The sequence below is a fragment of the Microvirga sp. jy35 genome (assembly GCF_056148915.1).
This window is the reverse complement of the sequence record NZ_JBWBEW010000010.1, coordinates 57672-112041: the sequence shown is the minus strand read 5'-3', so window position 1 is coordinate 112041 and position 54370 is coordinate 57672. Positions and strand designations below refer to the sequence as shown.

Genomic DNA, 54370 nt, shown 5'->3' with positions numbered 1-54370 from the left:
GCAGCGTCGCGCCTTCCACCCGGTGCTCTGCGGCTCCGCGTTCAAGAACAAGGGCGTTCAGCCCCTGCTCGACGCCGTCGTGGACTTCCTGCCGTCCCCGGCAGACCGTGAGGCCATCCAGGGCATCGACTTCAAGACCGAAGAGCCGACGACCCGTCTGCCGAAGGACGACGAAGGCTTCTCCATGCTCGCCTTCAAGATCATGGACGACCCCTTCGTCGGCACGATCACCTTCTGCCGCGTCTATTCCGGCAAGGTGAATGCGGGCGAAACCCTCCTCAACTCCTCGCGCGACAAGAAAGAGCGCGTCGGCCGCATGCTTCTGATGCATGCGAACAACCGTGAGGACATCAAGGAAGCCTATGCGGGCGACATCGTCGCTCTCGCGGGCCTCAAGGAAGTCCGCACCGGCGACACGCTGTGCGATCCCAGCAAGGCTGTGATCCTCGAGCGCATGGAGTTCCCGGAGCCGGTCATCGAGATCGCCATCGAGCCGAAGTCGAAGGCCGACCAGGAGAAGCTGGGCCTTGCCCTGTCGAAGCTGGCTGCCGAGGACCCGTCCTTCCGCGTCTCCACCGACCAGGAGTCGGGCCAGACGATCCTGAAGGGCATGGGCGAGCTTCACCTCGACATCAAGGTCGACATTCTCCGTCGTACCTACAAGGTCGATGCGAATATCGGCGCTCCGCAGGTGGCCTACCGTGAGACGGTCACTAAGAAGGCCGAGATCGACTACACCCACAAGAAGCAGACCGGCGGTACGGGCCAGTTCGCCCGAGTCAAGATCGTCGTTCAGCCGAACGAGCAGGGTGCAGGCTTTGCCTTCGAGTCGAAGATCGTAGGTGGCGCGGTGCCGAAGGAGTACATCCCGGGCGTCGAGAAGGGCCTCCAGTCGGTCGTGGGTGCTGGCGTCGTCGCCGGCTTCCCGGTGGTCGACCTGAAGGTCGAACTCGTTGACGGTGCCTTCCACGAAGTCGACTCGTCGGCACTGGCCTTCGAAATCGCCTCCCGTGCGGCTCTGCGCGAAGCCCTGCAGAAGGGTGGTTCGGTTCTGCTCGAGCCGGTGATGAAGGTCGAGGTCACGACCCCCGAAGACTACACGGGCTCGGTGATCGGCGATCTGAACTCCCGGCGCGGTCAGATCCAGGGTCAGGACATGCGCGGCAACGCCGTGGTCATCAACGCGATGGTCCCGCTCGCCAACATGTTCGGCTACGTCAACACCCTGCGCGGCATGAGCCAGGGTCGTGCGAGCTACACCATGCAGTTCGACCACTACGAACAGGTGCCGTCGAACGTGGCTGCCGAGGTTCAGGCGAAGTACGCCTGAACCCACTAAGCGAATTTTGAACGATCAAAGGAACGGGTGCCACGATGGCGAAGGAAAAGTTTGAGCGGACTAAGCCGCACTGCAACATTGGGACGATTGGTCACGTGGACCATGGCAAGACGTCTCTGACGGCGGCGATCACGAAGGTTCTGGCGGAGTCGGGCGGGGCGACGTTTACGGCCTACGACCAGATCGACAAGGCGCCTGAAGAGAAGGCGCGCGGGATCACGATCTCCACCGCCCACGTGGAGTACGAGACCAAGAACCGGCACTATGCCCACGTGGACTGCCCGGGCCACGCCGACTACGTGAAGAACATGATCACGGGTGCGGCCCAGATGGACGGGGCGATCCTGGTGGTGTCGTCGGCCGACGGCCCGATGCCGCAGACCCGCGAGCACATCCTTCTGGCCCGCCAGGTGGGCGTGCCGGCGCTTGTGGTGTTCATGAACAAGGTCGACATGGTGGACGACGCCGAGCTTCTCGACCTGGTCGAGCTCGAGGTGCGCGAGCTTCTGTCGAAGTACGACTTCCCGGGCGACGACATCCCGATCGTGAAGGGCTCGGCCCTTTGCGCCCTGGAGGACCGCCAGCCTGAGATCGGCCGCGACGCGGTTCTCAAGCTGATGGCCGAGGTGGATGCCTACATCCCGCAGCCGGAGCGTCCGATCGACCAGCCGTTCCTGATGCCGATCGAGGACGTGTTCTCGATCTCGGGCCGCGGCACGGTGGTGACGGGTCGCGTGGAGCGCGGCGTTGTGAAGGTCGGTGAGGAAGTGGAGATCGTGGGCCTGAAGGCCACGGTCAAGACGACGGTCACGGGTGTTGAGATGTTCCGCAAGCTGCTCGACCAGGGCCAGGCGGGCGACAACGTGGGCGTTCTCTTGCGCGGCACGAAGCGCGAGGACGTGGAGCGCGGCCAGGTGCTGTGCAAGCCCGGCTCGATCAAGCCGCACACGAAGTTCAAGGCCGAGGCGTACATCCTGACCAAGGAAGAGGGCGGGCGTCATACGCCGTTCTTCGGCAACTACCGTCCGCAGTTCTACTTCCGCACGACGGACGTGACGGGAGTGGTGACGCTGCCGGAGGGCACCGAGATGGTGATGCCGGGCGACAACATCACCATGGAGGTGACGCTGATTGCGCCGATCGCCATGGAGGAGAAGCTGCGCTTTGCCATCCGTGAGGGCGGCCGCACCGTCGGCGCCGGCGTCGTCGCCGCCGTAATGGATTGATGAGATTAGAGGATCAAAGGACAGCGGCCGGGTTACGGTTCGGCCGCTTCACTTGTTGAATGGATAAGCCATGAACGGTCAAAACATTCGTATTCGCCTTAAGGCGTTCGACCATCGGATCCTCGACGCTTCGACACGGGAAATCGTGTCGACCGCGAAGCGGACCGGCGCTCAGGTTCGCGGGCCTATCCCGCTGCCGACGCGCATCGAGCGCTTTACGGTGCTTCGCTCGCCGCACATCGACAAGAAGTCGCGCGAGCAGTTCGAGATGCGCACTCACAAGCGTGTTCTCGATATCGTGGACCCCACCCCGCAAACGGTTGATGCTCTGATGAAGCTCGATCTCGCTGCTGGTGTGGACGTGGAAATCAAGCTCTGAGCCGTTTGGCTTGGAGCTATCGGTAGACACGCCGAGAGGATACGCACATGCGCTCAGGCGTCATTGCACAGAAAGTCGGGATGACCCGCATCTTCACGGATGCCGGTGAACACATCCCCGTCACGGTTCTGAAGGTCGACAGCTGTCAGGTCGTCGCCCACCGGACCAAGGAAAAGAACGGCTACACCGCGCTGCAGGTCGGCGTCGGCAAGGCCAAGGTAAAGAACGTTTCGAAGGCCGAGCGCGGCAACTTTGCCATCGCCAAGGTCGAGCCGAAGCGCAAGCTCGCGGAGTTCCGCGTCTCCGAGGATGCTGTCATCCCGGTCGGCGCCGAGATCACCGCTGATCACTTCATTGCCGGTCAGTTCGTGGACGTCACGGGCATCACCACCGGTAAGGGCTTTGCCGGCGGCATGAAGCGCTGGAACTTCGGCGGACTGCGCGCCACGCACGGCGTGTCGGTCTCCCACCGCTCGATCGGTTCGACCGGTGGCCGCCAGGATCCGGGCAAGACGTTCAAGAACAAGAAGATGCCGGGTCACCTGGGTGTCGAGCGCGTCACGACGCAGAACCTGCGTGTGGTGTCGACCGACGTCGAGCGCGGTCTGATCCTCGTCGAGGGCGCCGTTCCCGGCGTCGCCGGCGGCTGGATCTTCGTCCGCGACGCGGTGAAGCGCAAGTTGCCCGCAGAAGTGCCGATGCCCGGCGCGTTCCGCACAGGCAACGAAACTGCGCCCGCCGCCCAGGCTGAGCAGGCCCAAGAGGAGAATGCGTGATGAAACTTGATGTCACCACGCTTGAGGGCAACACCGCAGGTTCGGTCGACCTGAACGAGGCCATCTTCGGTCTCGAGCCGCGCGCCGATCTTCTGGCCCGTTGCGTTCGTTGGCAGCTCGCAAAGCGCCAGGCCGGTACGCACGCCGTGAAGAACCGTTCGCTCATCGATCGGACCACGAAGAAGGTCTACAAGCAGAAGGGCACCGGCAGCGCCCGCCACGGCGCCGCGAGCGCTCCGCAGTTCCGGGGCGGCGGTCGTGCCTTCGGCCCGCAGGTCCGCAGCCATGCGCATGACCTGCCCAAGAAGGTCCGCGCTCTCGCTCTGAAGCACGCGCTTTCGTCCAAGGCCAAGGATGCCTCGCTCGTCGTGATCGACGACGTGACCCTGTCCGAGCCGAGGACGAAGGCTCTCGTCGAGCGCTTCGGCAAGCTCGGCCTCGGCAACGCCCTGATCATCGGCGGCGCCGAGATCGAGACGAACTTCCAGCGGGCTGCTCGCAACATCCCGAACATCGACGTCCTGCCGGTGCAGGGCATCAACGTCTATGACATCCTGCGTCGCGAGAAGCTCGTTCTCACGAAGGCGGCTGTCGATGCGCTGGAGGCGCGCTTCAAATGAGCCTGGACCCGCGCCATTACGATGTAATCGTGAGCCCGGTCATTACCGAGAAGGCCACGGCCCTGTCCGAACAGAACAAGGTCGTCTTCAAGGTTCGACTGGATGCGACGAAGCCGCAGATCAAAGAAGCGGTTGAGAAGCTATTCGATGTCAAGGTGAAGAGCGTCAATACGATCCTCACCAAGGGCAAAGTGAAGATGTTCCGCGGCACCCGCGGCCAGCGGTCGGACGTGAAGAAGGCGGTTGTAACCCTCGCCGAGGGCCAGACCATCGACGTCACGACGGGCCTCTGATCGGTTGAGAGAGTGATCCGATGGCTTTGAAAACCTTCAAACCAATCACCCCCGGCCTGCGCCAGCTGGTGATCGTGGACCGCAGCGAGCTCTACAAGGGCAAGCCGGTCAAGAAGCTGACGGAGGGCAAGAACTCCTCCGGCGGCCGTAACAACCTGGGTCGCGTGACCGTCCGCTTCCGTGGCGGTGGTCACAAGCGCACCCTGCGCCTGGTCGACTTCAAGCGTCGCGCCCGTTTGGGCGATGTGGCGACCGTGGAGCGGATCGAGTACGATCCGAACCGCACCGCCTTCATCGCACTCATCGGTTACGCCGACGGCGAGCAAGCCTATATCCTGGCCCCGCAGCGTCTTGCTGTCGGCGATCAGGTGTCGGCCGGCGAGCAGGTCGACATCAAGCCGGGCAACGCGATGCCGATCGGCAACATGCCGGTGGGAACGATCATCCACAATGTGGAGCTGAAGGTCGGCAAGGGTGGCGCACTCGCCCGCTCCGCCGGCACCTACGCCCAGATCGTGGGTCGTGACCAGGGCTACGTGACGGTCCGCCTGAACTCCGGCGAGCAGCGCCTGGTCCATGGCCAGTGCTTCGCCAGCGTCGGCGCGGTGTCGAACCCGGACCACATGAACACCTCGATCGGTAAGGCTGGTCGTAACCGCTGGCTTGGCAAGCGTCCGCACAACCGCGGCGTTTCCATGAACCCGATCGACCACCCGCACGGTGGTGGTGAGGGTCGTACCTCCGGTGGTCGCCATCCGGTGTCCCCATGGGGCGTTCCGACCAAGGGCAAGAAAACCCGTTCGAACAAGCGGACCGACAAGTTCATCGTGTCGAGCCGTCACGCTCGGAAGAAGTAAGGATAGAGGCACGTCATGGCACGTTCGCTTTGGAAGGGTCCGTTCGTCGACGGCTACCTCCTCAAGAAGGCCGAGGCTGCCCGTTCCTCGGGCCGCAACGAGGTTATCAAGATCTGGAGCCGCCGCTCCACGATCCTCCCGCAGTTTGTGGGCCTCACGTTCGGGGTCTACAACGGTCAGAAGCACATTCCCGTCAACGTGAGCGAGGAAATGGTGGGTCACAAGTTTGGCGAGTTCTCGCCGACCCGCACGTTCCACGGCCACGCGGCGGACAAGAAGGCGAAGAGGAAGTAAGATGGGTAAGGCCGCGACTCCTCGCGCACTGAGCGACACAGAGGCACAAGCCGTCGCTCGCATGCTGCGCGTCAGCCCCCAGAAGCTCAATCTTGTTGCGGCCCTTATCCGCGGCAAGAAGGTTTCTGCGGCTCTCGCCGATCTCGAGTTCTCCCGCAAGCGCATTGCTCGCGACGTGAAGAAGTGCCTCGAGAGCGCCATTGCCAACGCCGAGAACAACCACAACCTCGATGTGGACGATCTCGTCGTCAGCCAGGCATTCGTCGGCAAGGCGCTTGTCATGAAGCGCTTCCACGCCCGGGCCCGTGGCCGGGGTGCTCGTATCGAAAAGCCGTTCTCGGACCTCACGATCGTGGTTCGGGAAGTTGCCGAACAGGCATAAAGGAGAACCAGATGGGTCAGAAAGTTAACCCGATCGGTCTTCGGCTCGGCATCAACCGGACCTGGGACTCGCGCTGGTTCGCCGGCAAGGGCGAGTACGCCAAGCTGATGCACGAGGACATGGCGATCCGCGAAGCTCTCATGAAGCAGCTTAAGCAGGCCGCCGTTTCGAAGATCGTGATCGAGCGTCCGCACAAGAAGTGCCGCGTCACCATCCACTCGGGTCGCCCGGGCGTGGTGATCGGCAAGAAGGGTGCAGACATCGAGAAGCTCCGCAAGCTCGTCGCTAAGATGACCGATGCGGATGTGGCAATCAACATCGTCGAAGTCCGCAAGCCGGAAGTCGACGCGACGCTGGTGGCCGATTCCATCGCCCAGCAGCTGGAGCGCCGCGTGGCTTTCCGCCGTGCCATGAAGCGCGCCGTTCAGTCGGCGATGCGTCTGGGCGCCGAAGGCATCCGTATCAACTGCTCGGGCCGTCTGGGTGGCGCTGAAATCGCCCGCCTGGAGTGGTACCGCGAGGGCCGCGTTCCGCTGCACACCCTGCGTGCGGATGTGGATTACGGTACGTCCACGGCTTTCACGACCTATGGCACCTGCGGCATCAAGGTCTGGATCTTCAAGGGCGAAATCCTTGAGCACGACCCGATGGCCCAGGACAAGCGGATGAACGACGAAGGAGGCCGCTCCGGTGGCCGCCGCGAGCAAGCGGCGTAACCGAGAGGTCAGGAGAGGTTTGCCATGTTGCAACCGAAGAAAACCAAGTTCCGTAAGCAGTTCAAGGGCCGCATTTCCGGCACTGCGAAGGGCGGTACGGACCTCAACTTCGGCCAGTTCGGCCTGAAGGCGATGGAACCCGAGCGTGTCAACGCTCGCCAGATCGAGGCGGCCCGCCGCGCCATCACCCGCGCCATGAAGCGCGCGGGCCGGGTGTGGATCCGTATCTTCCCGGACGTACCTGTGTCGTCGAAGCCGACCGAAGTGCGTATGGGTAAGGGTAAGGGCGCTCCCGAGTTCTGGGCGGCTAAGGTAAAGCCTGGCCGTATCATGTTCGAGATCGACGGCGTGCCGGAGGATATCGCTCGCGAGGCCCTGCGCCTCGGCGCTGCGAAGCTTCCGATCAAGACGCGCTTCATTCAGCGCATTGCCGAGTAAGGAGGGGATCATGAAGTCTAAGCAGAGAGCCTCCGATCTCAAGGCCATGTCGGCTGACCAACTGACGGACGAGATGCTGAACCTGAAGAAGGAGCAGTTCAACCTCCGCTTCCAGCGCGCGACCGGCCAACTCGAGAACACCGGACGTGTTCGCGAAGTCCGCAGGGACATCGCCCGCGTCAAGACGCTTCAGCGCCAAAAGGCCGCTGGGGCGAAGGCTTAAAGGGGATCAAGATGCCAAAGCGCGTTTTGCAGGGCGTCGTTGTCAGCGACAAGCAGGACAAGACGGTCGTCGTGAAGGTGGAGCGTCGCTTTACGCACCCGGTCATGAAGAAGACCGTGCGTAAGACGAAAAACTACCACGCTCATGACGAGAACAACACAGCCAAGGTGGGCGATACGGTCTTCATCGAAGAGACCAAGCCGCTCTCCAAACTCAAGACCTGGGTGCTCGTCGACCAAGCGAAGGCTTAAAAAGCCTTCCCTTAGGGGTTGTCTTACGAGGGCGGTTCGTGTATACGGCCGCCTTTCTCGACATATGAAGGGCAGGGGACATCAGATCCCCGTCAGGCGTAGTCCGGGGGGCAATCCTGCCTTGGCCTGGAAACCTGTCTGAAACAAAGGAAAGGATCAAAGCCATGATCCAGATGCAGACGAATCTTGACGTCGCCGACAATTCCGGCGCCCGTCGCGTGATGTGCATCAAGGTTCTCGGCGGTTCGAAGCGTAAGTACGCTTCCGTGGGCGATATCATCGTCGTATCCGTGAAAGAAGCTATCCCGCGCGGTCGCGTGAAGAAGGGCGACGTCATGAAGGCGGTCGTCGTTCGCACCGCCAAGGACATCCGTCGCGCTGACGGTTCGGTCATCCGTTTCGACCGCAATGCCGCCGTTCTGATCAACAATCAGAAGGAGCCGGTCGGCACCCGTATCTTCGGCCCCGTTCCGCGTGAACTGCGTGCCAAGAACCACATGAAAATCATTTCGCTTGCGCCGGAGGTGCTCTAATGGCCGCGAAGATCAAGAAGGGCGATAAGGTCGTCGTCCTGACCGGTCGCGACAAGGGCAAGACCGGTGAAGTCGTGCAGGTGCTCCCGAAGGAAGAGCGCGCGGTCGTCCGTGGCGTGAACATCGTGAAGCGCCACCAGCGCCAGTCGGCAAACTCGGAAGGCGGCATCATCTCGAAAGAGGCGGCCATCCACCTGTCGAACCTGGCCTACGCAGACCCGAAGGACGGCAAGCCGACCCGGGTTGGTTTCAAAGTTCTCGAAGACGGCCGCAAGGTCCGTTTCGCCAAGCGTTCGGGGGACCTGATCGATGGCTAAGGCTCAGGTGGACGGCTACACGCCGCGGCTGAAGAAGCACTACGAGGAAGTGGTGCGTCCGAAGCTCATTGAAGAATTCGGCTACAAGAACCCCATGGAAGTGCCGACGATCGAGAAGATCGTCCTGAACATGGGCATTGGCGAATCGACGGCCGACTCGAAGAAGGCTTCGGTCGCCGCAGCCGATCTCGCTCTCATCGCCGGCCAGAAGCCGGTGATCACGAAGGCCCGCAAGGCGATCTCGCAGTTCAAGGTCCGCGAGGGCATGCCGATCGGTGCCAAGGTTACGCTGCGCAAGGCTCGCATGTACGAGTTCCTTGACCGTTTCGTGACCATCGCGCTCCCGCGCGTCCGCGACTTCCGGGGCCTCAACCCGAAGTCGTTCGACGGCCGCGGCAACTACGCAATGGGTATCAAGGAGCACCTGGTGTTCCCTGAGATCAATTACGACAGGGTCGAGCAGGTTTGGGGCATGGACGTCATCATCACCACGACGGCGAAGACTGACGACGAAGCCCGTGCCCTGCTGCGTCACTTCAACTTCCCGTTCCGGCAGTGAGGATAACTGTCCTCAAACGCGGACACTGGAGAGAAAAGCATGGCTAAGAAAAGCGCTATTGAGAAGAACAAGCATCGTCGTGAGCTGGTGAAGAAGTTCGCCGGCCGCCGCGAGCGCCTCCTGGCGGTCGCCAACGACGAGTCGAAGTCCATGGAGGAGCGCTTCGAGGCGCGCCTCAAGCTGGCCGAGCTGCCGCGCAACGCGAGCCCGACCCGCATCCGCAACCGTTGCGAGATCACGGGTCGGCCGCGCGCTTATTACCGCAAGCTCGGCATGTCCCGTATCGCTCTGCGCGAGCTCGGCAACAAGGGCCTGATTCCAGGCCTCGTGAAGTCCAGCTGGTAAGGGGGAGGGCATCATATGATCAACGATCCGTTGGGCGATATGCTCACCCGTATCCGCAACGCGCAGATGCGTCGTCGCGGTACTGTTTCCACCCCTGGCTCGAAGCTGCGTGCTCGCGTTCTGGAAGTTCTCAAGAGCGAGGGCTACATCCGTGATTATTCGCAGACCGAGTTCGGCAACGGCCGGACAGAGTTTTCGATCGAGCTGAAGTACTATGATGGCCAGCCGGTGATCCGCTCCATCGAGCGCGTCTCCAAGCCGGGCCGCCGCGTGTATGCCTCCGTCGACACCATGCCTCGCGTGGCAGACGGCCTGGGCATCACCATTCTCTCGACGCCGCAAGGCGTGATGGCCGATCACGAGGCCCGGGAGAAGAACGTGGGCGGCGAAGTGCTCTGCAAGGTCTTCTAAGGCCAGGCACCCGCACAGAACCACGGAGATTCGAAAATGTCCCGAGTAGGCAAGAAGCCCGTTCCGGTTCCGTCAGGTGTGACGGCTTCCGTTGACGGTCAGATGGTTAAGGTTAAGGGTTCGAAGGGCGAGCTGTCGTTCCTCGTTCCCGAAGAGGTGTTGGTTGCTCTCGAAGATGGCGCCGTGTCGGTCAATCCGCGCGACGAATCCAAGACGGCCCGTGCGAAGTGGGGCATGTCCCGCGCTCAGGTGGCAAACCTGGTCGAAGGCGTGTCCAAGGGCTTCGAGAAGCGTCTTGAGATCAACGGCGTCGGCTACAAGGCCGCCGTTGCCGGCAAGGTGCTGAAGCTTTCCCTGGGCTACAGCCACGACATCGACTACGCGATTCCGGCCGGCGTGACGATCACGACGCCGAAGCCGACGGAAGTCGTCGTCGCCGGCATCGACAAGCAGGTCGTTGGTCAGACCGCTGCCGAGATCCGCGAATATCGCGGTCCGGAGCCCTACAAGGGCAAGGGCGTCAAGTATGCCAACGAGTTCATCTTCCGCAAGGAAGGCAAGAAGAAGTAAGGACGACGTATCATGGCTGAGAAGAAAGGCGCTGAAGATCGCCGCAAGGCTCGTGTGCGCCGTGCGATCAAGAAGGCAGCGAATGGTCGTCCGCGTTTGTCGGTCTTCCGTTCGTCCAAGCAGATCTACGCCCAGATCATCGACGACGTGCGCGGCCATACGGTCGCCTCGGCTTCGACCCTCGAAACTGACCTGAAGGGCAAGCTCAAGACCGGCGCCACCGTCGATGCGGCGAAGGAAGTGGGCAAGCTCGTGGCTGAGCGCGCGGTTGCTGCCGGCGTGAAGCAGGTCATCTTCGACCGTTCGGGCTACCTCTATCACGGCCGCGTCAAGGCTCTGGCCGACGCTGCCCGTGAAGGCGGTCTGGATTTCTAACGGCGGGTTTAATCCAAGCAACCCTTAGCGAGCGGGCCCGCCGCCCGCGCAAGTGAGAGGTCTCATGGCTAGAGAACCAAGAGAACGTGCTGATCGCGAAGAGCGCGACAGCGAATTCGTGGACCGCCTGGTCCACATCAACCGCGTCGCCAAGGTGGTGAAGGGCGGCCGTCGCTTCGGCTTCGCTGCTCTCGTCGTCGTCGGCGACCAGAAGGGCCGCGTCGGCTTCGGCCACGGCAAGGCCCGCGAAGTGCCGGAAGCCATCCGTAAGGCTACGGACGCTGCCAAGCGCTCCATGATCCGCGTTGCTCTCCGTGAGGGCCGCACGCTTCATCACGACGTGAACGGCCGCCATGGCGCCGGCAAGGTCGTGCTCCGTGCCGCTCCCCAGGGTACCGGCATCATCGCCGGCGGCCCGATGCGCGCCGTCTTCGAGGTGGTGGGCATGCAGGACGTGGTCGCCAAGTCGCTTGGCTCGTCGAATCCCTACAACCTCGTTCGCGCGACCTTCGATGCGCTCAAGAACGAGGATAGCCCGCGTTCGGTCGCCGCTCGCCGTGGCCTGAAGGTTTCGACCCTGCAGGCTCGCCGCCGCGATGCGGATGTCAGCGAAGCCGCTGGCGCTGAAGCGTAAGGGAGGCTTTGACAATGGCAAAGAATCCTGCTTCCGCAGCGAACACCACCATCACCGTTGAGCAGATCGGTTCGCCGATCCGCCGCGAGGCCAAGCAGCGCCAGACGCTGATCGGTCTCAAGCTCAACAAGCTTCACCGCACCTCGACCTTGGAAGACACGCCGGCTGTGCGCGGCATGATCGAAAAGGTCAAGCACCTCGTGCGCGTTGTAGACGGGCAGTGAGGAGAGCGTCATGAAACTCAACGAAATTCGTGACAACGAAGGTTCGACCAAGAACCGGATGCGTGTCGGCCGTGGTATCGGCTCCGGCAAGGGCAAGACCGGTGGTCGCGGCGTGAAGGGTCAGAAGGCCCGTACCGGCGTGTCCATCAAGGGCTTCGAAGGCGGCCAGATGCCTCTGCACCGTCGTCTGCCGAAGCGCGGCTTCAACAAGCCGAACGCCATCGACCTCAACGAGGTCAATGTCGGCCGCATCCAGCAGGCCATCGAAGCCGGCAAGCTCGATACGGGCGCTCCGGTGACGATCGACACGCTGGTGGCTGCCGGTGTGGTCTCCAAGCCGCGCGACGGCGTGAAGATCCTCGGCGTCGGCGAGCTCAAGGCGAAGCTTTCCTTCCAGGTTGCGGGCGCGTCGAAGTCGGCCGTCGAAGCGATCGAGAAGGCCGGTGGCTCTGTCACCCTGCTGGGTGGCGTTGCGCAGGCGTGAGCCAGCGCCCACATTGACTAAGATCCAAGCGGCGGCCCGCGTTAAGATCGCGTGGCCGCCGTTTGCGTGAAACCGTCACGGTTCAAGTATTTCGGGGACACCACTATGGCCTCAGCAGCCGAGCAACTTGCGGCAAACATCAATTTCGGCGCCATCGCCAAGGCCGATGAGCTGAAGAAGCGCATCTGGTTCACCCTGGGCGCTCTTATCATCTATCGTCTCGGCACCTACATCCCGCTGCCCGGCATCAACCCTGAGGCCCTGGCGCAGAGCTTCCAGAATGCCAGCGGCGGCGTGCTTGGCCTCTTCAACATGTTCTCGGGCGGCGCCGTGGAGCGCATGGCGATCTTCGCCCTGAACATCATGCCGTACATTTCGGCCTCGATCATCATCCAGCTCCTCACTTCCGTGCTGCCCTCCCTCGAGGCGCTCAAGAAGGAAGGTGAGGCCGGCCGCAAGATCCTCAACCAGTACACCCGGTATCTCACGGTGATGCTGGCAGTGTTCCAGTCCTGGGGCATTGCAGTGGGCCTGCAGAGCTCAGGCACCATCGTGGATGCACCCGGTCCGTTCTTCCTGATCTCGACCGTGATCACGCTGACTGGCGGCACCATGTTCCTCATGTGGCTCGGCGAGCAGATCACATCCCGCGGCATCGGCAACGGCACCTCGCTGATCATCTTCGCCGGCATCGTGGCGAATCTGCCTTCGGCGATCGCCGGCACCCTCGAGCTCGGCCGTCAGGGCGCAATCTCGACGGGCCTGATCATCGGCGTGATCGTGATGGCCGTCGCCATCATCTACTTCGTGGTGTTCATGGAGCGCGCCCAGCGCCGCCTGCTGATCAACTATCCGAAGCGTCAGGTCGGAAACAGGATGTACGAGGGTCAGACCTCATTCCTGCCGCTCAAGCTCAACACCTCGGGCGTGATCCCGCCTATCTTCGCCTCCTCGCTGCTCCTGCTTCCGGCGACCATCGCCAGCTTCCAGAGCAACGCTGACGGGACTGGGTTTATCGCTACGCTGACCGCCTATCTCGGCCACGGTCGCCCTGCCTACATGTTCATGTATGCGGCGTTGATCGTGTTCTTCGCCTTCTTCTACACGGCCATCGTGTTCAATCCCACTGAGACGGCCGACAACCTGAAGAAGCAGGGCGGCTTCATCCCGGGAATCCGCCCAGGCGAGCGGACGGCGGATTTCATCGACCAGGTTCTGACCCGCATAACCGTGCTGGGTGCCATTTATCTGGTGATCATCTGCCTGATTCCCGAATTGCTGGTGTCATATGCGGCTTTGCCATTCTACTTTGGCGGGACTTCGCTTCTGATCGTTGTGTCTGTTACCATGGACACGGTTGCTCAGGTGCACGGTCATTTGCTGGCTCACCAGTATGAGGGCCTCGTCAAGAAGGCGAAGCTCAAGGGTGCGCGCAGACGCTAACATTGAACACCTCGCCTGAAGGCGAGCATTCTCGACGAAGTCAGGGGGACGTCGATGAGGATCATCCTGCTGGGGCCGCCGGGGGCCGGGAAAGGCACTCAGGCGGTGCGTCTGGTCGAGCGGCTGGGGATTCCCCAGCTGTCCACCGGCGACATGCTCCGCGCGGCCGTGGCCGCCGGCACGCCGGTTGGCCTCAAGGCCAAGGCCGTCATGGATCGGGGCGACCTGGTCTCCGACGATATCGTGGTCGGCATCATTGCCGACCGGATCGAGGAGGCGGACGCAAAGAGCGGCTTCATTCTCGACGGGTTCCCCCGGACCGTGGCTCAGGCCGAGGCTTTCGACGACATGCTGGAAGACAAGGGCCTCAAGCTCGATGCTGTCATCGAGTTCAAGGTCAATGAGGTCGAACTGGTCGACAGGATCGTCAGGCGGGCCAAGGAAACCGAAGCCCGTGGCGAGCCCGTCCGCAAGGACGACAATCCGGATGTGTTCAAGACCAGACTTGAGGCATACAGGAACCAAACAGCCCCGCTTTCAGCCTACTATGATGGCAAGGGCAATTTGAAAACCGTCGATGGGATGAAGCCCATCGACGAGGTGACCGTCGCGATCAAGGAAATCCTGGGTCGCTGAGGGGAAGGGGCTTGACGGACGGGTTAATTTCCGTTAGGGGCAAGCTCTTGCACAAGAACCTGCATATCCAGAGGGCTTCATGAGAGGCCGCTCTGGATTGTTGTGTTTAGCATAAGCCCGCGCAAGGGCCGGCCTCCACCGGACGCGCGATAATCATAACCCGAAGCTTTTGCTTCCTATATGGAGATGGACGATGGCCCGTATTGCAGGCGTCAACATTCCGACCGCCAAGCGCGTTGTGATCGCGCTTCAATATATCCACGGCATTGGGCCCAAGAAGGCTCAAGAGATCGTCGAGAAGGTCAACATCCCGGCCGAGCGCCGCGTGAACCAGCTGACCGACGCCGAGGTTCTGGCCATCCGCGAGACGATCGACCGCGACTATATCGTCGAAGGCGATCTGCGCCGCGAAGTGTCCATGAACATCAAGCGTCTGATGGATCTTGCCGCTTACCGTGGCCTGCGCCACCGCCGCAGCCTCCCGACCCGCGGCCAGCGCACCCACACGAACGCCCGTACCCGCAAGGGCAAGGCGAAGCCGATCGCCGGCAAGAAGAAGTAACGTTCTGCGGCCACCCCTGGCGGGTGGCCCTTTCTCTCCCGAGCGCCTGGCATGACGGGCGCGCTTGAAGGATCTTTGGAATGGCTAAAGAAGCTACCCGCGTCCGCCGCCGCGAACGCAAGAACATCGTTTCCGGCGTGGCGCATGTGAACGCCTCGTTCAACAACACCATGATCACCATCACCGACGCCCAGGGCAACACGATCTCGTGGTCCTCGGCCGGCGCGATGGGTTTCAAGGGCTCGCGCAAGTCGACCCCCTATGCGGCTCAGATCGCTGCTGAAGACGCCGCCCGCAAGGCTTCCGAGCATGGCATGCGCACCCTCGAGGTCGAGGTGTCCGGCCCCGGCTCCGGTCGTGAGTCCGCCCTGCGCGCCCTGCAGTCGGCCGGCTTCACCGTCACCTCGATCCGTGACGTGACGCCGATCCCGCACAATGGCTGCCGCCCGCGCAAGCGTCGCCGCGTCTAAGGTTATCCGGCGCGTGGGTGCGAAACTCACGCGCGTTCCGGTTTAAAGGGATGGTGCGACACACCTCCCTTCAAGCCGTACCTCATGAGGTGTGGTTGTGATCCAAAAGAACTGGCAAGAGCTGATTAAGCCGAACAAGCTCGAAGTCTCCCCGGGCGACGACCCGAAGCGCATCGCGACGGTCGTTGCGGAGCCGCTCGAGCGTGGCTTCGGCACGACCCTCGGCAATTCCCTGCGTCGGGTCCTGCTGTCGTCGCTCCAGGGCGCCGCTGTCACGGCGGTCCATATCGACGGCGTGCTGCACGAGTTCTCGTCCATCCCGGGCGTCCGTGAGGACGTGACTGACATCGTTCTCAACGTGAAGACGATAGCCATCCGGATGCAGAGCGAGGGCGCCAAGCGCATGACGCTCCGCAAGACCGGCCCTGGCGCCGTCACGGCCGGCGACATCAACACGGTCGGAGACGTTCAGATCCTGAACCCCGATCTCGTGCTCTGCACCCTGGACGAGGGCGCCGAGATCCGCATGGAGTTCACCGTCGACACCGGCAAGGGCTACGTTCCCGCCGAGCGCAACCGCTCCGAGGACGCTCCGATCGGGCTCATCCCGGTCGATTCGCTCTACAGCCCGGTGAAGAAGGTCTCCTATCGTATCGAAAACACCCGCGAGGGCCAGATTCTCGACTACGACAAGCTGATCATGACGGTCGAGACCAACGGTGCCGTGACCCCTGAGGATGCAGTGGCCTATGCCGCCCGCATCCTGCAGGACCAGCTCCAGGTCTTCGTCAACTTCGAAGAGCCCCGCAAGGAAGAGGCTGCCGCCGCTGCGCCGCAGCTGCCGTTCAACCCTGCACTCCTCAAGAAGGTCGACGAGCTCGAGCTGTCGGTCCGCTCGGCGAACTGCCTGAAGAACGACAACATCGTCTACATCGGCGACCTCATCCAGAAGTCCGAGGCGGAAATGCTCCGCACCCCGAACTTCGGCCGCAAGTCGCTCAACGAGATCAAGGAAGTTCTCGCCGGCATGGGCCTGCACCTCGGCATGGACGTGCCGGGCTGGCCTCCGGAGAACATCGAAGACCTCGCGAAGCGCTTCGAAGAGCATTACTGAGACTTCCGAAGTCGCTCGTCAGGCATGAGGAGCGACTTCGCTACAGCCCCGCCGGAAACCGGCGGATCATAAAAGAGACGGTCCGTCCCTTGGCACGGCGGCCGGAAGATCAAGGAGAAAGCCAATGCGTCACGGATTCCGTGGTCGTCGCTTCAACCGCACGACCGAACACCGCAAGGCCATGTTCGCCAATATGGCGGCTGCGCTGATCAAGCACGAGCAGATCGTCACGACGCTCCCGAAGGCCAAGGACCTTCGTCCGGTCGTCGAGAAGCTGATCACGATGGGCAAGCGCGGCGACATGCACGCCCGCCGCCTCGCCATGTCGAAGCTGCGCGACGAAGCCATGGTCAAGAAGCTTTTCGACGTGCTGGGCAAGCGCTACCAGGACCGCCAGGGTGGCTACACCCGCGTCCTCAAGGCCGGCTTCCGCTACGGCGACAACGCCCCTCTGGCCGTGATCGAGTTCGTGGACCGCGACGTGGATGCGCGCGGCCAGGATTCGGGCCCGACCATGAAGGAAGAGATCATCGAGGCCGCCGAGTAAGCTTCTGGTCCAGAATTTTCATCAAGGGCGGTCCTCCGGGCCGCCCTTTTTGTATCCGGGTATCTCTCCCCATATCCCGGCTTGGACTTTCGTGGCCTGCGCACTATCGAAGGACGATGTTGTTCGAGGGATTCGAGACCATGCGCCTGATGCCTTTTCGTCTATCCATTGCCGCAGTGGCGATGGCTCTCGGATTCGCCGGAGTGCAGGCCCAGACGCAGAGGGTCGTCCCGGACAGTAAGGCGCAGGTTCAGCTCTCCTTCGCGCCCGTCGTGCGGCAGACCGCAGGGGCGGTCGTCAACGTCTATGCCAAGCGGAACGACCGTCGGCAGAACGCCGCCATCGAGGACTACTTCCGCCGCTTCTTCGGCGACAACGCGCCGGGCGTCCCGCGCGGCCGGTCGCAGAGCTCCCTTGGCTCCGGTGTCATCGTCGACCCCTCAGGTCTCGTGATCACGAACAACCATGTGATCGAGAACATGAACGAGGTGAAGGTGGCGCTGGCCGACCGGCGGGAATTCGAGGCCGATATCCTGCTGCGGGACTCCCGCACGGATATTGCCGTGCTCAAGCTGAAGGATGCCACCAATCTCCAGGCTGTGGAGCTCGGCGACTCCGAGGCCCTTCAGGTAGGCGATATCGTACTTGCCATCGGCAACCCGTTCGGCGTCGGCCAGACCGTGACGCAGGGCATCGTGTCAGCCTTGGCGCGAACCCAGGTCGGCATCTCCGACTACCAGTTCTTCATCCAGACGGACGCGGCCATCAATCCCGGGAACTCCGGCGGAGCCCTCATCGACATGAATGGCCGCGTGGTGGGCATCAACACCGCGATCTATTCCCGTTCCGGCGGGAGCATCGGCATCGGCTTCGCCGTACCGTCCAGCATGGTCCGCGTGGTCCTCAACTCCGCCAAGGGCGGCGCCAAGAACGTGGTGCGGCCCTGGCTCGGCGCGCGTCTTCAGCCCGTTGACGGGGACATTGCCAGCGGGTTGGGGCTGGAGCGCCCGACCGGCGTTCTCGTGACCGCCGTCTATGACAAGGGACCGGCGGCCGAAGCGGGGCTCAGGCGAGGCGACGCCATCCTGGAGGTCGACGGGCAGCCGGTCGATAACCCCGATTCCTTCGGCTACCGCTTCACCCTCAAGGGGACGCAGGGACAGGCGCCGCTGACCGTCCTGCAGGGGGGAAAGCGGACCACCATCCGGGTGAAGCTCATGCCGCCGCCCGAGGACCCGCCGCGGGATCCGGTGCGCAGCCGGGGACGGACGCCCTTTGCCGGTGCAACCCTCGTCAACATGTCGCCGGCCGTGGCCGATGAACTGCAGATCGATGTTGCGGATGACGGTGTCGTGGTCGCCGAGCTGGAGGAGCGCAGCGTCGCCGCCAGCGTCGGGTTCGAGAAGGGCGACCAGATCGTTGCCATCAATGGCGAGCGCGTTGCGAACACACGGGATGCGGATCGCCTGATCAACCGGAACGGCGGCTATTGGGAAATCACGGTGAGCCGCGGCGGCCGGACCTTCACGACGGTGCTTGGCCGTTAAGCGCGACGGCGGCGTTCGGATGGGCTATTGATGAGGGACAAGATTTGAGTCCCTGTTCATCATGAGCGACCTGTTCTCCTCCGCCGGCCTCGACCAGAACGCCCCCCGTCCGCTCGCGGATAGGATGCGGCCGACAAAGCTCTCCGAGGTGGTCGGTCAGGACCATCTGGTGGGGCCGGACGGCATCCTCACCCGGCTCATTGCCTCGAAGTCCCTCGGCTCCCTGATCTTCTGGGGGCCTCCCGGCACGGGCAAGACGACCGTGGCGCGCCTGATGGCCCACGAGACGGACCTGCACTTCGACCAGATTTCCGCGATCTTCTCCGGTGTGGCGGACCTCAAGAAGGTCTTCGAGGCGGCCCGGCACCGCCGTTCGATGGGAACAGGTACGCTTCTTTTCGTCGACGAGATCCACCGCTTCAACCGGGCCCAGCTCGACGCCTTCCTGCCCGTGATGGAGGACGGCACGATCACCCTGGTCGGCGCCACCACCGAGAATCCGTCCTTCGAGCTGAACGCCGCGCTCCTGTCCCGCGCCCGGGTGCTCCTGTTCAAGTCCCTCGACGAGGAGGCGATCCAGAGGATCCTGGTTCGCGCCGAGGAGATCACAGGAAAGAGCCTGCCGCTCGACGGGGAGGCGAGGGCCTCGCTCGTGCGCATGGCGGATGGCGACGGACGGGCCGTGCTGACGCTGGCCGAGGAGGTCTGGCGCTCGGCCAAGCCCGGCGAGATCTTCGATGCGGAGCAGCTTCAGGAGATCATCCAGCGCCGTGCGCCCATCTACGACAAGGGGCAGGAGGGGCATTACAACCTCATCTCAGCCCTGCACAAGACCATCCGCGGCTCCGATCCGGACGCGGCGCTCTACTACCTGGCCCGCATGCTCGACGCAGGCGAGGACCGGCTCTTTATCGCCCGCCGACTGGTGCGTGCGGCGGTGGAGGATATCGGCATGGCCGATCCGCAGGCTCTGGTCGTCGCCAATGCGGCCAAGGACGCCTTCGACTTCCTCGGCTCGCCGGAAGGGGAGCTGGCGCTTGCACAGGCTGCGGTCTACCTCGCGACGGCGCCGAAGTCGAACGCCCTCTACACGGCCTACAAATCCGCCACGCGGGTCGCGAAGGAGCACGGCTCCCTCATGCCGCCCAAAACCATCCTGAACGCCCCGACCAAGCTCATGAAGCAGATCGGCTACGGCGAGAGCTATGCCTACGACCACGACGAGCCGGATGCCTTCTCGGGGCAGGATTACTGGCCCGATAAGCTGGGGCGTCAGTCATTCTACGAGCCAGTGGACCGGGGCTTCGAACGGGAGATCAAGAAGCGGCTGGATTGGTGGGAGAGGCTGCGCCGGGCTCGACGCGGCGAAGGTGGCGAGGACTAGCCGATGAAAGCCTACCTCCTCGTTTTCCTCGGCGCCGGCATCGGCGGAGCCCTGCGCCATGGGGCGAATGTCGGCTGCGCCCGGCTCTGTGGAACGGCGTTTCCGTGGGGTACGCTGGCGGTGAACGTCGTCGGCTGCTTCCTGATGGGGGTCTTTGCAGCATGGCTGGCCCTCAAGGCAGGCGAGGGATGGAGTCAGCCCGTCCGGCTTTTCCTCACCACGGGGATCCTCGGAGGCTTCACCACCTTCTCGGCCTTTTCCCTGGATGCGGTGATGCTCTGGGAGCGAGGACAGGCGGGTCTCGCTGCCGCTTACGTGGGAGCTTCGGTCGTTCTTTCGATCGCCGGATTGCTCGCCGGTCTCGCATCGATACGTTCTCTCACGGTCTAAACCTCGATTGCCGCCCGCGCGGCGCTCTGGTACCCACGGATCATGAGAAAAAGCGGTTCAGGACAGAATGGTGCCCGTGGCGGGCGGTCGGGCTCACGACAGGGTTTTCGCTCGCGCGAGGACAAGCCCGCGCGCAAGGCTGCCCCGGCGAAGCCGCGCGGCGTGAAATCGGCTGCGGCCAAGACGCGGACGCCCTCAGCCGTGCGCGAGAAGCCAGCCAGGCCCCAGCAGGCACGACCTGCGTCCGAGGCGCCGCGCCAACCCACGCGGGCCCAGGCTAAGGCGGAAGCCCAGGAGGTGCTGACGACGGGCGTGCAGACCCTCGTGGTCGAGCCCGACGAGGCCGACATGCGCGTCGACCGCTTCCTGGTCGCACGCTTCCCGCAGCTTGCCTTCACCCATATCCAGCGCATCGTCCGCAAAGGCGAGCTGCGCATCGACGGCAAGCGGGCGCAGCCCAACGAGCGGCTTGTGGCCGGCCAGAAGGTCCGCGTGCCGCCCTTGAAGCTCGATCAGCCGAGGCCCATGGCTCGCAGCGCGGCCAAGGATCAAGACGACCGCGACTTCCTGAAGTCGATCACCCTCTATGAGGACAAGGACGTCCTCATCATCAACAAGCCGATGGGACTTGCCGTCCAGGGCGGCTCGGGCACCAAGCGGCATGTGGACGGGATGCTCGACTCCCTCACCGAAGAGGATGGCCAGAAGCCGCGCCTCGTGCACCGTCTCGACAAGGATACGGCCGGCTGCCTCGTGATCGCCAAGACGCGCTTTGCCGCGTCCACCATGGCGAAATCCTTCCGCGCCCGGACCACGCGCAAGATCTACTGGGCGCTCGTCGCCGGCGTCCCGCGCGTGCGGCAGGGCAGGGTCTCCACCTATCTCGCCAAGGAAGGCGAGGAGGGCGATGCGCGCATGAAGGTGGCCCAGCACGGGGACGAGGGCGCAAGCCACGCCCTGACCTATTACGCCGTGATCGACACGGCGGCGCAGAAACTCGCCTGGCTGTCCCTGAAGCCGGTGACCGGGCGCACGCACCAGCTGCGCGCCCACGCTGCCCATATCGGACATCCCATCGTCGGCGATCCGAAGTATTTTGACATCGAGAACTGGGAGCTGCCCGGCGGCATCCAGAACAAGCTCCACCTGCTGGCGCGCCGCATCGTCATCGCCCATCCACGGACGGGCAAGCCCATCGACGTGACGGCGCCGCTGCCGTCGCACATGCAGCAGAGCTTCAACCTGCTGGGCCTGGATACGAGCCAGTACGATCCCATCGTCGAGGCGCCTGAAGATTAGGACGTCGCATTGGTGGCTGGCGAGAACCAGTCGATAGCCTATCAGACAGAACCTATGGTGCTGCGCCGGCGGAGGTTCGCTCCCGCGCTGCCTTACGGAAAAGCCAGGCCGATAGAAGCCACAGGGCGGCGAAGAAGCCGGTCAGAACCACGATCACTCTGGGCCAGTTTGCCCCGGTGGAGCCCCATCCGGCGATGAGGGCGATCGCGCCGGCCAATCCTTGAGCGAGCGCCGTTGCGGCCATAGTCAGCGCCATGCCCTGAGGTCGGAAGCGCACGATGAGGGCGCCGAGGACCGCGACGGCCAAGACGCCGCCATACATCAGGTTCGCCGGGTTGTCCTCTGATCCGATGATGCCCACGGCGAGGTTGATCCAGATGAGGAAGAACGCCGCCACGACGGCAACGCCGACGGCTGCCCGGTAGGCGGTGTTACCGGTCATCCTTGCCGCCAGTTCATAGGCGCCGCAGGCGCCGAGCAGCATGGCTCCGAACACGATGAAATCGGTCTCGTCCCAATTCACTTCATCGGTGAACCGCATCGCAACCAAGGGCAACAGCAACAGGAGCGCGGCGATCATCCAGGGCGCCATCCTCCCCAACTGCCTGCGGCGTCCGCCGCTGTTTTCCACGCTTCCCGTCATGTCTCTGCTTCCACTCAGGCGTGAGGCTTTCATTTTAGCTTGGGATTGTTCGATCTCCCACCCTGTCGCACTTTCGCCGCGCGGCAGGCGCAGCATCGGCTGTCTCACTCATCCGTCAGGTTGTCTGAGTATCGAGGATAGAGCATCGGATGGAGCCCGGAAGTGCGAATCCGCTTTCGGGTCCGGTGCTCGGCAAGGAGGAGATCGATGGAACACAAGCATCTTGATCAGCTCCGTAGCGTAGCCGACATTCAGCCGAGACCCTTGTCTCGGGAGGAGCGACTTCAGCGTTGGATCGACCTGCTCGAGCGCGATCCGAGACGTCCCCTGAACTCCCTAGGTGAAATCGAGTACAAGCCACCGGCGGAAAGAGCATTGATCCGCGAGGACAACTCTCCGCTCACGGTCGCTTATGAGGATCCGATCCTGCGCGCCGATGGTCTTGCCGGCGACAGGCTCGGCGATGCCATGCGTTACTTCGCGCTCTCCGACGGTCAGGCCCATTATGCCCTGTGCTCATGCCTCAGCGGGCGCACGATGGATGCCGCGGCCTGCGCGCAAAGATTGCGCAATGCGACCGGCAACGTTGCCTGGGAATCGGCGGTGGGTGCCTGGGCGCTGGCGGCTCTCGCGGTGAGCCTGCCGGGCCTCGTCTATCTGCTGGGCTGACGCGGACCGCATCCGTGTCCGACCATCGCATCAGGAGACTTGATTGTCTCCTGATGCCGCCTTGGCCGTTGCGGGCTTGCTCTGAATCGGAGAGAAAGCTGCAGATCGGATAAAGGCACCCGGACCATGCTGCATATCGAGCCCCTGACCCTCTCGACGGACCTCCTGACCCTGCGCCCCTTGAGCCTCGCTGACGTTCCGGCCCTGGGCGAGGCAGCCAGCGACGGGGAGCTCTGGGAGAAGAAGACCACGACCGTGCCGCGCCCGGAGGGCTTCGGCTCCTATGTGCAGAAGGCCTTGGAGTTGCAGGAGGCCGGCCTTGCGCTGCCCTTTACGACCGTGGTGAACGAGGGCAGCCGGGTCATCGGCTCGACGCGATACATGAACATTGATGCCGCCCATCACCGGGTCGAGATCGGCACCACCTGGATCGCGGCATCCTGGCAGCGGACCTTCGTCAACACCCACGCGAAGTTCCTCATGCTGCGGCACGCCTTCGAGGTGCTGGGCTGCAACGCCGTGGAACTGCGGACCCACCGCCTCAACGATCAGTCCCGCGCCGCCATCGAGCGCCTCGGCGCCAAGCTCGATGGCATCCTGCGCCAGCACATGATCATGCCCGACGGGCATATCCGCGATACGGCGGTCTACAGCATCATCCGGGGAGAGTGGCCGGCGGTGAAGGCTGGGCTCGAGCGGAAGATGGCAGTGGCGTAGATTCGTGGCTCAGATGAAGCCGTGCTCGCGCAGCTGCCGGATGGAAGCGGCTGCGTTCCTGTGGTGAATGAAGACGCCGCCGGCACCCTCCCAGAGATGACGGTACTTGTCGCGGTCGTCGACCAGCGCATCGCCGGGCCGGCAATGTTCGCGCTTCAGGGCTGCCGAGGTTGTGATGACCTCCGTGCCTGGGAAGTGCCGCTCGGCCCAACGCCGCTTCTGCGGCTCGGCCCAGTTGCCATGGGGCAGACCTGTCAGGATCACGGGATCGAGGTGCCTGACTGCCTCGAACAGCTCCATGGCGTCGGGGAGGGGCTCCAGGCTGTTGAAGAAATCTCCAGCTGAGGCCAGTTCAGACCAGAAGCGCTTCAGGCCGAACCTGCGCTCGTACACGGCAGGCGGCATGCCGAAGATCCGGGCGGCACCTCCGTCGAAATCCGCCAAGACCCCGTCGCAATCCAGGAACACGGTCGGCATGCTGGCTGGTTCTCCCATCTGCTAGGCCGAAACCGGTGACGACAGGCATTGTTCCTGTCCTCAGCGGCCGAAGCTTGACCGCTTGCGGAACGCTGCCCATGGGATCACGTTGAACTCTGGCAATGTCCGTAGGACGAGTTGAGACATGAGCAGCGACATTCGGGACAATGTGGACCGCCATCGGTTCGAGTTGGAGCGGAACGGCCAGCTGGCCTTCGCAACCTACGAGCGGCGCGGGTCGGATCTCGTGATCCGGCATGTGGAGGCCGCCATTCCGCTTCGAGGGACAGGAGCTGCCAGCGACCTCATGCGGGGCGTGGCGGAAATCGCCCGCTCCGAGGGACGGAAGATCACGCCGCTCTGCGGCTATGCCTTTGCCTGGATCCGCCGCCACAAGGAATACAACGATCTCCTGAACTGAGCGCTCCCTCCTCGTTCATTGGGTGTGCCCATTCGCCGTACTGCGAACTGCGTCAAAATAGACTAAACACCGGCTCCTCCAAGAAATTAAACTGCGCTATGGGGCCGCCGCCGGTGACAAACGTACTCGAAAAAGCAAGACAGCTCCTGTCCAGGAAAAGCGTGGCTGTTTCCGCCGCTATCCTTGTTCTGATCATCGCCGCCGCCGTATTCCTCGCGCCCCGCTATCTGACACAGCCAGTCGCCGAGATCAGCTATTCCGAGTTCACGCGTGAACTGACCCAGAAGAAAGTTCAGAAGGTCATGATTGGAAGCGGCGGCCTCTCCGTCTCCCTGACGGATCGGAACGTCTTCGTCCGCATGCCGAACGGACTCGTCAGCGCGGACTATATCGAGCGCATCACCACCTCGGGCGCCGAGGTCGATTTCAAGAAGCCCGGCTTCGATCCGGCCCAGATGGCGAGCATCCTCGTGCCGATCGTGCTGGTTCTGGCCGTGCTCGTCATGTTGGCGATCCAGACAGACTTCAAGCCGACCTCCCGCTGGCCCAAGGTGGTCCGCAGCATCCCGAACCGCTTTGACGACGTGGCGGGCCAGGAGGAGGCCAAGGCCGAATTGCAGGAGGTGATCGCCTTCCTGAAGGATTCGGATGCCTTCACCAAGGTCGGGGCTCGCATCCCCCGTGGCCTCCTGATGGTCGGTCCTCCAGGGACGGGCAAGACCCTGATTGCCAAGGCGTTGGCCGGCGAGGCGGGCGTCTCCTTCATGGCTGTTTCGGGAAGCGACTTCTCGGCGCCTCTCATCGGCATCGCCAAAGGCCGCGTGTCGAAACTCTTCGAACTGGCCCGCAAGAAGGCTCCTTGCCTGATCTTCATCGACGAGATCGACGCCATCGGCCGCAAGCGTGGGGGCGGGGGGTCGGCTGCCGACCGCGAGTTTGAAGCAACTCTCAATCAGCTCCTCGTAGAGATGGACGGGTTCAACACGACGGCCGGCGTGATCGTCATCGGCGCGACAAACCGGGTGGACGTGCTCGACCCGGCCCTCCTGCGCCCCGGCCGCTTCGACCGCCAGGTTCATATCGGGCTGCCCGACATCTGCGGCCGCGAGGCGATCCTCAACGTTCATGCCCGCAACATCAGGCTGGCCCACGGGGTGAGCCTTGCGGCCATCGCCAAGGGCACGCCCGGCTTCTCGGGCGCCGATCTCGGCAATCTCCTCAACGAGGCCGCGATCTTCGCCGCTCGCGAAGGAGCCGAGGCGGTGACCCGCGATCACCTGGAGGCCGCCCGCAACAAGATCATCATGGGCCTCGAGCGCCGCTCCCTCGTGATCACGGACGAGGAGCGCAGGCTCGTGGCGGTGCACGAGGCAGGGCACGCGCTCTGCGCCTCGCTCCTGCCAGCCTCTGATCAGGTGCACAGCGCCACCATCATTCCTCATGGCCAGGCGCTCGGCCTCGTGATGCGGCTGCCGGAGCATGACCGGTTCTGCATCCCGGTGGAGAAGCTTGAGGCGGATCTCATCGTCGCCATGGGCGGACGCGCGGCCGAGGAGGTCGTGTTCGGGCCGAAGAAGGTCACGACGGGGGCCGCCAGCGACATTGCGCATGCCACCAATATCGTGACCCGGATGGTGACCGAATGGGGGATGAGCCCGGCCATCGGCATGGTGCGCGTCGCCCGCTCGGGCGATAACCTCCCGCATGAGGTCGAGCAGGAGATCCGCCGCATCATCGACGAGATGTACGAGGCGGCCAAAGCCTGCATCGAGGACAACCGGGATGCGCTCGAAGCCTTGACCGAGGCCTTGCTGGATCATGAGACCATCGAGGGTGACGAGGTCCGCCGGATCGTTCACATGCAGCAGACGAGGCTGGCGGCCTGAACAGGCCGCCTCTCGGAAAATGCGACTGCCCGACAATACCCGCCAAAGAGTGATCCCAGGCTTGGAACCCTCCGTGCTGGCGGACGGGCGTGTTTTCCCATATCGTGCGCCGCGTCTGGGGGCATACATATGAAACAACTCGTCCGCGCCGCTTTCCTCGTCAGCATCGGGCTTCTGGCCACAGCCTGCGACAAGTGCGGCAACTGGAACATCAACACACCGCAGTTCTGCCACGGGACCAAGCCGCAGGGCTGACCCTCCTCATATCCCGAAAGCAATGAAATACGCAGCTGGTGTTTCGTGCGTCAGGGCATGATCTGACGCCTGTCAAAGGGCGCAATCATCGTGTCCGCAGCTCTCCTTCGCCCAGCTTCCGTGGGTGATGGGAAGGCCGAGTTGCTCCTCGATCAGCGCTGCGTAGAGACCCGGTCGCGTCACAAAGGGGAAGTGCCCGCCCCACTGGAAGTGATAGGCCGCCGACGGTTTCAGGCGTGCTCTTACGGCTTCCCGCATCGGAGGCGGAATGAGAGGGTCGTCGGCGCTCTCGATGGTCGCAATCCTGTCCCGCGGCAGACCAAGGGGCGGCAACTCTGGTCCCTGCTTGAGGGCATTCAGCCGTGCGCGCAGTTCCGCTTCCGGAATTCGCCCTCCCACCTCGGCCATGAGAAGATCGACCAGTTCCGCCTGCTCCGGATGAGCGTCCCGCCAGGCTCCGAGCCCGCGACCGAAACCGGCGCGGAGCTCCTCGATCGGTGCATTGTCGAGATCGGAGGAATAGGGTGGCCGGGCCGCGACCCCTGCAGCCGAGTGCAGGGTGTTGGCTGCGATGAGCCTCTCGACGACGTGCGGATACCCTGCGGCGAAGTATTGGGCCAGATATCCTCCGAGGGATGAGCCGAGCACGGTAACCCGCTCAAGGCCGATCCTGCCGCACAGCTCCGCGAGATCCCCTGCCCACTCGGTCACGCCGCCGCTCGCAGGATACGTGACGGCCACGATGCGGGCGCGGTCCTTCAAAGCTTCGATCTGCTGCCAGAAGATGTCTCCACGTCCCAGCGTTCCCGGAATGAGCAGCAGAGTAGGGCCGGTATCGCCTGCCTCCACATATCCCCATTCGCGGCCGCCGATATGGGCCCGCTGCTCGGGATTACGGGTCGCGAAAAGGTCTCTGGCTGCGATCAGGCGATTGGCCATGCGAGCGGCTCCTCCAAGCTTTAGCCGGATGACGGATGCCGTCCCGAGTGGGGAGCCCCACCGAGCCGCGTCTCGGCGCACCCAGGCTGCCGCAGATGGGCCTGAACGCCAGGGGCGGAGTGCGGCCACACCTTGTGCAATCTGTCTCGGGGACGAGCTTCCTCTATAAGCAGTTCCTTCGGGGCTGCTCAGGTGCTCCGCCGCTCAATCAGAACATGACCGGTGTCGACGATGCGGTAGGCGCCGGTAGCATGTTCGCCATGAATGCCTGCGAGAATCAGGCGTGCAACTTCCCTTCCGATGAGATCGCCAGACGGGCGGATCGTCGTGAGAGAGGGAATGCACGAAGCGCTGAAATCGAGGTCCCCGAAACCGATGGCGGCGATTCTTTCCGGGACGGCAATCCCCTGGCGCTGGCACTCGAAGAGAACGCCCAGGGCGACGAGATCGTTTGAACATGCGATGCCGTCGAGGTCAGGGACCTGCTGAAGGGCACGGCTCAACAGCAGCGATCCGGCCTCGACCGTGGCAGCCCCCGGATGATTGATGACCTCGCAGGCTGCATGATCCGCCGCACGCTTGGCCTCTTCGGCGAAGCCGCTGGCGCGCTTGGCGGCACGATGGTCCTCCTGCATCCGGGCGCCCAGGAAGGCGATGGAGCGGCGTCCCTTGGACAGGAGATGCCGGGCTGCGGACGCGCCCACCTGCGGGTGTGAAAATCCGACAGCCATGTCGATCGGCTCTGCACCGATCTCCCACATCTCGACGACGGGAACGCCGCTCGCCCGCAGAAGCTTGCGGGTCTCAGCACTGTGGGACAGGCCCGTCAGGACGACGGCGGCGGGAGCCCAGGAGAGGGCGGTTCGAACCAGAGCCTCCTCCTGATCCTCCCCATACTCGCTGTGGCCGAGAATCACCTGCAGGCCTTCCGCCGCCAGCTCGGATTGCAGGGTCGTTACCGTCTCGGCGAAGAACGCGTTGCGGATCGAAGGCACGATGACGCTGACGACCTTTGAGGAGGCGGCCGCGAGCCCCCCTGCCACCAGGTTGGGAACATAGCCCAGGGTCGAGATGGCCCGGGCAATTTCCTGGCCTGCCGCAGGGGAAACGGCGGCAGGCTTACGGAGGTACAGCGAGACTGTGGATGGGGAGACCTGGGCGAGCCTGGCCACGTCCATCATCGTCACGCGCTGCATCTTGCGCCGCTTCCGCGGTACGCGGTTCTGCAAGCTGCTGCCAGCGTCCATCGATCTTCTCTTTCGTAGCGCTCCGAGAGAATAGTTTCCGGCAGTATAGGGTCAAAAAGGGATTCTCCAAAGGGAAAATGCCGCAAACATGGCCAGAAATCCGTATAATGCTCACCCTCTGGCTTATTAAGAAAGCTTCTTGCGCAGATTTCATCGTAGCGCTATGATGATCGCAATGAGTGGGGAAATCCTGGGATTCGTCGCAGGGGCATATGTGTAGGCGCGCCACCTTCGAGCGCGCCGCAAGGCAACAGGGAGGGAGCATGTCGTCAGTCAGCTTCCGCAAGCTTGAGAAGACCTACGGTGCCCTGAGAATTGTAAAGGGCATCGACCTGGAGATTGCCGACCGCGAGTTCGTGGTGCTCGTGGGCCCATCCGGTTGCGGCAAGTCGACGACGCTGCGCATGCTGGCGGGCCTAGAGAGCATCAGCGGCGGCGAGATCCGCATCGGCGAGCGGGTGGTGAACAAGCTGCCGCCCCGCGAGCGCGACATCGCCATGGTGTTCCAGGATTACGCGCTCTACCCGCACAAGACCGTCTACGAGAACATGGCCTTCAGCCTGAAGGTGCGCGGCATCCCAGCCGCCGAGATCAAGCCGCGCATCATGCAGGCCGCCGAGATGCTCGGAATCACCCAGCTTCTCGAGAGAAAGCCGAGCCAGCTCTCCGGCGGGCAGCGCCAGCGCGTCGCCATGGGGCGTGCCATCGTGCGCCGTCCCCAGGTGTTTCTGTTCGACGAACCGCTCTCGAATCTCGACGCAAAGCTGCGCGGCCAGGTTCGTACGGAGATCAAGCGCCTCCATCAGGCCATCGGCACCACCATCATCTATGTGACACACGATCAGGTGGAGGCGATGACGCTTGCAGACCGCATCGTGATCCTAAAAGGCGGCGAGATCGAGCAGGTCGGAACGCCCGATGAGGTCTACAATTCACCGGCCAGCGTCTTCGTCGGCGGTTTCATCGGCTCGCCTGCCATGAACTTCGCCAAGGGCACGATCCGGGGCGGACAGGTGATGTTCGATGGCGGGGCTAGCCTGCCGCTCCAGAGCCACTCCGCCGGGAAAGCCTCTGGCCTTGAGGGGCGCGATGTGGTCGTCGGCATCCGCCCGGAGCACTTCGTGCCGGCCGGCGAGGGCCATGCCCTGTCGGGTCGGGTGCAGGTCGTCGAGCCGCTGGGCTCCGATACGCTCATCCACTTCGTCCTCGGCCCGTCCACGCTGACCGCGCGCGTCGCGCCGGAGATGCGCCCGAACCCCGGTGAAGATCTCACCATCGGTGTCGATCCTTCGCGGATCCACCTGTTCGATGCGGCAACGGAACGGGCCCTCGCCTGAAAGGCACAGGTCAAAAATGGATGCCGGCAAGGAACCGGCATCGTCCAACTTCCACGGAGGAAACGATGACTTTGAAGACAACCATGACACTGCTTCTGGCGGGTGCGGCCGTGACCCTGTCGGCATCCGTCGCAACGGCGCAGACAAACCTGCGGGTTTTCGTCTCGAGCCAGCACCGCCCTGACGTGTGGCGCAAGGCCTTCGACATGTACGAGGCCAAGAACACGAACGTGAAGGTGACGATCGAGACCGGCGGCAACACCTCCGAGCAGCAGGCTCAGTACCTCAACACCGTCATGACCGCGAAGGATTCATCCCTCGACATCATGATTCTCGACGTGATCCGCCCCGCGCAATATTCGGCAGCCGGCTGGACGGTGCCCTTCAATGAAACGCTCGGCAGCGATGCCGCGAACTACATGAAGCGCTACCTCCCGGCTTATGCAGAAGCAAATACGGTCGACGGGAAGGTCGTGGCGCTGCCGGCCTTCGCCGATGCCATGTTCCTATACTATCGCAAGGATCTTCTCGAGAAGCACGGCATCCAGCCGCCGCAGACCTGGGACGAGCTTGCCGCTGCGGCCAAGAAGGTCACTGACGCCGAGAAGGACCCGAACCTCCAGGGGCTCTCTTTCCAGGGTAAGGCCATCGAGGGTGCGGTCTGCACCTTCCTCCTGCCGTACTGGAGCATGGGCAAGCAGCTCGTCTCCGACGGCAAGCTCTCCTTCGATAAGGACGCGGCCGTGAAGTCGCTCAAGCTGTGGAAGGACTTCGTCGACCAGGGCGTCGCCAAGAAGAACATCGCCGAAGTGGCGACCGACGACACCCGCAAGGAGTTCCAGGCCGGCAACGTGCTCTTTGCCGTGAACTGGTCCTATGCCTGGGGTCAGTTCCAGGGCGCTGAATCGGCCGTGAAGGATAAGGTCGGCGTCGTGAAGCTGCCTGCAGTGCAGGGCGGCCAGCCGGCCTCCTGCCTTGGCGGATGGGAATGGGGCGTGTCCGCCTATTCCAACAACAAGACCGAAGCGCAGAAATTCGTGCAGTACCTGTCGAGCCCCGAGGTTTCGGAGTTCATGGCGGTCAATGCCGCGCTCCTCCCGCAATTTCCGGAAGTCTACACCGATGCGGACGTGACCAAGGCCGTGCCGTGGTTCGCCAATGCCCGCCCTGTCGTTGAGACCGCCAAGGCACGGCCGGTGACGCCGCGCTACAACGAGGTCAGCGAGATCATCCGCACCACCGTCAACGGCGTTCTGGCGGGCCAGTCCACGCCTGAGGAAGGCGCCACGCAGATGGAAGGCCGCCTGCGCCGCGTACTGCGCTAAAGCCTGTCGCGATACTGATCAGACGGACGCCCATGGGCGTCCGTCACCCCAACGTTGCAACAGGGCAGGATGATGACGATGGCAACGGCCAGCGAAACGACCCTAGTGACCACGCCCAACGAGAGCGGCACCAAGTGGTGGACGCGGTTCCTCGACCCGAGCGAGCGTACCCTGGCCGTGCTGCTGCTGATGCCGGCGGCGCTGCTGCTGACGCTCATCATCGTCTATCCGGTCTGCCGGCTGATCTGGACCAGCTTCCAGAATCTGTCGCTCACCTCGGGCTTGCCCGCGTCCTTCGCCGGGCTTGAGAACTACAGCCTCATGCTGGAGGACCCGGTGTTCTGGGAAACGACCTGGAACACGGTGCTCATCACGCTCATCACCGTTCCAGGTGCGCTGCTCGTCGGGTTGGCTCTCGCCCTGATGGCCAACCTGCCGTTCAACGTGAAATGGCCGGTCCGCCTCTCGCTTCTCATCCCCTGGGCTTTGCCGCTTTCGTTCGCCGGCCTCATCTTCGCGTGGTTCTTCCATTCCGAATACGGCGTGGTGAACGACGTGCTCCGCCACCTCGGCATCGAGGGCGTGATCTGGTTCAACTCGGCCAATTGGGCCTTCGCCGCGATCTGCCTCACGATCGTCTGGAAGACCTCGTCCTTCATGGCGCTGATCATCCTCGCCGGCCTGCAGACGATTCCGCGCTCCCTCTACGAGGCGGCCGATGTGGATGGGGCTGGGCGCCTCAGGCAGTTCTTCGAGATCACGCTGCCGCTGCTCAAGCCAGCCATCGTCGTGGCCCTGATCTTCCGCACCATCACGGCGCTGCAGACGTTCGACATCCCGTTCACCATGACGCGTGGCGGTCCGGGCACCTCCACTGCGACGCTCGCCATGTACATCCACCAGAACACGGTGGACTTCCTCGATCTCGGCTACGGCTCGGCTCTCGCCGTCGTCATGTTCGTCCTCTCCATGGCCGTGACGGCGGTCTACCTGCGCATGATCCGGACCAAGGGGTGACAGCGATGAGCCACGATACGACCGCCAGCCGCTCGATCTTCTCCGGCAAGCCCCTGCGCATCCTGATCGGCTTCATTCTGGTCGTGAACGGCATGTTCCCGGCCCTGTGGATCCTGTTCACGTCGCTCAAGACGGAAGCCGAGCTGACCGTGAAGCCGATCACCTGGCTGCCGCATGCGCCGACGATCGCGAATTATCTGCGTGCCTTCACGGACCAGCCCCTGCTGCTGTTCCTGTTCAACAGCTTCATGGTGGCGATCCTCTCCACCGCGCTGACGCTCTTCATATCCGTGCTCGCCGCCTATGCGCTGGCCCGGCTTCAATTGCGGGGGCGGGACCTCATTTTGTCGGCCATCATCGCGGTGTCGACCTTCCCGCTCGTCACGCTGCTGGTGCCGCTCTTCGAGATCATGCGAGCGCTCGGCCTCCTCAACACCTGGGTGGCCCTGATCCTGCCCTACACGGTGCTGAGCCTGCCGGTCTGCACCCTGATCCTGGTGTCGTTCTTCGAGGGCATTCCGCGCGATCTTGAGAACTCCGCCATGATCGATGGCTGCACCCGCATCGGCGCTCTGTTCAAGGTCGTGGTGCCGCTCTCGGCACCGGGCGTGTTCACGGCAGGAATTCTTGCATTCGTGAACGCATGGGACGAATTCCTGCTCGCACTCTCGTTCAATTCCAACCCCGCCCTGCGAACGCTTCCCGTCGGCATCACGCTCTATCAGGGTGAATTCGCTTTCCCCTGGCCAGTGATCTCTGCGGCGCTCGTCGTCGGCATCGTGCCCGTCGCTGTCCTGATCGTGATCTTCCAGGAGCGTGTCGTGTCCGGCCTGACCTCCGGCGGCATCAAGGGATAAGGATATTCTGACATGACACGCCGAACGATCGGAGAGCTGCGGAGCCAACGCTGGTATGCTTCCGACGACATGCGCGGCTTCGCGCATCGACAGCGCACGCAGCAGATGGGCTTGCGACGGGAGGAGTTCCTCGGCAAACCCGTCGTCGCCATCGTCAACACCTGGAGCGAGCTCAGCCCCTGCCACTCGCACCTGCGCGACCGCGCCGATGCGGTGAAGCGCGGCGTCTGGCAGGCGGGCGGATACCCGGTTGAGCTGCCGGCCCTGTCGGTCGGCGAGGTGATGGTGAAGCCCACCACCATGCTCTACCGCAACTTCCTCGCCATGGAGGTGGAGGAACTCCTGCGTTCTCATCCCATCGACGGCGCCGTGCTGCTCGGCGGCTGCGACAAGTCTACGCCCGGCCTCCTCATGGGGGCGATCAGCATGGACATTCCGGTGATCTACTGCCCGGCGGGACCCATGTCGAACGGACAGTGGCGCGGCCACAAGACCGGAGCCGGCACCCACACCAAGAAGTATTGGGACGAGCTTCGCGCCGGCAACATCACGCAGGATGATTGGGTCGATCTCGAGAGCCGGATGACACGCTCCATCGGCACCTGCAACACCATGGGCACCGCCTCGACCATGACGTCCATTGTGGATGCCATGGGGCTCACGCTCCCGGGCGCGTCCTCGATTCCGGCCGCAGACAGCGGCCACCCGCGCATGGCCTCGGCCTGCGGCGAGCGCATCATCGAGATGATATGGGAGGATTTCAAGCCATCCCGCTTCCTCGATGCGAAGAGCTTCCGCAATGGCCTCGTCGCCTACATGGCCCTCGGCGGCTCGACCAATGCCGCCGTTCACCTGATCGCCATGGCGCGCAGGGCCGGCGTCGATCTCACCCTCGACGACATGTCCGACATGGCAGGCCGGGTGCCGGTCTGCGCCAATCTCTTCCCGTCGGGCGAATACCTGATGGAGGATTTCTATTTCGCAGGCGGACTTCTGGCGCAGCTCAAGAAGCTGAAGCGGCATCTCGACCGAGACGCGATGACGGTGAACGGCAGGACGCTCGGCGAGAACATCGCCGGGGCCGAGTGCTGGAACGATGAGGTCATCCGGGGCGAGGACAACCCGGTCTTGCCGCTCGCGCGCGGCAAGACGCTGGCGGTGCTGCGCGGCAACCTCGCTCCCAACGGCGCCGTCATGAAGTCCTCGGCAGCCAATCCGAAATTCCTCAAGCATGTCGGGCCGGCCCTCGTCTTCGACAGCCCCGCCGAGATGAACCGCACCATCGACGACCCCGATCTCGACATCACGGAGGACACGGTCATCGTGCTCCGCAATGCCGGCCCCGTGGGTGCGCCGGGCATGCCCGAATGGGGCAACCTGCCGATCCCGAAGAAGTTGCTGAAACAGGGTGTGCGCGACATGGTGCGCATCTGCGACGGGCGCATGAGCGGCACCCATTACGGCACCTGCATCCTGCACGTGGCGCCGGAAGCGGCAGTCGGCGGGCCCCTCGGCCTCCTCAAGACGGGAGACCTCGTGGAGCTCGATGTCGAAGCCGGGCGTCTCGACATGCGGGTGGATGAGAAGGAACTGGAGCGCCGGCGCGCCGAGTGGCAGCCGGGGGCGTTGCGTTACGAGCGATCCTTCGCGGCTCTCTACCAGCGCCACGTCTCCCAGGCCGATGAGGGCTGCGATTTCGACTTCCTGTCCACGCGCGGCCTCGTGGCCGAGCCGTCAATCTTTTAAAGGCTTCGTCATGATCAGCATCGAGAACCGCTTCAAAGGCTGGCTGAAGGGCGAGGGACCCAAGCCGCCGCTCGGCACATGGCTCATGGCGGCCGCTCCTGCGACCGCCGAGGCCATGGGCTACAGCGGCTTCGATTTCCTCGTGGTCGACATGGAGCACGTGCCGATCGAAGTGTCGGATCTGGCACACATTCTGCGCGCCATCGGCTGCACGCCGGCCGATGCGGTGGTGCGGCTTGCCTGGAACGATCAGGTGCTCGTGAAGCGCGTGCTCGATGCCGGCGCCCAGACGATCATGCTGCCCTTCGTGCAGAATGCGGAGGAGGCGCGTCAGGCCGTCTCATACGCGAAGTATCCGCCCGAGGGCGTACGCGGCGTGGCCGCGGTGCATCGCGGCTCCCGCTTTGGCCGCGCGGCGGATTATCTCAAGCGTGCTAATGACCAAGTCGCGGTGATCGTCCAGCTCGAAACGCCGGAGGCGATCGAGCGGCTGCCGGAGATCGCGGCCGTTCCCGGAATCGATGCCCTGTTCGTCGGGCCGGGCGACCTTGCCGCTGCCATGGGGCATATCGGCAACATCGCGCACCCGGACGTACAGGCGCTGATCGAGAAGGCCGCCAGGATGGCCCAGCAGGCCGGAAAACCTGTCGGTATCGTCGGCCCCAATCCCGACATGGTGGGCCGCTTCATCGGTTACGGCTACAGCTACGTGGCGGTGGCTTCCGATATCGCCATGATGACGAGCCGCGCCTCCGAATGGCTCGGCGCTCTCAGGGGCGAGGCTGCCCCGGCTCCCGCCGCACCCGCCGCAGCCTATTGAAGCCTTGAGGAGGTTATCCTGATCGTCACGCTCAGGAGCAGTGCTTTGCGGCTCGATCTGGCGCCATCCATCGGGGGCGCCATCGCGGGCTTCCGGCATGGCGACGTGACGCTGATGCGGGAAACACCGGAGCAGGCGTTGCGCGACGGGTTGGTGCGGCAGACCAGCTGCTATCCGCTCGTTCCCTACAGCAACCGGATCGCCCAGGGGCGCTTCTCGTTCGAGGGTGTCGAGCATCGGCTGGCGCTTAACTTCGGCGATCATCCGCATTCCATCCATGGCAACGCCTGGCAGAAACCGTGGCAGGTGGTGGAAATCGATGATGCACGCTGCCGTCTTGCGCTCAATCACCGCCCGGATGGTCAGGAGGCGAGGGGCTGGCCCTTTGCCTACCGCGCCGAGCAGCTTTTCGAGCTGTCCCCGAATGGATTGACGCTCACGTTATCGCTCGAGAACGAAGATCATCGCTCGATGCCGGCTGGGTTGGGGCTGCATCCGTTCTTTCCAAAACGCCCTGGTGTCCGCATGCAGTTTGCAGCCGAGCGCGTCTATCCGAACGGCGAGGATTCGCTGCCGATGGACGCCAGCCCCGTTCCTGACGAGTGGAACTACCCGGCCATGCGTGAGCTGGGTGAGCCGCGTCTCGACAACTGCTTCTCGGGATGGGATGGCACGGCGCGCATCGCCTATGTTCAGGAGAAGATCGCCTTGAGCATCGAGGCCGATCCGCTTTTCGGCCATCTCGTGGTGTATGTCCCCACGGGGCGTGATTTCTTCGCCGTGGAGCCTGTCAGCCACATGAACGACGCTATCAGCAGGCCCGACCCGGCCGGTCACGGTCTCAAGGTCCTCAAGACTGGCGAACGCCTGATGGCGCACGTCCGGTTCGACGTGGAGGTGATGTCGTGAGTCTTACGGTCGCGCTGGACGTTCGGGCCGAACTCGGTGAGTGCCCCCTGTGGTCGGTCGAGGAGCAGGCGCTCTACTTCGTCGACATCAAGGGCAGGGCGCTTCACCGCTTCGAGCCTGGGACAGGCGCACACCGCACCTTTCCCATGCCGGAGGAGATCGGGTGCATCGGGTTCAGGAAAGGCGGCGGCTTCATCGCGGGCTTCCGCTCGGGCCTCTGGCTGCTCGACGCCGACGGCAAGCGCACGCAGAAGCTCGCCGACAATCCGGAGGACCAGCGCACGAGCCGGTTCAACGACGGGCGCGTCGATCCGGAGGGACGATTCCTGGCCGGCACCATCGATGAGCCCAAGGATGGCGGCAAGGCGAATCTCTACCGTTACGATTCCCGAGGGCTCACAACCCTGGCCTCCGGCCTTCTGACCTCCAACGGCGTTGCCTTTTCGCGTGACGGGCGAAGCCTCTACCACTCGGACACGCCTACCTTCACGGTGTGGCGCTACGCCTACGATCCCGCGACGGGCGAGGCCACGGACAAGACCCTGTTCGTGGGTCTCCAGCCGACCGAAACGGACCGAGGCCGCCCGGACGGGGCGGCGGTGGATGCTGAAGGCTGCTACTGGACCGCCCTGTTCGAAGGCGGACGGGTCCAGCGCTACTCGCCGGACGGGCGCCTGCTGGCCGAGTATTCCGTTCCGGCCCGATGCCCTACCATGGTCTGCTTCGGCGGCGCCGATCTGAAGACGCTGTACGTGACATCCGCCTGCACCGGCCGCTCCGAAGACGAGCTGAGGGCTTATCCGCAATCCGGCAGCCTGTTCGCCATGCCGGTCGAGGTGCCGGGGCTGCCCGAGTACAAATTCGATCTTTCCGCTTAAGGCTGCATTGCCATGTCGTTCGATTACTCAACCGTTCATTACCGCTCCCTTGCAGGCCGATCCGTCGTCGTCACCGGCGGCGCATCCGGCATCGGCGAGGAGATGGTCAGGGCCTTCATTGCGCAAGGCGCGCGCGTCTCCTTCATCGACATCGCGATGGAGCCAGGCGAGGCCTTGGCCGAGGAGACTGGCGCGAGCTTCTATCCTTGTGATGTGACTGACATAACAGCCCTGCGCGAGGCGCTGTCCGGAATCGAGAGCGATCACGGCGGGGTGGACGTTCTCGTCAACAATGCCGGCAAGGACGACCGGCACGACATCGCCGAGGTGGAGCCTGACTACTGGCGGCGCATGCTCGCGCTAAACCTCGATCACCAGTTCTTCGCCACGCAGGCGATTTCCAAGAGCATGGCCGCGCGCGGTACCGGATCCGTCATCATGCTCGGCTCCATCTCGTGGATGCGCAGTCGCCCCGGCATGGTCGGCTACACCACCGCAAAGGCAGCGATCAACGGGATGACGCGCACGCTCGCCCGCGAGTTGGGACCTGCGGGCATCCGGGTGAACTGCATCGTGCCGGGCGCGATCCTCACCGAGCGGCAGAAACAGCTCTGGCTGACCCCGGAGCTGAACCAGCAGTTCCTCGACCTTCAAGCGCTGAAATTCAGGCTCGATGCCAGCCATGTGGCCAGGATGGCGCTCTTCCTGGCATCCGACGAAAGCGGCGGCTGCACGGGTGCCAACTTCATCGTCGATGCCGGTCTGACGCAGAATTGAGATTGTCATGAAGATCCAGACGACTTCCGACGGCTTCGACCTCGTCCTTGACGGCAGGCTGATCCTGCGCCACCGCAGCGATGCCCCGTGCCTCTTCGTCGGCCAGGGTGATGCGCGCATGGACATGTATCGCGGCAATTTCGATATCGAGGATTATGTCGTCGAGCGCACGCCGCTGGCGCATGCCGTCGTGTCCGGTTCAGAGATCGCCTTCTCGGCGGCACCTGGTCAGCTGGCTCGCCTGATTCTGCAGCTGTCGTGTGACGAGCGAAACGCCGCCATCGCGTTCCGGTCCGCTGATGCTGCGATCAACCGGCTCTGGCTCCGCGTGGCGGCGGAGGAGGGGGAGCATGTCTGGGGCGGCGGCGAGCAGATGTCGTATTTCGACATGCGCGGGCGGCGGTTTCCCCTCTGGACCTCCGAGCCCGGCGTGGGCCGCGACAAGACCAGCGAAATCACCTTCAAGGCCGATGTCACCGGCAAGTCGGGCGGCGATTACTGGAACACCAACTATCCGCAACCGACATATCTCTCCTCCCGGCGCTATGCGCTGCATGTGGAGACGAGTGCCTATTCGGCCTTCGATTTTCGCCGCAGTGACTTCCATGAGATCGAGATCTGGGCCGTGCCGGAACGGATCGAGCTGACCGCTCGCCCGACCTTCATTGCCCTCGTCGAGGCGATGGCCGAGCGCTTCGGCCGTCAGCCGCCGCTGCCGGAATGGGTCTATGGAGGGGCGATCATCGGGCTGAAGGACGGTGCCAGCTCCTTCGACCGGCTCGAGCGCATCATCGCAGCCGGCACGAAGGTCTCCGGCCTCTGGTGCGAGGACTGGGTGGGGCTGCGCCACACCTCCTTCGGCGCGCGTCTCTTCTGGGACTGGAAGGCGAACGAGGATCGCTATCCGGCGCTGCGGCAGCACATCGCGGAACTCAAGGATCGCGGCATCCGCTTCCTCGGTTACGTGAATCCCTACCTCGCCGTTGACGGCTCTCTGTTTCCGGAGGCGGAGGCTGCAGGGTATTTTGCGACCGATGAGAACGGCAACACGGCTCTCGTCGATTTCGGCGAGTTCGATTGCGGCGTCGTCGACTTCACGAACCCGGAGGCCGCCGCCTGGTTCGCCGAGCGCGTCATCGGCCAGAACATGATCGATTACGGGCTCTCCGGCTGGATGGCCGATTTCGGCGAATACCTTCCCATCGACGTGAAGCTCGCCAACGGCATCGATGCCAGGGTCATGCACAATGCCTGGCCGACGCTCTGGGCCGAGGTGAATGCCCGCGCCGTCGAGAGCAGGGGAAAGACGGGCGAGATCCTGTTCTTCATGCGAGCCGGGTTCACGGGCGTTCAGCGGCATTGTCCGCTGCTCTGGGCGGGCGACCAGTCGGTCGACTTCACCCGCCATGACGGCTTGGTGACCGTTATTTCGGGCGCACTCTCGTCGGGACTTCTCGGCAATGCCTATCATCACTCGGATATCGGCGGCTACACCAGCCTCTTCGGCAACGTGCGCACGGCGGAGCTCATCATGCGCTGGGCCGAAATGGGAGCCTTCACGCCTGTGATGCGCACCCATGAGGGCAACCGCCCGCGCGACAACCTGCAGATCGATCAGGACCCGCAGGTGCTGACCCATTTCGCCAGGATGACGCAGATCTATGTGCATCTGGTTCCCTATCTGAAGTCCCTTGTCGCGGAGGCCTCTGCGCAAGGGTTGCCGGTGCAGCGGCCGCTGTTCCTGCATTTCGAAGGCGATGCCCGCACCTATGCCATCCAGGATGCCTACCTCTATGGCGCCGATCTGCTCGTGGCTCCCGTCTCTCAGGCCGGGAAGACCGAGTGGAGCACTTACCTGCCTGCGGGGGCGGAATGGGTCCACGTCTGGACGGCTGAGACTTTCGCAGGCGGAAGAGACGTGACCGTACCGGCACCCTTCGGCCAGCCACCTGTGTTCTACCGTGTTGGCTCAGGCTTCGCTGAGCTGTTCGCTGGCCTGAGGAATCTCTGAGCAATGTCAATTGCGGAGCTCATGGGCTTTCTCTTGCTGGCTGGTGCCGCAGCCTATGCTCAGACTTTGACAGGTTTCGCCTTCGGCCTGATCACCATGGGAGGTGTCGGACTGACAGGTCTTTTGTCATTGCCCGATGCCGCCATGATCGTGAGCGTGCTGACGCTGGTGAATGCCACTCAGATGCTCCTGAAGGGCTGGCGCGACGTGGCGTGGCGCGAGTTCGGCTTCGTCATGGCGGCCAGCATCCCGATGCTCTTCGTCGGTTATTGGCTGCTGGAATGGCTCGCCGGAACCAGGGCCGATGTCCTGCGCCTGATCCTCGGGCTCGTGATCATCGTCTCGAGCCTTCAATTGGCGCGAAAGCCGGAACCGCTTGCAAAGCAGTCAGGTGACGGATCCTTCCTCTTCTTCGGCGCGATTGCCGGCCTCATGGGAGGGATGTTCTCAACCGCAGGGCCGCCGCTCGTCTATCACTTCTACCGCCAGCCCATGCCCCTGGTGAAGGTCCGCGAAACTCTCGTCACCGTCTTTGCGCTCAACGCCGTCTTCCGCATCGGCCTCGTGGTGTTCTCCGGCGATCTGCCATCCGGTTCGAATCTCACAGGACTTCTAGCCATTCCGGCGGTCATGGGTGCGACCTACGCGGCGCGGCGCTGGCCGCCTCCCGTGTCGGCGGCCACCATGCGCCGCATCGTGTTCATCCTGCTGTTCCTCTCGGGCGTTTCGCTCGGAGCGCCTGCCGTCATCCACCTCCTGGAAGCCTCATGATGGCTGCACATGCTCCGCCTGTGGATCGCGGGGAGTTGGCACGGCGGGATCCGTAGCCGCCGGGATGCAACCCTCTTGATGCGACGGAGGTTGACGGTTGGAACCTGACAGGAGAGCGTCATGGCCGATACCGTCTCCGATTTCATCTGGCAGCGTTTGCAGGCATGGGGCGTGCGCCGGGTCTATGGCTACCCCGGCGACGGGATCGGTGGACTGATCAGCGCTCTTGCACGGTTGGACGGGGCGATCGAATTCGTCCAGGCTCGGCACGAGGAGATGGCAGGCCTCATGGCTTGCGGCGAGGCGAAGTTCACAGGCGAGGTCGGCGTCTGCATCGCAACCTCCGGTCCTGGCGCGATCCACCTCCTGAACGGCCTCTACGACGCCAAGCTTGACCATCAGCCGGTGCTGGCGCTCGTGGGGCAGCAGGCCCGAACGGCTATCGGGTCGCATTATCAGCAGGACTTGGATCTCCAGTCCCTCTTCAAGGATGTGGCCGGCGCCTACGTGGAGACGGCCTTTTCCCCCGCCCAGGTGCGGCATCTGATCGACCGGGCCTATCGGATCGCCAAGAGCGAGCGTCGGGTCACCTGCATCATTCTCCCGAACGATCTTCAGCTCGCCGCGATGGAACAGCCGACCCATGAGCATGGTATGACTCATTCCGGGGTCGGCATCGAGCTGTCGCCGGTCGTTCCGGATGGGGCGGCTCTGGCCCGGGCGGCGGAGGTGCTCGACGCAGGCGAGAGAGTCGCCATCCTGGTCGGCGCAGGCGCCCTGCGAGCGACGGACGAGGTCATCGCAGTCGCCGAGCGGCTCGGCGCCGGGGTTGCCAAAGCGCTTCTCGGGAAGGCTGTCGTTCCCGATGACCTGACCTTCTGCACCGGGTCGATCGGCCTTCTCGGAACCAAGGCGAGCTGGGACCTGATGCAGGACTGCGACACCCTCCTCATGGTGGGGTCGAGCTTTCCCTACACGGAGTTCCTGCCGAAAGAGGGCCAAGCCCGCGCGGTTCAGATCGACCGGGATGCGGGGATGCTCGGGCTGCGTTACCCGATGGAGGTCAATCTCCTGGGCGATTCCGCCGCGACTCTTTCCGCCCTCCTGCCGCTCCTGAACGAAAAAACGGATCGCACATGGCGTGAGGCGATCGAGGCCAGCGTTGCCGCCTCCCGTGAACAGGTCCGCGGGATGGCCATGGTCGCGGCGGATCCGATCAATCCGCAGCGGGTTGCCATGGAACTCTCGCAGCGCCTGCCGGACCGCTGCATCGTGACGGCCGACAGCGGCACCGCGTCGGTCTGGTATGCGCGGAACCTCCATTTCAGGCGGGGAATGATGGGCTCGGTCTCTGGAACCCTGGCCACCATGGGCTGCGCCGTGCCCTATGCCATTGCGGCGAAGTTCTCCCATCCCGATCGTCCGATCATCGCTCTGGTGGGCGACGGTGCGATGCAGATGAACGGACTGACGGAGCTCATCACCGTCGCGAAGTACTGGCACCGGTGGGCCGATCCCCGGCTGGTCGTCATGGTGCTGAACAACCGCGACCTTGCCTACGTGACCTGGGAGGAGCGTGTGCAGACCGGTGATCCGAAATGGGAGCCCTCGCAGGCGCTTCCCGATGTCGCATATGCCGATTTTGCCCGTTCGATCAGGCTCGGCGGGCTCAGGGTCGAGGATCCGGAACAGGTGGGATCCGCATGGGAGACGGCTCTCTCAGCCGACAGGCCTTTCGTCCTCGACATGGTGACGGATCCCAACGTGCCGCCGCTGCCGCCTCACATCACCTTGAAGCAGGCCCGCCACTTCATGGGAGCGCTCGCCAAAGGAGATCCGGAGAGAGGAAGCGTGATCATCGATATGGCACGAAGCCTCGTCGGCTCGATCCTGCCCTCGAAGGAGTGAGATAGCCGGCAGCCGGTGAACCGGGGCGCTTCGATGGAACCCGCCCGGCGGAGGCCCCTTATCCCAGAAGAGGCATCCGTTCGCAGGTAAGGGATGCCCACGTGATCCAACATACTTGAGAGTGAACGTGAGATGCATCGGGTCGATGAGACAGCAAACAAGTCCAGCCGGAACGGTCCGGTTGTCGTCATCACTGGAGCATCCGCCGGTGTGGGTCGCGCGGTCGCCGTTGCGTTCGGAAGAAACGGCTGGCGGGTCGCTCTGATCGCCCGTGGCCGCGAGCGGCTCGAGAGTGCGGCCCGGGAGGTGGAGCAGGCAGGCGGCCGGGCGCTTGTCATTGCCGCCGACGTGGCCGACGCGGGGGCTATTGACGCCGCAGCCGCGCAGGTGGTCTCCACCTGGGGCGGCATGGACATCTGGGTCAACAACGCCATGGCGTCTGTTTTCGGGCCTGTGACGGCCCTGACGCCAGATGAGATCCGCCGGGTCACGGAAGTCACGTATCTAGGCCAGGTTCATGGCACCCTGGCGGCGCTCCGCCACATGCGCGAGAGGGGCAGGGGCACCATCGTCCAGATCGGATCCGCTCTCAGCTATCGTTCCATTCCGCTGCAATCCGCTTATTGTGCTGCGAAGTTCGCGGTACGCGGCTTTACGGATTCCCTGCGGAGCGAACTGCATCACGAGGGAAGTCGCATCCGTCTCACGATGGTGCAGCTTCCCGCCGTCGACACGCCGCAGTTCGACTGGGTCCGCAGTCACTTGCCCCATAGGCTGCAGCCTGTGCCGCCGATCCATGAACCGGAGCCTGTGGCCGAGGCGATCGTGCGGGCGGCCCTAGAGGCTCCGCGTGAGATGTGGGTTGGCGGCCCCACGATCCAGGCGATCCTTGGAAACATGGTGGCGCCGGGACTCCTCGACCGCATGATGGCGCGCCGGGCCTGGGAGGGCCAGATGACGGACGAGCCTGCAAGGCCTCGTGACGGCAACCTGTTCGACGCGCCGCCCGGTGACCCTGGAGCGAGGGGACGCTTCGGCTCCCGTTCGCGCCGGTATGTGCCGGCGGTTTCGGGCACGGCAGCGCGCGGCATCCTCGCGGCGGTTGCTGTCAGTTGCGTGGCTGGAGCACTCACAGCGGCATGGCGTCTGGGTGCGCGGCGAACGGGAGAGCCTGAGCGGCGCCTGCCAGACCGCGAACGGGCTGCACGCATGATCGGCTAGGTCGGATCGCGATGCTCAATCTCTGGTACAAGAACGCCGTCATCTATTGCGTCGATGTCGAAACCTTCATGGATTCGAACGGTGACGGCGTCGGAGATTTCGGAGGGCTCGCGGACCGTCTCGACCATGTCGAAGCCCTCGGAGCGACTTGCATATGGCTGCTGCCGTTCTACCCGACGCCAAACCGCGACAACGGTTACGACGTCACGGATTTCTATGCCGTCGATTCCCGGCTGGGCACTCTTGGAGATTTCGTCGCCTTCACGCATGCAGCCCATGACCGTGGCTTGCGGGTCATCGTCGATCTCGTGGCGAACCACACGTCGATCGATCACCCCTGGTTCCAGGAGGCTCGGCGGGATCCGAACTCGCCCTATCGCGACTGGTATGTCTGGTCGAAGGAGAAGCCTGAAAACATCCACGAAGGTGTTGTCTTTCCTGGCGTGCAGGACACGACCTGGACGTACGACGAGGTTGCTGAAGCCTGGTACATGCACCGCTTCTATCCTCATCAAGCCGATCTCAACATCGCAAACCCGGAGGTGCGTGCGGAAATCGAGAAAGTGATGGGTTTCTGGCTGCAGCTCGGAGTTTCCGGATTTCGGCTCGATGCTGTTCCGTTCCTGATCGAGTATCGTGGCGTCCCGGAGGAGGAGCGGCCGAAGGAAGACCCGCACGAATATCTCGACAGGATGCGGGACTTCATGTCGTGGCGTCGTGCCGAAGCCATGCTCCTGGCAGAGGCCAACATCACCATGAATCAGGTGGATGAGTACTTCGGGCCATCGGGTGACCGGCTTCACATGATCTTCAACTTCATGCTCAATCAGCACCTGTTTCTGGCGCTCTCCCGCAACGATGCCGAGCCGATCCGCCGTGTGATGGCACAGACGCCAGCCATTCCTCCTAAAAGCCAGTGGGCGAGCTTCCTGCGCAATCATGATGAACTGGATCTCGGCCGATTGTCGGATTCCGAGCGCAGCGAGGCTTTCGCGGCCTTCGGTCCAGAGCCCGAGATGCAGGCCTATGAGCGCGGTATCCGGAGACGCCTGGCCCCCATGCTGGACGGCGACGAGCGGCGGATCAAGCTGGCCTTCAGCCTCATGTTCGCCCTGCCCGGAACGCCGGTGCTCTGGTACGGCGATGAGATCGGCATGGGAGAGGATCTCTCCCTGCCGGAGCGCAATTCCGTCAGGACACCGATGCAATGGGCCGACGAGCCCAATGCAGGCTTCTCCACCGGACCGGCCGAGCGTCTCGTGCGCCCGGTCGTCTCGACGGGAGCGTTTGACTACAGGCGCGTCAACGTTGCGGCTCAGCGCGATCTCGATGGTTCGCTGATGAGCACCCTGCAGCGGCTCGTTCGGACGCGGCGCGCATGCCCTGAGGTGGGCTGGGGCAAGTGCGAGGTTCTCGAAACAGGTGAATCCGGTGTTCTCGCTCTGCGATACGACTGGCAGGGAGAGACCCTCCTGATCCTTCATAATCTGGCGGACCGTGCCGTCGAGGTGCAGGTGCCGCTCGAAGGAATCGGCCGGCTGCTGCCGCTCTTCAGTGATCAGGACGACCGGGCCATGCGCGACGCTTCAGATCCGATTTCCCTCAAAGGGTACGGCTATCGCTGGTTTCGCGCCCAAGGCGAAAGACGTTAGATGTGAGGAGCGGCTTCCTGCTTGGAGAGCGCAGTTCCACCTTCCCTGATCCTGCTCATGCAGTGGGCTGCGGCGTTGTCGGCGTAACGGGAATCTCTTGGGGCGTGGCCGGAGGCACTCCAACAGGCTCGCCGGGAGGCGGAATATTGCTCGGTGTCGTCGGAGGCACGCCGATGGGCGCGGGCTGCGGCACCTCGGGCGGCATGGGCGGGCTGACGGGAGCCGGATTGGGATCGGACGGGGTCGGCTCCGGGTAAGGCTGGTTCGGCAGAGGAATAGGCATGACGATGACGCTCCACTGACTGTCTCGCAGGGGCAATCCCCGTCACACCAGTGGGTTCCTCAGAACCAAGCCGTCACATCCCAAGCGCAATGACGAGGCCTTCATGAGGCCGCAGGACAATCTGCGCTCCGATTGTTTCCTCGCTGCGATCAGGAAGTGTTGAGAGCATCACACGGCCTGTTGTCTCGGTCGGCAGGGCAAGCGTGTGCGGTTCGTGCCCCAGGTTCAAAGCCACCAGGAAGCGCTCCGGTCCATGCTGCCGTTCATAGGCCAGAACGTTACCCTCAGCCATGACCTGAGTGTAGCCGCCGACGCTCAGAGCCAGGTGCCGTCGCCGCAGCCTGATCAGACGCCGGTAGAGCATCAGGATGGACGTCGGGTCGTCCTGAAGCCCGTCCACATGGCGGGATTGAAAGTACGGATCGAGAGGAAGCCATGGCTTGCCGCTCGTGAAACCGCCCTGGGCAGAGCCATTCCAATGCATCGGCGTCCGCTCCGGGTCGCGCCCCAATCCAAGGCCCGGCTCGTTCTTTTCCCACGGATCCTGAGCCGCCTCAGGTGGGATCTCGACTTTGCCGATCCCGATTTCGTCGCCGTAATACATGGTAGGCGTGCCTCTGAGGGTCAGAAGCAGCATGGCGGCCACCCGCGCCTGGTGCGGACCGATCCGCGCGCCGATGCGGGGCTGGTCGTGGTTGCCGAGCACCCAGTTCGGCCATCCTCCATCGGGAAGGGCGACCTCGTACTCTTTGATGAGGTCCGCGATCGTCCTGGCGTTCCACGCCGTTTGAATAAGCTGGAAGTTGAAGGGCAGATGGGCGCCTGCCAGATCCCGGCCGTAATAGGCGACGAGGCGCTCGAGCGGCAGGTAGATCTCTCCGATAAGCACGCGCTCCTCATACTCCTCCAGCACGCCGCGCATCTCGCTCACCACCTCATGCACCTCGGGCTGGTCGGCCGAATGGACCTGGAGGAAGCGGTTGATCTCCGCTTGGCTGGGCTGATAGGCGGGGTTTGGCGGGTTGTCGCGGAATTCCGCGTCCTTGATGAGGTGCCAGATCACATCGACCCTGAAGCCGTCGACGCCGCGATCCAGCCAGAAGCGCAAGGCATCGTACATAGCCTTGCGCACGTCCGGATTGCGCCAGTTGAGATCAGGCTGCTCCTTCAGAAAGGCGTGGTAATAGTACTGTCCGGTCGCTTCGTCCCACTCCCAGGCAGGCCCTCCGAAATTGCTGATCCAGTTGTTGGGCGGGCCTCCATCCGGACCCGGGTCGCGCCAGATGTACCAATCCCGCTTCGGGTTAGAGCGCGACGAACGGCTCTCCTGGAACCAGGGATGCCGGTCCGATGTGTGATTTGGAACGAAGTCGAGAACGAGCTTCAGCCCCTTGGAATGGGCCTCTGCGATGAGGCGGTCGAAATCCTTCAACGTGCCGAATATAGGGTCGATGCCGCAGTAATCGGCCACGTCATAGCCGAAATCGGCCATGGGCGACGGGAAGACCGGCGAGATCCACGCCGCATCGACACCGAGCCAAACGAGATAGTCGAGCCGCTGGCGGATCCCTTCCAGGTCGCCGATGCCGTCGCCGTTGCTGTCCTGAAAGGAGCGAGGATAGATCTGGTAGACGATCCCGCGCTTCCACCACGTGGTCTCAGGCATGAAGGTCGCTCCGAGGCTGAAATGAGGTGCGGCCCAAGGGGCAAGAGGCGAATTCAGCAGGGGTCCATCGGTTCCCGTCCGCCCAAGCCAGGCTGACACTGCACCAGCGCCGCTTCGGGTGGCCGACGGCCGGCTGGATCATCGCACAGCCGGAACTATTCTCCTTGGATGCCATTGCTTCGTGAGGCTTGATGGAGGCTTCGATGCCTGATGAGAAGATCGATCAGAAACGCCCCGCAGACGCACAGAACGAGGATAAGCCTGTTCAGCAGCGGCATGTGGATGACACGGTCGACGACAGCTTTCCTGCGAGCGATCCGCCGGCCTGGACCACCTCCGCCTCGAAGAGTGTTGCGGCCGAATGCGAGCCCGACGCTCTCAACGAGGTGCCTACGCCCCCAGGTCACGGGCTTGAAGAGCAACCTTCGAGCAGCTTTCAGTCAAAAGCCGAGCAGGTGACCGATTATGCTCGTGATTTCTACCAGCAGGGCAGGCGTTATGTGCCGGAGGCCGAGCGTTACTACCGGCAGGGAGCTGACGTCATAAGCCGCTCTGTGCAGGAGCATCCGGTCGCTGCAGTGCTCGCTATAGGAGCGCTTGGCTGCGCATTAGGATGGATGCTTGGCCGGCGCACATCGCGCGCATCTCCCACACGGCTCTGGCAAGCGGGCTCCAATCGGCGTCCGAGTGAAACCCAGTCGTGGCGACCGGCGCCCCGATCAGGGTCAGGGCACAGCCATTTCACTGCCCTTGATGGTGTGGAGGCCGCAAGCCACACGAACAACAGCTTCTGATGCGGTGCACGTGGAAGGGGCTGAGATCCTGACGCATCTCAGCCCGTCCGCAGAGGAGTGGGTCGTAGCGCCTATTACGTAGACCTGCGGCTTTGAGTTCTCGTCTTCAAGCCTCCCAAGGCTGCGAAGGACAGGCGTGGCTGGTGATCGTCAGCGGCCTCGATCTGTGACTCGCACACGATACAGTCCATCCCGCTCTTTATCCCCTGGATCCAGTATTGAGGCTCATAGGAGGTGAGAGGGAGCTGCTTCAAGATGACGTAGGTGTTGCGGCTCGGCTGCAGGGGGCTTGCCGGAAGAACGTATTGGCCGACTTCGAAGCGATGGATCATGGCAGGCTCCATGAGGCTACCAATCGACACCACGTCTCCTGACGGGTGTCTGAATCCATAAAGTGCAATCGGGATCAAGGTTCCATGCTTGGCTGTCGTTCAGACAGGCACCTTCCAGATCTCATCCGCGTATTCACGGATTGTGCGGTCCGACGAGAACCAGCCGACACGCGCCGTGTTCAGCACGCTGGCGCGGCTCCACGCGGAAGGCTCCTGCCACATCTCTTCGACCCGCCGCTGGGTTGCCCAGTAAGAATCGAAGTCCGCTGCCACCATGAACGCGTCATCGGACGCTAAGGCATCCACGAGGGAGTCGAACCGGTGAGAGTCGTCCGGTGAGAAGATTCCGGCCTTAATGAGGTTGATGGCCCTCTCAAATCGGGGCGACCATCCTGCCCGATCACGATGCATCCCGGCTTTGCGGTAGGTTTCCACCTCATCGGCTGTCATGCCGAAGATGAGGATGTTGTCGGCCCCGACGCATTCGCGGATCTCGATATTCGCCCCATCGAGGGTGCCGATCGTGAGGGCGCCGTTCAGGGCAAGCTTCATGTTGCCGGTACCGGAGGCCTCCATTCCGGCCGTCGAGATCTGCTCGGACAGGTCTGCGGCAGGAATGATCGCCTCGGCCAGGCTGACATTGTAGTTGGGGAGGAAAACGATCTTGAGGCGGCTGGATACGACCGGGTCTGAATTGATGACCCTGGTAACATCATTGGCAAGCTTGATGATCAGCTTTGCGCGGTGATAGCTGGCCGCAGCTTTGCCGGCAAAGATCTTGACACGCGGCACCCAGTTCCTCTCGGGCTCCGCCCGGATGGCATCGTAGAGGGCGATTGCCTCCAGGATATTGAGAAGCTGGCGCTTGTATTCGTGGATGCGCTTGATGTGCACGTCGAACAGGGCGCTCGGGTCGATCTCCACCCCAGTCCGCTCGGCCACGATCCTGGCAAGGTTGACCTTCGATGCGCTGCGCTGGCTTCTGAAACGATCCTGGAAGGCCCTGTCGTCCGCCAGTCTCTCGAGCTTGATCAACGCTCCCGGATCGTCCAGCACCGCCTCGCCTAGCTCTTTGGTCAGGAGCTGCGTCAGTTGCGGGTTTGCCTGATGAAGCCATCGGCGGAAGGTGATGCCGTTCGTCTTATTGACGATGCGTCCTGGGTAGAGAGCGTGCAAATCGCGGAAGACCGTCTGGCGCATCAGATCGGTGTGGAGCGCCGAAACGCCATTGACCTTGTGGGCCCCGATGAACGCCAGGTGGCCCATGCGCACATACCGGCCCTGTTCCTCATCGATCACCGAAACCGCCTTGATGAGCTCGACATCGGCCGACCGCCGGATCAAGGGCTCCAGGTGCAGCCAGTTGATCCGATAGATGATCTGGAGGTGCCGCGGGAGAAGCCGCTCCATCAGCGACACCGGCCAGCGCTCAAGGGCCTCGGGCATGAGGGTGTGGTTTGTGTAGTTCAACGTCCTGGTTGTGATTGCCCAGGCGTCGTCCCACGCAAGATGGTGCTCATCGACAAGGAGGCGCATCAGCTCCGCCACGGCGAGAGCAGGGTGCGTATCGTTGAGCTGGATCGCCGCGTGATCCGGTAGGGTGTGGAGATCCCCATGCAGCCGGATGTGCCGGGCCAGCAGATCCTGCAGGGAGGCCGAGGTGAAGAAGAACTCCTGGCGCAGGCGCAACTCCCGGCCGGCCTCCGTCTCGTCGCCGGGATAGAGCACGCGGGAGATCGCTTCGGCCCGGGTCCGGTCGGCGAGGGCGCCCACATGATCGCCTGAATTGAAGGCATCGAGCCGCAGCGGTTCGGCGGCCCGCGCGGACCAAAGCCTCAGGGTATTGACGTGGCGTCCGCACCAGCCGACCACCGGGGTATCGAAGGCGACAGCCTGGACCGTTTCTGCGGGCTTCCAGGTGAAGCCTGCCGATCGGTCCGATGCGGGCAGTTCCTCGACGCTGCCACCGAACTGCACCCGATAGACCATATCCGACCGCTCGAACTCCCATGGATTTGCTCGGACGAGCCAGTCCTCGGGGAACTCCTGCTGCCATCCATGATGGAGGCCCTGGCGGAACAGGCCGTGTTCGTAGCGGATCCCATAGCCGTAGGCCGGAACCTCGAGGCTCGCCATGCTCTCCATGAAGCATGCTGCGAGGCGACCGAGGCCACCATTTCCAAGGGCGGCATCCGGCTCGATCGTCCGGAGATGATCCAGATCGACGCCAAGGCCAGCGAGGGCGTCCCTCACGCAGTCGGTCAGGCGGAGATTGTTCAGGGTGTCGGACAGGAGGCGTCCGATCAGGAACTCGAGGGAGAAATAGCAGACGTGCTTGTGACCCGCCTGATCCTGTTCCTTGGACGCCATCCAGCGATCCATGGCCCGATCCCGAACCGCCAGGGCCGTTGCAGTGAACCAGTCGTGGTCGGTAGCATGAGCCGGGTTCGTGCCGACGTCATAGGTCAGCTTTGCCAGGATCGCCTGCTGAAACGCTTCCACCGCGGTGCTCGCCTCCAGCCGTGTCGTCTCGCCCGCTACGAAGGAGGGATGAGCCTCGTCACCATGAGCGGGGGAGGGCAATAGGCTTTGATCGAAACTTTCCACAGGCAACCCCCTAATCTTCAATTATCAAGCAAGCAACGATCTCGCCTGTATTTTGTTGGCATTCTCTTAAGATACCGATAGCAACTTCGGAATGATACTCAACAATAGTTATCAAATTACCTAGCGAGCGTGACGCCTAGCCGCAGTTCAGAGCAGGCATTTCCTTGAGGCCAAGCTTATTCAGGGGTTATTTGATGACCCCACAGCTTATTTCCGGGTACCGGGAACTGCCCTTCAGCCGAATGGTTTAAACTTCACCATTTGCTCAAGGTCAGGCCATGGCCGACATTCCAGACATCGTCCAAGATATGCAAGCGCAACCGGTTCCGTCGGAGAACGAGTTCGAGGCGCCGGATCCTTCCCCGCGAAAGGCCCAGAGGGGCGCCAGCGCGCGTCGGGGCAAGCGGCAACTTTCCTCACCGACCAAGCAGCGCCTGGTCGTGGTCTCGAACCGGGTTCCTGTGCCCAAGGAGGGCGCCGGCAAGGCAGGCGGCCTGACCGTAGCGCTTGAGGGAGCGCTGAAGCAAAGCGGCGGCCTCTGGTTCGGCTGGTCCGGCGAGACAGTCGAAAATCCCGCCGACCAGGCGAGGGTCGTGCAGGCCGGCAACATCACCTTCGCGGTTCTGGATCTCTCCCAGCAGGATTACGACGAGTATTATGCGGGCTTCGCCAACCGTGCCCTATGGCCCGTCTGTCACTACAGGCTGGATCTCGTACAGCTCGAGCGGCAGGAGCTCGATGGGTATTTCCGGGTCAACCGGGCCTTTGCTGCCTCTCTCGCCCCGCTGCTGCAGCCCGATGACGTCGTCTGGGTTCACGACTATCATTTCATTCCCCTGGCGGCGGAACTCCGGCGGCTGGGTTTCAAAAACCGGATCGGCTTCTTCCTGCACATCCCATGGCCGCCTTCCGATGTCGCCAGCGCCCTGCCTGCCTATCAGCAGCTGCTTCATGGCTTTGGCGCTTACGATCTGGTCGGCTTTCACACGCCGCAGGACGCGGAGAACTTTCAGCGCTGCCTCATCCGCGAGAATATCGGATCTCCGATCGGAACAGGGGAACATGAGATCGATGGTCGCAAGATTCGGATCGGCGCCTTCCCGGTCGGGATCGATACCGAAGGCTTCGCCCGTGCGGCAGCCGGTGCCGAGCGGAATGCCCTCGTGCGCCGAACCAGGGCGAGCCTGGGGGAACGTGACCTGATCATCGGGGTGGACCGGCTCGACTACTCGAAGGGATTGAAGCAAAGAATCGAGTCGTTCTCGTGCTTCATCAAGTCCAATCCGGACTTTCGCAACCGGGTTACCTATATCCAGATCACGCCGAAATCGCGCTCGGATGTTCCCGAGTACCAGCGGATGCAGCGCGAGATTGCAGAGCAGGCCGGGTGGACCAACGGAAGCCTCGGTGAGGTCGATTGGACCCCGGTTCGGTATGTCAACAGAACGGTCGGACACGCGGCCCTGGCGGGGTTGTACCGCATGTCTAGGATCGGCCTCGTCACACCGTTGCGCGATGGAATGAACCTCGTTGCAAAGGAGTTCGTCGCAGCTCAGCAGCCGGAGGACCCCGGCGTTCTGGTCCTTTCACGCTTTGCAGGCGCGGCGCACGAACTCGACGGCGCTATTCTGGTCAATCCCTACGATACGGAAGCTTGCGCTGCGGCGATTGCACGGGCTCTCAGGATGCCCCTGGAGGAAAGGCGAGAGCGGTGGGAGTCGATGATGGTCCGGTTGCGGGCCAACACGGTCGAAGCGTGGTGCCAGCACTTTCTCTCCAACCTGAGCGACGTTTCCAGTGAGGGCCCGGAACCTCATGCCCTTACAAGCGCGGAGAATGGACGGTATCCTTTCTTCGAAGGTGCGCCGGCTTAAGGTCGCTTCCGACTTTCCTGCTGCACGCCCTTGCGCGGGCCAGGTTCTGAAACCGAGGCACGGGTGAACTGAATTTCAGGCAGGAACCAAAGGCAAGGGGGGCTGTTTTTGACAGGGAGACTCTACCGGACAGGTCTCGGTTCTTCCGGTGCCGGTGATGAGATCGCCCCAGGTTGATCCAATCGAACAGCGACAGGGCCGAACCGTGTCACCAGCAGACAGCCTCCTTGCAAGCTCCCAGACGATGCGGACGAAAGGCGTAAGCCCCAAGGCTCCGCGGATTTATTACGTGCATCCGCTGCTGGTCGGCTCCCTGGACGGCTGGAACGACATCTTCGATCATGCTGCGGCCCTAGGGTTCGACACCATCATGACGGCCCCTCCGTTCGAGCCGGGACATGGCGGCAGCATCTTTCTGCCCCGTGACATGGAACGGCTTCACCCAAAGCTCGGTCATGGCGATGCAATCGAGGCGATAGCGCAGCTCGTCGAAAGAGCAGGAGCGCGCAAGCTCACCCTGGCCCTCGACCTCGTGATCGACCGTGTGGCCGCCGACAGCTCGTTCGCCCGCGAACTCGGCCTCGCCTCCTTCAACTCGGAGGTTCTCGATCCTCGACAAGACCCTGCTGAACGGGAGGCGGTCATCGTTCCGTTCGACGGCGCCGATCCGGACGATCATCCACACCTGAGAAT

The 54370-nt window shown here is 63.3% G+C and carries 62 protein-coding genes (2 of these 62 only partly in view); 55 read left to right on the top strand and 7 right to left on the bottom strand.

Annotation, left to right across the window (positions count from 1 at the left end; genetic code table 11):
• From fusA to AC0QTX_RS10415, 33 genes are all read left to right on the top strand, one after another.
• On the top strand, positions 1 to 1330 hold the 3' portion of the coding sequence (gene fusA, locus AC0QTX_RS10575; RefSeq protein WP_474603789.1) for an elongation factor G. 746 nt of this gene lie to the left of the window's left edge; 1330 of the gene's 2076 nt are visible here — the last part of the coding sequence; its start codon lies beyond the left edge, outside the window; its stop codon occupies positions 1328 to 1330.
• Positions 1331 to 1374: 44 nt separating this feature from the next.
• Positions 1375 to 2565 carry an elongation factor Tu gene (gene tuf, locus AC0QTX_RS10570; protein ID WP_474603788.1) on the top strand — a complete coding sequence of 397 codons (1191 nt, stop codon included), beginning with the start codon at positions 1375 to 1377 and terminating at the stop codon, positions 2563 to 2565.
• A gap of 70 nt (positions 2566 to 2635) precedes the next feature.
• Positions 2636 to 2944, top strand: a complete 309-nt coding sequence (gene rpsJ, locus AC0QTX_RS10565; protein WP_009764298.1) for a 30S ribosomal protein S10 — start codon at positions 2636 to 2638, stop codon at positions 2942 to 2944.
• 47 nt (positions 2945 to 2991) lie between these two features.
• Positions 2992 to 3720 carry a 50S ribosomal protein L3 gene (rplC, locus tag AC0QTX_RS10560; RefSeq protein ID WP_474603787.1) on the top strand — a complete coding sequence of 243 codons (729 nt, stop codon included), beginning with the start codon at positions 2992 to 2994 and terminating at the stop codon, positions 3718 to 3720.
• A complete protein-coding gene (gene rplD / locus AC0QTX_RS10555; RefSeq protein WP_474603786.1) occupies positions 3720 to 4340 on the top strand; it encodes a 50S ribosomal protein L4 in 621 nt (206 codons plus the stop codon). The genes rplC and rplD overlap by 1 nt, the downstream gene beginning before the upstream one ends.
• Positions 4337 to 4633 (top strand): 50S ribosomal protein L23, encoded by a 297-nt coding sequence (locus AC0QTX_RS10550; RefSeq protein WP_027317106.1) that lies wholly within the window; start codon positions 4337 to 4339, stop codon positions 4631 to 4633. The genes rplD and AC0QTX_RS10550 overlap by 4 nt, the downstream gene beginning before the upstream one ends.
• A 20-nt stretch (positions 4634 to 4653) precedes the next feature.
• Entirely contained in the window at positions 4654 to 5490 is an 837-nt protein-coding gene (gene rplB, locus AC0QTX_RS10545; protein WP_474603785.1) for a 50S ribosomal protein L2, read from the top strand.
• Positions 5491 to 5505: 15 nt separating this feature from the next.
• Positions 5506 to 5784 carry a 30S ribosomal protein S19 gene (gene rpsS / locus AC0QTX_RS10540; RefSeq protein WP_036352963.1) on the top strand — a complete coding sequence of 93 codons (279 nt, stop codon included), beginning with the start codon at positions 5506 to 5508 and terminating at the stop codon, positions 5782 to 5784.
• A 1-nt stretch (position 5785) separates the two neighbouring features.
• Positions 5786 to 6166, top strand: coding sequence for a 50S ribosomal protein L22 (rplV, locus tag AC0QTX_RS10535; RefSeq protein WP_474603784.1), 381 nt, complete (start codon positions 5786 to 5788; stop codon positions 6164 to 6166).
• A gap of 11 nt (positions 6167 to 6177) precedes the next feature.
• Complete coding sequence (gene rpsC, locus AC0QTX_RS10530; protein WP_036352970.1) at positions 6178 to 6882, top strand: 30S ribosomal protein S3; 705 nt, start codon at positions 6178 to 6180, stop codon at positions 6880 to 6882.
• Between the two features lie 24 nt (positions 6883 to 6906).
• Complete coding sequence (gene rplP / locus AC0QTX_RS10525; RefSeq protein ID WP_036352973.1) at positions 6907 to 7320, top strand: 50S ribosomal protein L16; 414 nt, start codon at positions 6907 to 6909, stop codon at positions 7318 to 7320.
• 10 nt (positions 7321 to 7330) lie between these two features.
• Positions 7331 to 7543, top strand: a complete 213-nt coding sequence (gene rpmC, locus AC0QTX_RS10520; RefSeq protein WP_474603783.1) for a 50S ribosomal protein L29 — start codon at positions 7331 to 7333, stop codon at positions 7541 to 7543.
• 11 nt (positions 7544 to 7554) lie between these two features.
• Complete coding sequence (gene rpsQ / locus AC0QTX_RS10515; protein ID WP_099511396.1) at positions 7555 to 7794, top strand: 30S ribosomal protein S17; 240 nt, start codon at positions 7555 to 7557, stop codon at positions 7792 to 7794.
• Between the two features lie 164 nt (positions 7795 to 7958).
• Positions 7959 to 8327 (top strand): 50S ribosomal protein L14, encoded by a 369-nt coding sequence (gene rplN, locus AC0QTX_RS10510; protein ID WP_009764309.1) that lies wholly within the window; start codon positions 7959 to 7961, stop codon positions 8325 to 8327.
• Positions 8327 to 8644 carry a 50S ribosomal protein L24 gene (gene rplX / locus AC0QTX_RS10505; protein ID WP_474603782.1) on the top strand — a complete coding sequence of 106 codons (318 nt, stop codon included), beginning with the start codon at positions 8327 to 8329 and terminating at the stop codon, positions 8642 to 8644. The genes rplN and rplX overlap by 1 nt, the downstream gene beginning before the upstream one ends.
• A complete protein-coding gene (gene rplE / locus AC0QTX_RS10500; RefSeq protein WP_474603781.1) occupies positions 8637 to 9203 on the top strand; it encodes a 50S ribosomal protein L5 in 567 nt (188 codons plus the stop codon). Before rplX ends, rplE begins: the two co-directional genes overlap by 8 nt.
• Positions 9204 to 9242: 39 nt before the next feature.
• Positions 9243 to 9548: a 30S ribosomal protein S14 gene (gene rpsN, locus AC0QTX_RS10495; RefSeq protein ID WP_036352989.1), complete on the top strand. Its 306-nt coding sequence runs from the start codon at positions 9243 to 9245 to the stop codon at positions 9546 to 9548.
• 15 nt (positions 9549 to 9563) lie between these two features.
• The gene (gene rpsH, locus AC0QTX_RS10490; protein WP_036352993.1) at positions 9564 to 9959 is read left to right on the top strand and encodes a 30S ribosomal protein S8; all 396 of its coding nucleotides are present in this window, start codon (positions 9564 to 9566) and stop codon (positions 9957 to 9959) included.
• 36 nt (positions 9960 to 9995) lie between these two features.
• The gene (gene rplF / locus AC0QTX_RS10485; RefSeq protein ID WP_474603780.1) at positions 9996 to 10529 is read left to right on the top strand and encodes a 50S ribosomal protein L6; all 534 of its coding nucleotides are present in this window, start codon (positions 9996 to 9998) and stop codon (positions 10527 to 10529) included.
• A 12-nt stretch (positions 10530 to 10541) separates the two neighbouring features.
• Entirely contained in the window at positions 10542 to 10904 is a 363-nt protein-coding gene (gene rplR / locus AC0QTX_RS10480; RefSeq protein ID WP_474603779.1) for a 50S ribosomal protein L18, read from the top strand.
• 64 nt (positions 10905 to 10968) lie between these two features.
• The gene (gene rpsE, locus AC0QTX_RS10475) at positions 10969 to 11538 is read left to right on the top strand and encodes a 30S ribosomal protein S5 (protein ID WP_009764316.1); all 570 of its coding nucleotides are present in this window, start codon (positions 10969 to 10971) and stop codon (positions 11536 to 11538) included.
• A 14-nt stretch (positions 11539 to 11552) separates the two neighbouring features.
• The gene (rpmD, locus tag AC0QTX_RS10470) at positions 11553 to 11762 is read left to right on the top strand and encodes a 50S ribosomal protein L30 (RefSeq protein ID WP_474603778.1); all 210 of its coding nucleotides are present in this window, start codon (positions 11553 to 11555) and stop codon (positions 11760 to 11762) included.
• A gap of 10 nt (positions 11763 to 11772) precedes the next feature.
• A complete protein-coding gene (gene rplO, locus AC0QTX_RS10465; RefSeq protein WP_474603777.1) occupies positions 11773 to 12246 on the top strand; it encodes a 50S ribosomal protein L15 in 474 nt (157 codons plus the stop codon).
• 105 nt (positions 12247 to 12351) lie between these two features.
• Complete coding sequence (gene secY / locus AC0QTX_RS10460) at positions 12352 to 13689, top strand: preprotein translocase subunit SecY (protein WP_474603776.1); 1338 nt, start codon at positions 12352 to 12354, stop codon at positions 13687 to 13689.
• Between the two features lie 54 nt (positions 13690 to 13743).
• On the top strand, positions 13744 to 14325 hold the full coding sequence (locus AC0QTX_RS10455) for an adenylate kinase (protein WP_474603775.1): 582 nt from the start codon (positions 13744 to 13746) through the stop codon (positions 14323 to 14325).
• 193 nt (positions 14326 to 14518) lie between these two features.
• Positions 14519 to 14887 (top strand): 30S ribosomal protein S13, encoded by a 369-nt coding sequence (gene rpsM / locus AC0QTX_RS10450; protein WP_099511408.1) that lies wholly within the window; start codon positions 14519 to 14521, stop codon positions 14885 to 14887.
• Between the two features lie 80 nt (positions 14888 to 14967).
• The gene (rpsK, locus tag AC0QTX_RS10445) at positions 14968 to 15357 is read left to right on the top strand and encodes a 30S ribosomal protein S11 (protein ID WP_036353018.1); all 390 of its coding nucleotides are present in this window, start codon (positions 14968 to 14970) and stop codon (positions 15355 to 15357) included.
• A 91-nt stretch (positions 15358 to 15448) separates the two neighbouring features.
• The gene (locus AC0QTX_RS10440; RefSeq protein ID WP_474603774.1) at positions 15449 to 16471 is read left to right on the top strand and encodes a DNA-directed RNA polymerase subunit alpha; all 1023 of its coding nucleotides are present in this window, start codon (positions 15449 to 15451) and stop codon (positions 16469 to 16471) included.
• A gap of 124 nt (positions 16472 to 16595) precedes the next feature.
• Positions 16596 to 17018: a 50S ribosomal protein L17 gene (gene rplQ, locus AC0QTX_RS10435; RefSeq protein ID WP_474603773.1), complete on the top strand. Its 423-nt coding sequence runs from the start codon at positions 16596 to 16598 to the stop codon at positions 17016 to 17018.
• 140 nt (positions 17019 to 17158) lie between these two features.
• Positions 17159 to 18565: a Do family serine endopeptidase gene (locus AC0QTX_RS10430; RefSeq protein ID WP_474603845.1), complete on the top strand. Its 1407-nt coding sequence runs from the start codon at positions 17159 to 17161 to the stop codon at positions 18563 to 18565.
• Positions 18566 to 18626: 61 nt separating this feature from the next.
• Positions 18627 to 19949 carry a replication-associated recombination protein A gene (locus tag AC0QTX_RS10425; RefSeq protein WP_474603772.1) on the top strand — a complete coding sequence of 441 codons (1323 nt, stop codon included), beginning with the start codon at positions 18627 to 18629 and terminating at the stop codon, positions 19947 to 19949.
• Positions 19950 to 19952: 3 nt separating this feature from the next.
• Positions 19953 to 20339, top strand: a complete 387-nt coding sequence (crcB, locus tag AC0QTX_RS10420; protein WP_474603771.1) for a fluoride efflux transporter CrcB — start codon at positions 19953 to 19955, stop codon at positions 20337 to 20339.
• Positions 20340 to 20381: 42 nt separating this feature from the next.
• Positions 20382 to 21638: an RluA family pseudouridine synthase gene (locus tag AC0QTX_RS10415; RefSeq protein WP_474603770.1), complete on the top strand. Its 1257-nt coding sequence runs from the start codon at positions 20382 to 20384 to the stop codon at positions 21636 to 21638.
• 52 nt (positions 21639 to 21690) lie between these two features.
• Here AC0QTX_RS10415 and AC0QTX_RS10410 read toward each other — a convergent pair whose 3' ends face one another.
• Entirely contained in the window at positions 21691 to 22281 is a 591-nt protein-coding gene (locus AC0QTX_RS10410) for a hypothetical protein (RefSeq protein WP_474603769.1), read from the bottom strand.
• Between the two features lie 207 nt (positions 22282 to 22488).
• Between AC0QTX_RS10410 and AC0QTX_RS10405 the strand changes: the two genes are divergently transcribed.
• On the top strand, positions 22489 to 22950 hold the full coding sequence (locus tag AC0QTX_RS10405; protein ID WP_474603768.1) for a hypothetical protein: 462 nt from the start codon (positions 22489 to 22491) through the stop codon (positions 22948 to 22950).
• A 126-nt stretch (positions 22951 to 23076) separates the two neighbouring features.
• Positions 23077 to 23667, top strand: coding sequence for a GNAT family N-acetyltransferase (locus tag AC0QTX_RS10400; protein ID WP_474603767.1), 591 nt, complete (start codon positions 23077 to 23079; stop codon positions 23665 to 23667).
• 9 nt (positions 23668 to 23676) lie between these two features.
• Here AC0QTX_RS10400 and AC0QTX_RS10395 read toward each other — a convergent pair whose 3' ends face one another.
• Positions 23677 to 24144 carry a 5' nucleotidase, NT5C type gene (locus AC0QTX_RS10395; RefSeq protein WP_474603766.1) on the bottom strand — a complete coding sequence of 156 codons (468 nt, stop codon included), beginning with the start codon at positions 24142 to 24144 and terminating at the stop codon, positions 23677 to 23679.
• A 145-nt stretch (positions 24145 to 24289) separates the two neighbouring features.
• On the opposite strand from AC0QTX_RS10395, the gene AC0QTX_RS10390 reads away from it, so the two are divergent.
• From AC0QTX_RS10390 to AC0QTX_RS10380, 3 genes are all read left to right on the top strand, one after another.
• The gene (locus AC0QTX_RS10390; protein ID WP_474603765.1) at positions 24290 to 24565 is read left to right on the top strand and encodes a GNAT family N-acetyltransferase; all 276 of its coding nucleotides are present in this window, start codon (positions 24290 to 24292) and stop codon (positions 24563 to 24565) included.
• Positions 24566 to 24726: 161 nt separating this feature from the next.
• Positions 24727 to 26451, top strand: a complete 1725-nt coding sequence (ftsH, locus tag AC0QTX_RS10385; protein ID WP_474603764.1) for an ATP-dependent zinc metalloprotease FtsH — start codon at positions 24727 to 24729, stop codon at positions 26449 to 26451.
• A 129-nt stretch (positions 26452 to 26580) separates the two neighbouring features.
• Positions 26581 to 26706: a hypothetical protein gene (locus AC0QTX_RS10380; protein ID WP_474603763.1), complete on the top strand. Its 126-nt coding sequence runs from the start codon at positions 26581 to 26583 to the stop codon at positions 26704 to 26706.
• 72 nt (positions 26707 to 26778) lie between these two features.
• Here AC0QTX_RS10380 and AC0QTX_RS10375 read toward each other — a convergent pair whose 3' ends face one another.
• On the bottom strand, positions 26779 to 27645 hold the full coding sequence (locus AC0QTX_RS10375; protein ID WP_474603762.1) for an alpha/beta fold hydrolase: 867 nt from the start codon (positions 27643 to 27645) through the stop codon (positions 26779 to 26781).
• 188 nt (positions 27646 to 27833) lie between these two features.
• Positions 27834 to 28892 carry a LacI family DNA-binding transcriptional regulator gene (locus AC0QTX_RS10370; protein WP_474603761.1) on the bottom strand — a complete coding sequence of 353 codons (1059 nt, stop codon included), beginning with the start codon at positions 28890 to 28892 and terminating at the stop codon, positions 27834 to 27836.
• 263 nt (positions 28893 to 29155) lie between these two features.
• Between AC0QTX_RS10370 and AC0QTX_RS10365 the strand changes: the two genes are divergently transcribed.
• The 14 genes from AC0QTX_RS10365 (at position 29156) to AC0QTX_RS10300 (ending at position 46121) form a co-directional block, all read left to right on the top strand.
• Positions 29156 to 30229: an ABC transporter ATP-binding protein gene (locus AC0QTX_RS10365; RefSeq protein WP_474603760.1), complete on the top strand. Its 1074-nt coding sequence runs from the start codon at positions 29156 to 29158 to the stop codon at positions 30227 to 30229.
• Positions 30230 to 30294: 65 nt separating this feature from the next.
• Positions 30295 to 31554 carry an ABC transporter substrate-binding protein gene (locus AC0QTX_RS10360; protein ID WP_474603759.1) on the top strand — a complete coding sequence of 420 codons (1260 nt, stop codon included), beginning with the start codon at positions 30295 to 30297 and terminating at the stop codon, positions 31552 to 31554.
• A gap of 78 nt (positions 31555 to 31632) precedes the next feature.
• Positions 31633 to 32571 carry a carbohydrate ABC transporter permease gene (locus AC0QTX_RS10355; RefSeq protein ID WP_474603758.1) on the top strand — a complete coding sequence of 313 codons (939 nt, stop codon included), beginning with the start codon at positions 31633 to 31635 and terminating at the stop codon, positions 32569 to 32571.
• A gap of 5 nt (positions 32572 to 32576) precedes the next feature.
• Positions 32577 to 33428, top strand: a complete 852-nt coding sequence (locus tag AC0QTX_RS10350; RefSeq protein WP_474603757.1) for a carbohydrate ABC transporter permease — start codon at positions 32577 to 32579, stop codon at positions 33426 to 33428.
• 12 nt (positions 33429 to 33440) lie between these two features.
• The gene (araD, locus tag AC0QTX_RS10345; RefSeq protein ID WP_474603756.1) at positions 33441 to 35174 is read left to right on the top strand and encodes an L-arabinonate dehydratase; all 1734 of its coding nucleotides are present in this window, start codon (positions 33441 to 33443) and stop codon (positions 35172 to 35174) included.
• Positions 35175 to 35184: 10 nt separating this feature from the next.
• Entirely contained in the window at positions 35185 to 35994 is an 810-nt protein-coding gene (locus AC0QTX_RS10340) for an HpcH/HpaI aldolase family protein (RefSeq protein WP_474603755.1), read from the top strand.
• A 45-nt stretch (positions 35995 to 36039) separates the two neighbouring features.
• Positions 36040 to 36903: an aldose 1-epimerase gene (locus AC0QTX_RS10335; RefSeq protein WP_474603754.1), complete on the top strand. Its 864-nt coding sequence runs from the start codon at positions 36040 to 36042 to the stop codon at positions 36901 to 36903.
• A complete protein-coding gene (locus tag AC0QTX_RS10330) occupies positions 36900 to 37781 on the top strand; it encodes an SMP-30/gluconolactonase/LRE family protein (protein ID WP_474603753.1) in 882 nt (293 codons plus the stop codon). Before AC0QTX_RS10335 ends, AC0QTX_RS10330 begins: the two co-directional genes overlap by 4 nt.
• 12 nt (positions 37782 to 37793) lie before the next feature.
• The gene (locus AC0QTX_RS10325) at positions 37794 to 38558 is read left to right on the top strand and encodes an SDR family NAD(P)-dependent oxidoreductase (RefSeq protein ID WP_474603752.1); all 765 of its coding nucleotides are present in this window, start codon (positions 37794 to 37796) and stop codon (positions 38556 to 38558) included.
• A gap of 7 nt (positions 38559 to 38565) precedes the next feature.
• Positions 38566 to 40569 carry an alpha-glucosidase gene (locus AC0QTX_RS10320; protein ID WP_474603751.1) on the top strand — a complete coding sequence of 668 codons (2004 nt, stop codon included), beginning with the start codon at positions 38566 to 38568 and terminating at the stop codon, positions 40567 to 40569.
• A gap of 3 nt (positions 40570 to 40572) precedes the next feature.
• Entirely contained in the window at positions 40573 to 41340 is a 768-nt protein-coding gene (locus tag AC0QTX_RS10315) for a TSUP family transporter (RefSeq protein ID WP_474603750.1), read from the top strand.
• A 120-nt stretch (positions 41341 to 41460) separates the two neighbouring features.
• On the top strand, positions 41461 to 43248 hold the full coding sequence (locus AC0QTX_RS10310) for a thiamine pyrophosphate-requiring protein (RefSeq protein WP_474603749.1): 1788 nt from the start codon (positions 41461 to 41463) through the stop codon (positions 43246 to 43248).
• A 132-nt stretch (positions 43249 to 43380) separates the two neighbouring features.
• A complete protein-coding gene (locus AC0QTX_RS10305; RefSeq protein ID WP_474603748.1) occupies positions 43381 to 44469 on the top strand; it encodes an SDR family oxidoreductase in 1089 nt (362 codons plus the stop codon).
• An 11-nt stretch (positions 44470 to 44480) separates the two neighbouring features.
• The gene (locus tag AC0QTX_RS10300) at positions 44481 to 46121 is read left to right on the top strand and encodes an alpha-amylase family protein (protein WP_474603747.1); all 1641 of its coding nucleotides are present in this window, start codon (positions 44481 to 44483) and stop codon (positions 46119 to 46121) included.
• Between the two features lie 55 nt (positions 46122 to 46176).
• On the opposite strand, the gene AC0QTX_RS10295 is transcribed toward AC0QTX_RS10300, so the two are convergent.
• Together AC0QTX_RS10295 and AC0QTX_RS10290 are read right to left on the bottom strand one after the other, a co-directional pair.
• A complete protein-coding gene (locus tag AC0QTX_RS10295) occupies positions 46177 to 46404 on the bottom strand; it encodes a hypothetical protein (RefSeq protein WP_474603746.1) in 228 nt (75 codons plus the stop codon).
• A 73-nt stretch (positions 46405 to 46477) separates the two neighbouring features.
• On the bottom strand, positions 46478 to 48070 hold the full coding sequence (locus tag AC0QTX_RS10290) for an alpha-amylase family glycosyl hydrolase (RefSeq protein ID WP_474603745.1): 1593 nt from the start codon (positions 48068 to 48070) through the stop codon (positions 46478 to 46480).
• Between the two features lie 203 nt (positions 48071 to 48273).
• Between AC0QTX_RS10290 and AC0QTX_RS10285 the strand changes: the two genes are divergently transcribed.
• The gene (locus AC0QTX_RS10285; RefSeq protein WP_474603744.1) at positions 48274 to 48864 is read left to right on the top strand and encodes a hypothetical protein; all 591 of its coding nucleotides are present in this window, start codon (positions 48274 to 48276) and stop codon (positions 48862 to 48864) included.
• 431 nt (positions 48865 to 49295) lie between these two features.
• Here AC0QTX_RS10285 and AC0QTX_RS10280 read toward each other — a convergent pair whose 3' ends face one another.
• On the bottom strand, positions 49296 to 51809 hold the full coding sequence (locus AC0QTX_RS10280; protein ID WP_474603743.1) for a glycogen/starch/alpha-glucan phosphorylase: 2514 nt from the start codon (positions 51807 to 51809) through the stop codon (positions 49296 to 49298).
• A 272-nt stretch (positions 51810 to 52081) separates the two neighbouring features.
• On the opposite strand from AC0QTX_RS10280, the gene otsA reads away from it, so the two are divergent.
• Together otsA and AC0QTX_RS10270 are read left to right on the top strand one after the other, a co-directional pair.
• Positions 52082 to 53677 (top strand): alpha,alpha-trehalose-phosphate synthase (UDP-forming), encoded by a 1596-nt coding sequence (otsA, locus tag AC0QTX_RS10275; protein ID WP_474603742.1) that lies wholly within the window; start codon positions 52082 to 52084, stop codon positions 53675 to 53677.
• A 244-nt stretch (positions 53678 to 53921) separates the two neighbouring features.
• Positions 53922 to 54370: the 5' portion of a maltotransferase domain-containing protein gene (locus AC0QTX_RS10270; protein WP_474603741.1), read on the top strand. The gene runs 2836 nt beyond the window's last position; only the first 449 of its 3285 coding nucleotides appear in the window; the start codon lies at positions 53922 to 53924; its stop codon lies off the right edge, out of view.

Excerpts from the sequence above, each read along its gene's own strand:
- tuf (WP_474603788.1), top strand. The coding sequence starts at position 1,375 with ATGGCGAAGGAAAAGTTTGAGCGGACTAAGCCGCACTGCAACATTGGG.
- rpsJ (WP_009764298.1), top strand. The coding sequence starts at position 2,636 with ATGAACGGTCAAAACATTCGTATTCGCCTTAAGGCGTTCGACCATCGG.
- rplC (WP_474603787.1), top strand. The coding sequence starts at position 2,992 with ATGCGCTCAGGCGTCATTGCACAGAAAGTCGGGATGACCCGCATCTTC.
- rplD (WP_474603786.1), top strand. The coding sequence starts at position 3,720 with ATGAAACTTGATGTCACCACGCTTGAGGGCAACACCGCAGGTTCGGTC.
- AC0QTX_RS10550 (WP_027317106.1), top strand. The coding sequence starts at position 4,337 with ATGAGCCTGGACCCGCGCCATTACGATGTAATCGTGAGCCCGGTCATT.
- rplB (WP_474603785.1), top strand. The coding sequence starts at position 4,654 with ATGGCTTTGAAAACCTTCAAACCAATCACCCCCGGCCTGCGCCAGCTG.
- rpsS (WP_036352963.1), top strand. The coding sequence starts at position 5,506 with ATGGCACGTTCGCTTTGGAAGGGTCCGTTCGTCGACGGCTACCTCCTC.
- rplV (WP_474603784.1), top strand. The coding sequence starts at position 5,786 with ATGGGTAAGGCCGCGACTCCTCGCGCACTGAGCGACACAGAGGCACAA.
- rpsC (WP_036352970.1), top strand. The coding sequence starts at position 6,178 with ATGGGTCAGAAAGTTAACCCGATCGGTCTTCGGCTCGGCATCAACCGG.
- rplP (WP_036352973.1), top strand. The coding sequence starts at position 6,907 with ATGTTGCAACCGAAGAAAACCAAGTTCCGTAAGCAGTTCAAGGGCCGC.
- rpmC (WP_474603783.1), top strand. The coding sequence starts at position 7,331 with ATGAAGTCTAAGCAGAGAGCCTCCGATCTCAAGGCCATGTCGGCTGAC.
- rpsQ (WP_099511396.1), top strand. The coding sequence starts at position 7,555 with ATGCCAAAGCGCGTTTTGCAGGGCGTCGTTGTCAGCGACAAGCAGGAC.
- rplN (WP_009764309.1), top strand. The coding sequence starts at position 7,959 with ATGATCCAGATGCAGACGAATCTTGACGTCGCCGACAATTCCGGCGCC.
- rplX (WP_474603782.1), top strand. The coding sequence starts at position 8,327 with ATGGCCGCGAAGATCAAGAAGGGCGATAAGGTCGTCGTCCTGACCGGT.
- rplE (WP_474603781.1), top strand. The coding sequence starts at position 8,637 with ATGGCTAAGGCTCAGGTGGACGGCTACACGCCGCGGCTGAAGAAGCAC.
- rpsN (WP_036352989.1), top strand. The coding sequence starts at position 9,243 with ATGGCTAAGAAAAGCGCTATTGAGAAGAACAAGCATCGTCGTGAGCTG.
- rpsH (WP_036352993.1), top strand. The coding sequence starts at position 9,564 with ATGATCAACGATCCGTTGGGCGATATGCTCACCCGTATCCGCAACGCG.
- rplF (WP_474603780.1), top strand. The coding sequence starts at position 9,996 with ATGTCCCGAGTAGGCAAGAAGCCCGTTCCGGTTCCGTCAGGTGTGACG.
- rplR (WP_474603779.1), top strand. The coding sequence starts at position 10,542 with ATGGCTGAGAAGAAAGGCGCTGAAGATCGCCGCAAGGCTCGTGTGCGC.
- rpsE (WP_009764316.1), top strand. The coding sequence starts at position 10,969 with ATGGCTAGAGAACCAAGAGAACGTGCTGATCGCGAAGAGCGCGACAGC.
- rpmD (WP_474603778.1), top strand. The coding sequence starts at position 11,553 with ATGGCAAAGAATCCTGCTTCCGCAGCGAACACCACCATCACCGTTGAG.
- rplO (WP_474603777.1), top strand. The coding sequence starts at position 11,773 with ATGAAACTCAACGAAATTCGTGACAACGAAGGTTCGACCAAGAACCGG.
- secY (WP_474603776.1), top strand. The coding sequence starts at position 12,352 with ATGGCCTCAGCAGCCGAGCAACTTGCGGCAAACATCAATTTCGGCGCC.
- AC0QTX_RS10455 (WP_474603775.1), top strand. The coding sequence starts at position 13,744 with ATGAGGATCATCCTGCTGGGGCCGCCGGGGGCCGGGAAAGGCACTCAG.
- rpsM (WP_099511408.1), top strand. The coding sequence starts at position 14,519 with ATGGCCCGTATTGCAGGCGTCAACATTCCGACCGCCAAGCGCGTTGTG.
- rpsK (WP_036353018.1), top strand. The coding sequence starts at position 14,968 with ATGGCTAAAGAAGCTACCCGCGTCCGCCGCCGCGAACGCAAGAACATC.
- rplQ (WP_474603773.1), top strand. The coding sequence starts at position 16,596 with ATGCGTCACGGATTCCGTGGTCGTCGCTTCAACCGCACGACCGAACAC.
- AC0QTX_RS10430 (WP_474603845.1), top strand. The coding sequence starts at position 17,159 with ATGCGCCTGATGCCTTTTCGTCTATCCATTGCCGCAGTGGCGATGGCT.
- AC0QTX_RS10425 (WP_474603772.1), top strand. The coding sequence starts at position 18,627 with ATGAGCGACCTGTTCTCCTCCGCCGGCCTCGACCAGAACGCCCCCCGT.
- crcB (WP_474603771.1), top strand. The coding sequence starts at position 19,953 with ATGAAAGCCTACCTCCTCGTTTTCCTCGGCGCCGGCATCGGCGGAGCC.
- AC0QTX_RS10415 (WP_474603770.1), top strand. The coding sequence starts at position 20,382 with ATGAGAAAAAGCGGTTCAGGACAGAATGGTGCCCGTGGCGGGCGGTCG.
- AC0QTX_RS10410 (WP_474603769.1), bottom strand. The coding sequence starts at position 22,281 with ATGACGGGAAGCGTGGAAAACAGCGGCGGACGCCGCAGGCAGTTGGGG.
- AC0QTX_RS10405 (WP_474603768.1), top strand. The coding sequence starts at position 22,489 with ATGGAACACAAGCATCTTGATCAGCTCCGTAGCGTAGCCGACATTCAG.
- AC0QTX_RS10400 (WP_474603767.1), top strand. The coding sequence starts at position 23,077 with ATGCTGCATATCGAGCCCCTGACCCTCTCGACGGACCTCCTGACCCTG.
- AC0QTX_RS10395 (WP_474603766.1), bottom strand. The coding sequence starts at position 24,144 with ATGCCGACCGTGTTCCTGGATTGCGACGGGGTCTTGGCGGATTTCGAC.
- AC0QTX_RS10390 (WP_474603765.1), top strand. The coding sequence starts at position 24,290 with ATGAGCAGCGACATTCGGGACAATGTGGACCGCCATCGGTTCGAGTTG.
- AC0QTX_RS10380 (WP_474603763.1), top strand. The coding sequence starts at position 26,581 with ATGAAACAACTCGTCCGCGCCGCTTTCCTCGTCAGCATCGGGCTTCTG.
- AC0QTX_RS10375 (WP_474603762.1), bottom strand. The coding sequence starts at position 27,645 with ATGGCCAATCGCCTGATCGCAGCCAGAGACCTTTTCGCGACCCGTAAT.
- AC0QTX_RS10370 (WP_474603761.1), bottom strand. The coding sequence starts at position 28,892 with ATGGACGCTGGCAGCAGCTTGCAGAACCGCGTACCGCGGAAGCGGCGC.
- AC0QTX_RS10365 (WP_474603760.1), top strand. The coding sequence starts at position 29,156 with ATGTCGTCAGTCAGCTTCCGCAAGCTTGAGAAGACCTACGGTGCCCTG.
- AC0QTX_RS10360 (WP_474603759.1), top strand. The coding sequence starts at position 30,295 with ATGACTTTGAAGACAACCATGACACTGCTTCTGGCGGGTGCGGCCGTG.
- AC0QTX_RS10355 (WP_474603758.1), top strand. The coding sequence starts at position 31,633 with ATGGCAACGGCCAGCGAAACGACCCTAGTGACCACGCCCAACGAGAGC.
- AC0QTX_RS10350 (WP_474603757.1), top strand. The coding sequence starts at position 32,577 with ATGAGCCACGATACGACCGCCAGCCGCTCGATCTTCTCCGGCAAGCCC.
- araD (WP_474603756.1), top strand. The coding sequence starts at position 33,441 with ATGACACGCCGAACGATCGGAGAGCTGCGGAGCCAACGCTGGTATGCT.
- AC0QTX_RS10340 (WP_474603755.1), top strand. The coding sequence starts at position 35,185 with ATGATCAGCATCGAGAACCGCTTCAAAGGCTGGCTGAAGGGCGAGGGA.
- AC0QTX_RS10325 (WP_474603752.1), top strand. The coding sequence starts at position 37,794 with ATGTCGTTCGATTACTCAACCGTTCATTACCGCTCCCTTGCAGGCCGA.
- AC0QTX_RS10320 (WP_474603751.1), top strand. The coding sequence starts at position 38,566 with ATGAAGATCCAGACGACTTCCGACGGCTTCGACCTCGTCCTTGACGGC.
- AC0QTX_RS10315 (WP_474603750.1), top strand. The coding sequence starts at position 40,573 with ATGTCAATTGCGGAGCTCATGGGCTTTCTCTTGCTGGCTGGTGCCGCA.
- AC0QTX_RS10310 (WP_474603749.1), top strand. The coding sequence starts at position 41,461 with ATGGCCGATACCGTCTCCGATTTCATCTGGCAGCGTTTGCAGGCATGG.
- AC0QTX_RS10305 (WP_474603748.1), top strand. The coding sequence starts at position 43,381 with ATGCATCGGGTCGATGAGACAGCAAACAAGTCCAGCCGGAACGGTCCG.
- AC0QTX_RS10300 (WP_474603747.1), top strand. The coding sequence starts at position 44,481 with ATGCTCAATCTCTGGTACAAGAACGCCGTCATCTATTGCGTCGATGTC.
- AC0QTX_RS10295 (WP_474603746.1), bottom strand. The coding sequence starts at position 46,404 with ATGCCTATTCCTCTGCCGAACCAGCCTTACCCGGAGCCGACCCCGTCC.
- AC0QTX_RS10290 (WP_474603745.1), bottom strand. The coding sequence starts at position 48,070 with ATGCCTGAGACCACGTGGTGGAAGCGCGGGATCGTCTACCAGATCTAT.
- AC0QTX_RS10285 (WP_474603744.1), top strand. The coding sequence starts at position 48,274 with ATGCCTGATGAGAAGATCGATCAGAAACGCCCCGCAGACGCACAGAAC.
- otsA (WP_474603742.1), top strand. The coding sequence starts at position 52,082 with ATGGCCGACATTCCAGACATCGTCCAAGATATGCAAGCGCAACCGGTT.